Source organism: Streptomyces luteosporeus (genome assembly GCF_039532865.1).
Taxonomy (GTDB): domain Bacteria; phylum Actinomycetota; class Actinomycetes; order Streptomycetales; family Streptomycetaceae; genus Streptomyces; species Streptomyces luteosporeus.
Map to the genome: position 1 here is coordinate 114844 of NZ_BAAASL010000007.1, position 56161 is coordinate 171004.

Consider the following 56161-nt stretch of genomic DNA (forward strand, 5'->3'; position numbering starts at 1 on the left):
GGGCGGGCGTGGAGGAGATCAGCACGTCCGCGTCGGTGTCCTGCAGCGCCTCGGCGAGCTCGAGGTCGGCCAGGCGGTTGAAGGCGCCCTCCCACTCGGGCTGGATCAGCTCGCTGGGGGCGCTCGCCAGGCGCCGGTGGGCGGCGGCCAGCTCCGGGCCGCCGTCCGCCTCGGACCGCACCGGGCGCTGCTGCCCGCCGCGGGTGTCGATCAGGTTGCGCACGCGCACGGCGCCGCTGTCGAAGAACGCCTCGTCCTGGGTGCGGAAGACGCTGAGGATCTCCACCTGGTGCTGCTCGGCGAGCAGCTCGGCGAGGGTCATCGTGGCGCGTTCGGTACCGCCCATGGTGTCGGCGGAGGTCAGCAGAAAGGTGATTTTCACGTGCGGCCTTCGTGTGTGCGGCGGTCCGGTGGCGGTGTCCTCAGCGGGTGCTGGGGGCGCGCGGGGTGCAGACGAGCCGAAGCGCGCCGCGGCGGGTGTACTGGGGCTTGATCTGGACGAACGTGCCGTCCGCGGCCCGTACGGTGAACTTGGGCGGGGTGAACACCTGGCGCGGGGCGCGCAGGTCGTGGCCGCGCCGGCCCAGCTCCAGCGGCCGGGCCCCGCGCGCGGCGCGGGGCAGGCGCAGGCTCCAGGTCTGGGTGCGGGAGGTGTCGAGCACCCGGGCCAGCGGCACGCTCAGCCGCCAGGCGCTGTCGTCGCCCGGCAGCGGCTCGGCCGTGTGCCGGAGCACGCCGCGGCGGTCCTGCTCGGCGAGCTCGACGACGGGACGGGTGCCGCCGGCGTCGGCGCCGTACAGGGCGAAGAGCACGTCCACGCCGCTGAAGGAACGCTCGATGCGCAGCACCTCGGCGCGGGGCTCGGCGGCGGCGACGGTCAGCCGCAGCTGGCCGGCCGGGGTGATGCCCAGGCGGTGCCGGCGGCCGGTGACCGGGCAGACGGCCAGCGGCCGGGTGGGGCCGCTGTACGCCGGGGCGCCGTCGCCGAGCAGGCGCAGCCGTACGGTCGCGCCGGGGCGCTCCACCTCCAGGGCCAGGTGCCAGCGGCCGACGTTGACCGGCAGGCCGCCGGCCTCGGCGCCCAGCAGGACGGTGGCGGTCGCCGTGAGCTCGCCGGCCGTGGTGCGCTCCAGGCGGGCCTCGGTGCGCACCGCCGTGGCGCCGTTGACCAGCACCAGATGGGCGGGGGCGGCCTCGGGGGTGCCGGCGGGGAGCACGGCCTGCAGGTTCAGGGTGTGGCCGTCGAGCACGGCCGCGTACTGGACGCGGGCCGCCGAACCGTGCGCGGCCGGCATCAGCAGGGAGTCGACGTAGGTGTCGCGGCCGTTCGCGATCCCGGTGCCCACGCGGCGGCGCACCTGCTGGCCGACCTTCCAGGCCGGGCTGCGGCGCAGCGCGATGCGGGCGGACTTCTTGATCACGCGCAGGGCGTGGCGGGGCGCGGTCACGGGCTCTCCCCGTGGCCGCCCGCCGGTGCGTGAGCCGCGGGGGTCATGATCTGAACGAGCACTCATTCAGGGTAAGGGGCGGGCCGCGGTGGCCCGCCCGGTCGGCAACGGCTTTCGCCCTGCCACCCCACGCTTGCGGGGGCGTTGCCACCAGGTGAAATTCCCCACACGGCGCATGCGGAACCGTACGGCCCGAAAAGCGGTGGATCCCTTGAAGGGAGCGCATTGCACGCCCGCCCGCGCCCCGGCACACGGCCGGGGGACGGTCCGGCGGCGGATTGCCTCCGCGCAAAACGCTCTGGTAGTTACTTGTTTCTCTGTGTTTCCGGGGCCGCGGGATCGGCGTTGCCGCGAGGCGGACCGCAGGCCGCCCGGGCCGTAGGCCGCCAGGCGGGCCGCGCGACCGGGCTGTGCGACCGAGGGGTTGAAGGATCTTGGCACTCGACCAGTCGGCGAAGCCGGTGACCGGCGAGGACGCCGCCGGCCCCGCCCCCGCCGCGGCAGCCGTGCCGTCCGTGCCCCGCCAGGCGAACCCCGAGAAGTCCGGCCTCGTCAAGGCCTACCGCCGGCTGCTGCCGGAGAGCGCGCGGCGGGCGATAGCCCAGCGGGTCTCCGTCGAGACCCGCGGCGCCCTCATGCAGCACATGGCCGACTCCCTCGACCTCCAGCAGCGCCACCAGCGCATACGCGGCCGCCGGCTGCAGCGCCGCTACGCCGGGCACCTGGAGTCGCACCTGCCGCGCGCGGTGCTCGTGGACGGCAAGGCCCACATAGCCCTGGTCGACCCCGCGCCCACGCCGCACGGCGCCCGCGCCGAGGCCCTGTCGCTGGTGACCTCCGCGCTGGAGGACGCCGGCATCGACCACTTCTGCGTCCGCTGGGCGACCGAGGGCACCGCCCCGGCCGTCGCCGTGGCCGCCGCCGACCGCCGGCGCGCCCTGCAGCAGCTGGCCCGCCTGTGCGCCCGCACCCCCGGCTACGTCGCCGCGGTCGACCGTACGGGCGCCCCCGGCCAGGCCCTGCCCGGTTTCGTGGCGGGCACCTGGCGGCAGCTGGAGAAGACCGCCGTCCTGCGGCTGACGTGGCTGCGCACCACCGCCGACGGCTCGCTCGTCCTCGGCCCGGAGCACGGCTGCGACATCCAGTTCTGGACGCGCGAGGACGGCCCGTACGGCCGGCCCGTGCTCACCGCCCCGCGCCGCAACGGCGTCGTGGAGGAGGTCGACGCCGACGGCGAGAGCGTCGAGGCACCCCTGGAGCTGTTCACCGGCCCGCTCGGCCACGCCGCCGAGGGACCGGCCACCGCCCGGCGCGGACGCCGCGTGCGCACCCGCCCCGAATTCACCCTCCGGCTCCCGCAGGACGTCACCTTCCCCATCGACGTCGTCTACACCTGGGTGGACGGCAACGACCCCGAGTGGGCCGCCCGGCGCGCCCGCGCCCAGCGCGAGGCCGACGGCACGGGCGAGGAGCGCCACGAGGAGGCCGCGAACGACGCGCGCTACATCAGCCGCGACGAGCTCAAGTACTCCCTGCGCTCCATCCACCAGTACGCGCCCTGGGTGCGCACGATCTACCTGGTCACCGACGACCAGACGCCCGCCTGGCTGAACACCGACCACCCCGGCATCCGGGTGGTGAGCCACCGCGAGATCTTCTCGGACCCGGCCGTGCTGCCCACGTTCAACTCGCACGCCATCGAGACCCAGCTGCACCACATCGAGGGACTCTCCGAGCACTTCCTGTACTTCAACGACGACGTCTTCCTCGGCAGCCCCCTCACCCCGCAGGACTTCTTCCTCTCCAACGGGCTGACCAAGTTCTTCCCCTCGCCCGCCCTCGTGCCCCTCGGCGTGCACAACCCGGCCGACCCGCCGGTCGCGGCGGCGGCCAAGAACAACCGGGCCCTGATAGAAGACGGCTTCGGCACCACCTTCACCCAAAAGATGCGCCACGTGCCGCACGCGCTCAGCCGCACCGTCCTCGACGAGATCGAGGAACGCTACGCCGACGCCCACGCCGCCACCGCCGCAGCCCGCTTCCGCAGCCCGGCCGACCTCTCGGTCGCCTCCTCCCTGCACCACTACTACGCCTACCACCGGGCCAAGGCCATACCGTCCGACCTGCGCTACGTCTACATGGACCTGGCCCACCCGAACACGTCCCGCAGGCTCAACCGCCTGCTGGCACACCGGGACATGGACGCGTTCTGCATCAACGACACGGTCTCGACGGAGAAGGACATGGCGCGCACGAACGCGCTGATAGCCCCCTTCCTGGAGGGCTACTTCCCGGTGCCGAGCCCGTTCGAGAAGTAGTCGACTTCCTTACTCGAACGGCACGTTCACACAGGCGAGCCGGGCCCCCGCGGTCCCTGCCTGCCCCGGCGCGGTCGCGGTACCGTGCGCATGGACAACGACGGACATCGCCTGACCGGCGCGGAAGCGCCACGTCACGTGCGCGACGGAGGCCCCGTCGCCCTGCCCGTCGGTGGTGAAGTCCAGCCACACCTCGTTGCGCGCATTGGCGTACGCGGGGTCGGTGGAGGGCTGCCGGGGATCCTTGACGTCCTGGTAGTGCGGCCCGGAGGCGTCGGGGACCGTACCGCACGTCTTCTGGTGCACGTGCGCCCCGAACATCCGGTGCGCCTGCAGCCCGTGCACCGTCAGCTCGACGGCGGTCCCGTCCGGCCCTGTCCGCTCCACGACCCCGATCCGCGCCCCCACGGGCACGGCTCCTTGGTCGAACGACACCGCCTGCGCCCCGGAGCGTGCCCCGGCGAAGAACGCCTCGACACTCGCCCCGCGGCCATCGGCACCGAACGGCGCCAGGAGGGCCATGGATGCGGCTATCGCCGGCAGGGGGAAAGACACCTTGGTTTCCCTTCCGTGCGCACTCTTCGCCTCCTTTCCACGCTAGGGAGCGGTGGAACTACTCGCGCGTGGTGATGGGCCAGGAGCGGGCGATCGGACGGCTCCACCCAGTGGGGCGCCCGGCCACCGGGGTGCGCCGTGGGGACGCTTCTTGCGCTGGCCGCACGCCGATGCGGCCAGTGAGGCACGAGTGCTTCCCTTGACTCATGTGATCAGGCAAGCCGATGCAGCTTCTACCGAAGGGGGTTGGGGCGGACGAGTCGGCCTGTACGCCGGGTTCTGTGCAGCGTAGGTTCCTGACCTGCGGAAACGCTGGGGAACGCTCTCCTGGCCAGCAACGTGCCGTTGAAGTCCGCCGAGGCGGAGGCGGCCCGGGATGGGCGACCGAGTGTCCAGCCTCCGGCCACCGGTGAGCCGACCCGCCGGGCCTTCGGCCGAGCTGATGCCCCATCTGCTATTCCGCCTCGGAGTCCCCCTCCGCGGCGGCCTGCTCTTCGGCGATGGCCTGCGCGTCCTCGGCAGCCCGGGCTGCCCGCTTGGAGTCCCCCGAGCCGAGGCCGTCCTCGATGTCTCGTTGGTCCGCGGCGATCCGGCGCTCGGTGTCGCGGTCCTCGGCGGCCTGCGGATCGGCCTCCCGCTCGGCCTCCCGCAGGTGCTCCTCCGCCTGCTCGATCTGCTGTGCCCGCTCATCGTCCCCTGCGGCGGCGGCCAGGGCGGGTGTGGCCCCGAGCAGGGCCACAGCCGCGAAAGTCGACGCAGCGGCCACGGACAGCCTGGTGACGAGCTTGCCGGTCATAAGAGGTCTCCTCCGTCAGGGACGCGATGATCACGTCGCTCGACCCACATGACGGCCCGCGGCCGTCCGCGGTTCAACGGCCGGACAGGGCGAACATCACGTCACCTCGAACGAACCGAATAGCGCGGCCCCGCACACGCTCCCGCTCACCGCGTCAATATCGGCCGGGCCCGACCAATGTCCGGGGCCGAGACCTTCCTGGGCCCGGGCAAGGGCGTCGAAAGCGATCATTTGCCGGTGCTGGCGGGAATCATGGGCCTGATGGCTGAGGGGCGCGTGCGGATGAAGTCTTTGGCGAGGGCACTACCCGAGGGCGCGTCCCCCGCGCTCGCTCTCACGGTGCGCCTGAGAGGCCCCGGCGCTCCGTCCAGCTGGGCCGGACGGGTGACGCCTCAGGCGCTTCTCGTGCCCGCCGGGGTTACCCCTGCGTGCCCGGGGTGCGGCGGTGTTTGCCGTGGGGGGTCGCCGGGGGCTGGGCGGCGGCGTCCTCCGGGGCCAGGGGGCCGCGGTGGCGGCCCGTGCCGGTGGGGGCGGCCGCCCGGGGGGCGTGCGCTTCCGTCTCGTGCGTCGTCCCGGTGCGGGCCGTGGCGGCGTCGGACATGGCGGTACGTCACTCCGTCGGGTCGGGAATCGGTCTCGATCCGGCGGCCGCACGCGGTTGTTCGGGCCCGGCCACCCGGCCGGCAAGTCTAACGGGACCTTGATCACCAAGCCAGCCGGTGGCCGGCCGGTCCCACTAGCCGGACGCCCGGGCGCACGGTGCCTGCTGCAGCGGTACCGGGCGCGGGGCGGGCACCGGGGCCAGGGCGGCAGGGCCGGTGGAGGGCTCGTCGTCCTCGTCGTCCGGTTCGAGGCACAGCGGTTCGGCCAGGTCGCCGCCGGGTTCCTCCGGCGGGGGCAGCCGCAGGCGGGCGAGGCCGCAGGGCACGGTGGGGGTGACGAAGGGCAGTTTGAGTTCGCCGCCGGTCGTCCACAGGCCGGCGCCCGTGAGCCAGCCGACCGGCCCGGGGAACTGCCGCAGCCGCTTGGTGGCCGCGCTCCACACGCCCACCCAGCTGCCGGCGCCCTCGCGGTCCACACGGAAGGCGACCGAGCACTGTTCGGGGGCCAGCCCGTGCCCGGGCTGGGCGGCGAAGGGGGTGAGCGCGGTGCCCGGGGGCAGCAGGCACTCGGGGAAGCGGACGGGCCGGGCGGAGCCGAGCACGCCCCAGCCGAGCCGGTCGGTGCCGGGCGCGTCGGAGCGCACGAGGAGCAGGCCGCTGTCCGGTTCGGCGAGCAGCAGCCGGTCGTTGCTGGTGTCGGTGATCTGCAGCAGGGGGCTGGTCTCGCCGCCCCGGCCGAGGTCGACGACGACGGTCTTGGTGACGCCCTCCAGCTCGCGGTCGAGGGCCAGCAGCCGCCCGGCGCGGTCGAGCCAGGCGCCGCCCTCGCACCGGCCGGGGACGGTGGCGAGCAGTTCGGGGCCGTTGCCGCCGCCGTGCACGCGCCACAGCGTGGTGTGCCGTTCGGCGAGGACGAGCGCGTAGGCGCAGGCGCCGTCGGGTGCGGGGGGCAGCAGGCAGAGGTGACGGCATTCGATGGCCCCGAGGGGGACCTCGCCGGTGCCGTGGCCGGTGGGGTAGAGCAGGGACAGCGCGTACCGCTCGGCGACCCGGCGCCGGATGAGCACCCGGCCGTCGGTCAGCGGCAGTACCTGGCTGTCGGCCTCCTCGGGCTGGCTGCCGGGCAGCGACACGGCGTACGGCTCGGGCCCGTCCAGCGTCCAGCGCTCGGGGAACCAGCCGTCCGTACCGCGGCCGAGGGCCAGCCACGCCGCGTACGAGCCGTCCGCCGTGACGGTGAATGCGGGGCGTCTCATGTCCGCCGGCGGCGCACTGCGCGCGGGGCCGGGCGGGGCCGAGGGGCCCGGAGGACTCTGCGGGTCAGAGGGGGCCGGGGTGCCAAGGGGAGCACAGACCGTCATGAGAAACGTCACCTCCGGCACAGAACGTAGTTATCGGGCGTCCCGCCGAACCCTGCGACCCCCGCGGCTTCACGCGTACGGGTGGTGAGTTTTCGGTTTTCCCGAGACACGGGGGGCGGGTGTGCTTGCCGGACGGCCACCGAGGAGGCCGCCCGGGGCACGCGGCCAGGTAGCCTTTCCCCGTGCCCGTACTGTCTGAAGTGATCGCCGCCCTCGAAGCCCTCTGGCCGCCGGAGCGGGCCGAGCAGTGGGACGCCGTCGGCACGGTCTGCGGCGATCCCGACGCACCGGTCACCCGGGTCCTGTTCGCCGTCGACCCCGTGCAGGAGATCGTCGACGAGGCCGTGGAGCTCGGCGCCGACCTGATCGTGGCCCACCACCCGCTGTACCTGCGGGGGACGACGACGGTCTCGGCCGGCACCTTCAAGGGCCGCGTCGTGCACACCCTGATCAAGAACGACATCGCGCTGCACGTCGCGCACACCAACGCCGACAGCGCCGACCCCGGCGTCTCCGACGCCCTGGCGGGCGCCCTCGACCTGCGCGTCGTCGGCCCCCTCGTGCCCGACGCGAGCGACCCGGCCGGCCGCCGGGGCCTGGGCCGGATCTGCGAGCTCGACCCGCCGGTGCGGCTGGCGGAGTTCGCCGAGCGCGTCGCCAAGCGGCTGCCCGCCACCGCGCAGGGCGTCCGCGCGGCCGGCGACCCGGACCGCCTCATCCGTACCGTCGCCGTGTGCGGCGGCTCCGGCGACTCCCTCTTCGCCGAGGTGCGCGCCGCGGGCGTCGACGCCTTCGTCACCGCCGACCTGCGCCACCACCCCGCCTCCGAGGCCCAGCAGCACAGCCCGCTGGCGCTGGTCGACGCCGCGCACTGGGCCACCGAATGGCCCTGGACCGAGCAGGCCGCGGCCCAGCTCGACGAGATCTCCGACCGGTACGGCTGGGGCCTGCGCACCCACGTCAGCCGCACGGTCACCGACCCCTGGACCGCCCACGCGGCGTCGTCCGTCACCCATCACCAGTAACCCCAGGAGCCCCCAACTGAACGCCGCGCCCGCCGACCAGATCCGCCTCCTCGACCTCCAGGCCCTGGACGTCCGCCTCACCCAGCTCGCCCACAAGCGCAGGAGCCTGCCCGAGCACGCCGAGATCCAGACCCTCGAGGGCGACCTGACCCAGCACCGCGACCTGCTCGTCGCCGCGCAGACCGAGGAGAGCGACTGCGCCCGCGAGCAGGCGAAGGCCGAGCAGGACGTCGACCAGGTCCGCCAGCGCGCCGCCCGCGACCAGCAGCGCCTGGACTCCGGCGCCGGCCTGTCCCCGAAGGACCTGGAGAACCTCCAGCACGAGGTGGCCTCCCTCGCCAAGCGCCAGGGCGACCTGGAGGACGTCGTCCTCGAGGTCATGGAGCGCCGCGAGGCCGCCCAGGAGCGGGTCCGCGAGCTGACCGGCCGCGTGGAGTCCGTCCAGGCCAAGGTCAACGACGCCGCCGCCCGCCGGGACGCCGCCACCGCGCAGATCGACGCCGAGATCGCCACCGTCACCAAGGAGCGCGAGGTCGTCGCCGACTCCATCCCGGCGGACCTGATCAAGCTGTACGACAAGCTGCGCGCCCAGTCCGGTGGCGTCGGTGCCGCCCGCCTGTACCAGCGTCGCTGCGAGGGCTGCCGCCTGGAGCTCAACATCACCGAGCTCAACGAGGTCCGCTCCGCTGCCCCCGACGCCGTCGTGCGCTGCGAGAACTGCCGCCGCATCCTCGTCCGTACGCCCGAGTCCGGGCTGTAGTAGCGGGCTGTAGCAGCGAACATCATGGCGAACCGCTTCATCGTGGAGGCCGACGGCGGCTCCCGCGGCAACCCCGGCCCCGCCGGCTACGGCGCGGTCGTCCGCGACGCGGCCACCGGGCAGACGCTGGCGGAGGCCGCCGAGTACATCGGGCGGGCCACCAACAACGTCGCCGAGTACAAGGGCCTGATCGCCGGGCTGGAGGCCGCCCGGGCCCTCGACCCGGAGGCGAGCGTCCAGGTCCGGATGGACTCCAAGCTCGTCGTCGAGCAGATGACGGGCCGCTGGAAGATCAAGCACCCGGACATGAAGCCGCTCGCCGCCGCCGCCCGGCGGATCCTCCCGCCCGGCAGCGTCTCCTACGAGTGGATCCCGCGCGAGGAGAACAAGCACGCCGACCGGCTCGCCAACGAGGCCATGGACGCCGGCAAAGCGGGCCGGCAGTGGGAGCCGGGCCGCTCGTCGGCCGGGCTGGCGGTCGCGGCCTCCGCCGCGGCCGGCACCACGGCCACCCACGCCGTCGAGGTGCCCGTCGCCGAGCCCCTGGCCGAGCCCAAGGCCGCACCCGTCGGCTGGGCGGCACCGGCCGACCTCGGCGCACCCACCACCTTCGTGCTGCTGCGGCACGGCGAGACGGCCCTGACACCAGAGAAACGCTTCTCCGGCTCCGGCGGCAGCGACCCCGCACTCTCCCCCGCCGGCCGCCGCCAGGCCGAGGCGGCCGCGGCCGCGCTCGCCGCGCGCGGCACGATCCAGGCGATCGTCACTTCCCCGCTGCGGCGCTGCCGCGAGACGGCCGAGGCCGTCGCCGGCCGGCTGGGCCTGGACGTACGCGTCGAGGACGGCCTGCGCGAGGCCGACTTCGGCGCCTGGGAGGGCCTGACGTTCGGCGAGGTCCGCGAGCGCTTCCCCGAGGACCTCGACGCCTGGCTCGCCTCGGCCAAGGCCGCCCCCACCGGCGGCGGCGAGAGCTTCGCGGCGGTCGCCCGCCGGGTGGCCGTCACCCGGGACCGGCTCATCGCCCGGTACGCGGGACGCACGGTGCTGCTGGTGACGCACGTGACCCCGGTCAAGACGCTCGTACGGCTGGCCCTGGGCGCCCCGCCGGAGTCGGCCTTCCGCATGGAACTGTCGGCCGCCTCCCTGTCGGCCGTGGCCTACTACGCCGACGGCAACGCGTCGCTGCGCCTGCTCAACGACACGTCGCACCTGCGGGTGTGACGCGCCTGCGCGTCCGGTGATGCGGTGCCCCTACGGGACCGTCGACGCCACCCGCTCGCAGCCCGGGCACTCCCACCGGTCGGGCGCGCCCACGCGCGGCGGGATCATGTCGAGGTCGCACTGCGGGCACCGCAGGGTGATCGGCTCCACGTGACCGCACGTCCCGCACACCCACATGGGCCCCTCGCAGTCGTGCTGCCGCCAGGCGGTGCGCCGGCAGCGGGCGCACCCGGTGGTGACGATGCCCGCGCCCCTGCTTATCACCGGCGGCTCGGGCGTGCTGTCGGCGTACTCGATGATCTGCGCCCTGATCCGGTCGTCGTCGGTGTTGGCCATCCTGAGCAGGTGTGCGACTCGCGAGCGTGCTTCATCAACGAAATCGTTCATGGCAGGCAGCAGGTTAGCGGGACGGCGGTCACCGTCGTTCACCTTCTGTCAGCCGGTCACCCGCCCACCACCCCCAGGAGTGGCAGGATGCGGACTACAGCTCGGGCTACAGCTCGGACTACAGCTCGGTCACCACGACGTCGAGCGCGCCGGGCTTCGCGCCCTGCTCCACCACGTACCCCAGGTCCCGCAGCGCCTCGGCGAGTTCGGCCGGGGAAACGGGGGCCGAGCCGGAAGTCAGCAGGTCACGGACGATGCGGCCCTTGGTCGCCTTGTTGAAGTGGCTGACCACCGACCGCTTCTCGACACCGCCGACGACCTTCGAGTGCAGGACGCGCACGGTGGCCGTACGGCCCGCGAGCTCGCCCTTGGGCTTCCAGGCGCCGGCGTACGCCGCCGAGCGCAGGTCGAGGACCAGGCCCGTACCCGCCGCCTCCGGCAGCACCTCGGCCATCGGCCCGCGCCAGAAGGCGCCCAGGGCGCCGAGGCCGGGCAGCTTGACCCCCATCGAGCAGCGGTAGGAGGGGATGGCGTCGCCGATGCGCACCGCGCCCCACAGGCCCGAGAACACCAGCAGGGAGCGCTCGGCCGCGCGCCGGGCGGCGGCCGGCAGCGAGGCCAGGTCCAGCGCGTCGTACAGGACGCCCGTGTAGACCTCGGCCGCGGGGCGGGTGGGGGCGGTGCGCAGGGCCGCGTTCTTGGCGATCTCCCCGCGCAGGCCCTGGCTGAGGCCCAGCACCTCCGCCGCCTTGTCCTCGTCGCCGGAGCACAGCTCCACCAGCTCGCCGAGCACCCTCTCGCGGGCCTCGCGCAGGCCCGGCAGGGACAGCTCCGCGATCTCCAGCGCGGCACCGGTACCCCCGGTGGCCTTCCCCTCGGACGGCGGCAACAGCACGAGCACGGTCGTATCTCTCCTCGAAGACGTCGGCGTCGGTCGGCCCTGTGCACCCTAACGCCGTGGCGCCCCCACGCCGTACGCCGCACTCGCCGTGCCGGGCGCTCGGCGCGCGCCTAGGCTCGGTGCCATGCCCCGCCGCCCGCTGGCCGTGACGGACAGGGAGCACGGTCCGCTGCTGTCCGCCCTGCACGAGCTGCGGGCCCGCACCGCCGTCCCCGAGGCCTTCCCGCCCGCTGTGCTGCAGGAGGCCGAGCAGGCGGCGCGGCACCCGGCGCGGCCCGCGCACGACGCGACGGACGTACCGCTCTTCACGGTCGACCCGCCCGGCTCGAAGGACCTCGACCAGGCGATGTTCCTGGCCCGCCGGCCCGGTGGCGGCTACCGCGTCCACTACGCCGTCGCCGACGTGGCCGCCTTCGTCCGGCCCGGTGGCGCGCTGGACGCCGAGGCCCACGCGCGCGTCCTGACCCTGTACTACCCGGACGTACGCATTCCGCTGCACCCCGAGGTCCTGGGCGAGGACGCCGCCAGCCTGCTGCCCGACCACGACCGCCCCGCCGTGCTGTGGCGGCTGGACCTCGACGCCGACGGCCGCCCGACCAGTACGGACGTCCGCCGCGCCACCGTGCGCAGCCGGGCCCGCCTGGACTACGCGGGCGTCCAGCGCCGGCTCGACTCCGGCACGGCCGAGGAGCCGCTGCGGCTGCTCCGGGAGATCGGCGGGCTGCGCGAGCAGCTCGAACGCGAACGTGGCGGCATATCCCTGCACGTACCCGAACAAGTGGTCGTACGGCGCGGGGACGGGCGGTACGCGCTGGAGTACCGCGCCCCGCTGCCCGTGGAGGGCTGGAACGCCCAGCTCTCCCTCATGACCGGCATGGCCGCCGCCCGCCTGATGCTCGACGCGGGCACCGGCGTCCTGCGCACCCTGCCGGCCGCCCCGCCCGACGCCGTCGACCGGTTGCGCCGCGTGGCCCGCGCCCTCGGCGTGCCATGGCCGCAGGAGATGCCGTACGCCGTGCTCGTACGGGCCCTCGACCCCGCCGACAGCCAGCATGCGGCCTTCCTGCAGGAATGCACCGCGCTGCTGCGCGGCGCCGGGTACGCCGTCTTCGACCGCGACCGCCCGGCCGCACTGCCGCGCCCCGCCGACCCCGTCCACGCCGCGGTCGCCGCCCCGTACGCCCACTGCACCGCCCCGCTGCGCCGCCTCGCCGACCGCTACGCGAGCGAACTGAGCCTCGCCGCCGCGGCCGGCACCGCACCCCCCGAGTGGGTGCGCGCCGCGCTGGAGGCGCTGCCGGCGGAGATGGAGCGCGGCGCCCGGCGGGCGGCGGAGACGGAGCACGCATGCGTGGACCTGGTGGAAGCCGCACTGCTGCGCGACCGCATCGGGGAGATCTTCGACGCGTACGTCGTCGACGTCAGCCCCTCCCGCCCCACGACCGGCACCGTCCACCTCTACGACCCGGCCGTCGTCGGCCGCGTCGAGGGCCCCGCCGACGGCCCCCCACTGGCCCTCGGCCGCCGGCTGCGCGTCCGCGTGACCGCCGCCGACCCGGGCAGGGCCAAGGCCGGGTTCGCCCCGGTGTGAGCGGCCGGTGTGCGGCCGGTACCATGGTCGGCACGGCGGACGAGCCGGCCGGGCGGTCGCGGGGGATCTCACAGATCCTCCGAGGAACGTCCGGGCTCCACACGGCAGGGTGGTGGGTAACGCCCACCCGGGGTGACCCGCGGGACAGTGCCACAGAAAACAGACCGCCGGGGGCCTCGTGCCCTCGGTAAGGGTGAAACGGTGGTGTAAGAGACCACCAGCGTCCGGGGTGACCCGGACGGCTCGGTAAACCCCACCCGGAGCAAGGTCAAGAGGGGCCGCCACGGCGGCCCTGCGCGGACGCTCGAGGGCTGCCCGCCCGAGTCCGCGGGTAGACCGCACGAGCCTGTCGGCAACGGCAGGCCTAGATGGATGACCGCCTCCCCGGCGGCCGCAAGGCCCCCGGGAGACAGAACCCGGCGTACAGGCCGACTCGTCCGCCGCCGCCCACTCGGCGAAAGCCCCCCTGCCCTGGCACGCCACCAGGTCGGCGGGGGCTTTCGCGTTGCCAAGGGCCGTCACCGGGGATGCCGGAACCAGGTCTGCAAGCACCCGACCGCACCCGTCGCCAGTGATCGACTACCCGACTTCGTGAATATCGCCGTTCTCGCATGGACGGTCCCGGCGCGTCCCCCCTAGCGTCGTCCCAGAGCGGGGGCAGGCCCCGCCGAGAGGGGTGGACCATGGCGCGTGCGGGGCTGACGCGGCTCACGGGAAATGGCTCCGGAACCTGCAACAAGAACGACTGCCCGAACGTCTACCGGACGGCCACGGGCTCCATCCTCGTCCAGGGCGGCGTATCCGACGCCTTCACGCCTCCCCAAGGCGAAGGGCTCGTGGAGATCCCCGAGAGCGTACTGAAGGAGGCAGTCCGTGCTCTTGGATGGTGAGGAGTGGGACGCCAAGTTCCTCGACTTCCGAAGCGAGGCATGGCGATTGGAGACCTTGCCGGTCTACCGGGTGCCGCAGGAAGAGGAAGAGATCCGGCGGTTCCTCGCAGGCGAACGCCTCGACCCTCACACCTACTCGGACGAGTACACCGACGACCTCAAGCGCGTGCGTCGCGAGGGCAAAACGAAGGGGCGCGTGCACGTCGTGACCCGCCCGCTCTCGGAGTACCTCCGGTACGAGTTCATGTACTACGAGGCGCACGTCCTGGCCGGAGAAGACATCCGGATCATGGACGTGACCGGCCGGGAGAACCCGTTGGCCGGCGTCCAGGATTTCTGGATGTTCGACCGGTCGGATGTGGTGCTGATGCATTATGCACTCGATGGCACCCAGATCAGTCGGGAAGTGTACGAGGGCGACCCGGAGCTGTACAGGGAGTACCAGCGGATTGCGCTCGCCGAATCGGTGTCCTTCGAGGAGTACGTGAAGGGCCTTGACCTTCGAACCTGAGCAGTTGGGCCGGTCCAAGGCCGACCTGGCCGCAACGTTGAAGACGCTTCGCAAGCGAGCCGGACTCTCACAGGTTCGGCTCGCTCGGCGTTGCAATACGTCGCAAACCAAGGTCAGCAACATCGAGAACGGAAAGGTGACCCCGAACCTCGTCGACGTCGAGCTGATGCTGAGAGCCCTCGACGCTCCCTCCGAGCTCGTTTCCGAGGTCATGGCCCTTGCCAGGATCGCCAATACCGAATGGCAGGACGACCGGTCGCTTCTCCGCAGAGGGCTCGACAAACGGCAGAACGAACTGGCCGGCCTTGAGAAGTCGTCCACGGAGTTCCGTTATTTTCTGCCCACGATGATCACGGGCCTCCTGGCCACGCCCGAGTACGTGAGAGCAAGCATCGCAGGCGTTCCGGGAGACCAGGGCAAGACCATCGCGAAGAAGCTGGAGCGCCAGACAGTGCTCTACGACAGGTCGAAGCGGTTCAGCTTCATCCTCACAGAGCAGGCCGTCAGGTGGCCTCTCCTCCCGCCCGATGCGATGGCTGTACAGATCGACCACCTCGCGTCACTGGCACACCTGCCGAACGTGCGCATCGGAGTAATCCCGATCGGGCGCGACGTGAAGCCGGGGCCTCTGAGCGTCTTCACGGTTTATGGCGACAGCATGGCCACCGTCGAGACCCCGACCGGGGTACTCATCTTCAGGGACCACAGAGACGTTTCCGCATACCTCGACGAGTTCGCCGTCCACGAAGCTCATGCCGTCTTCGGGGAGCAGGCCAGGGAATGGCTCGCGAAGTGGGCAGCCCTCTGCCGATCGTGATCTTTAAGCGAAGACTCGCATAAAGCTGGACCGGCCGGACCTGACGCCCCAACGATGTGTCCACGACCACGGACACCCTCCCGTCAGGAAGGCACATCATGACCGACCTGTACCGGCTCGACATCGACGGCGCACAGTTCACCGCGGCATGCGGCGGCAACACCCACCCCGACGGTGAAGCGTGCGTGACCCTCGCCCGCATCGGTGAGGACGCCTACGCGCTCGGCGACAGCAAGCGGCCCGGCGCGGAGCCGCTGCGGTTCACCTCTGCCGAGCTGAAGGCGGCCGGCATCGACCCGGCCAGCTTCGGCCTCACGGCCTGACCCAGGCCGTCAGGGCCGCTCGTCGACCGGCGGTCTCCGCTTCCCGGAGAGGACGGAGGCCGCCTTCCCTTTGCTCCGAACGGGAAGGCCAGTTGCACGTTCACGGGTACCTCTGGACCGGCGAGAAGAGTGCGTTCGACAAGGAGAGCATCCGGCGCCCGCCCCCTTCGGTGGCGCCGACGGCCACCGGCCCCGACGACGTACAGCAGCGGTACCGGGAGGCCGTCGCAGAGTGGAGGGCCACCGGCGTTCCGCCGATCGCGACGGCGTACTGGCTGCTGAAGCCGGCCCGGCTCGTCCAGGGGACATGGGACGAGCCGGAGGAAGCCGCGGAGTGGCTGGGAGAGCGGCTGGCCGGGGCCACGCCTCGGTTTGCCGCCGGCGCCGACCGGGACGCGACCCGGCAGGCCGCCCTTGTCGCCTCCGCCGCCGAGCGGCTGGCGCTCGGCGGGGATGTGTCACTCGGGTTCTATCTGCAAAGCACCTTGTTCCTGTCCGTGGCGCTGGTGGCGTGCTCGCCGAATCGCGCCGCGCCGGAGCTGCACTGTCCGATCGGCAAGGCCGCGCCGGGTGTTCACCCGCCCCGCCGCAGCAGCAGTACCTCCGGGGCCGCGAAGCCCTCGCTCGGGTCGCGTTTCGCGTAGTAGGGGGACAGGAGGCCGTCGAGTTCTTCGAACGTGAAGGTGTCGGCCTTCGTCTCGAAACGTGCCGCCACGCGGGGGCGTTCCATCACCGCCACCATGCCGCCGTGCGCCACGAACACCTGCCCCGTCACCATCGCCGCGGCCGGTGAGGACAGGTAGGCGACCAGGGGGGCCACGTGCTCGGGGGCCAAGGGGTCGGGGCCCTCGCTGGGGGCGGCTGCGCCGAAGAGGTCTTCCGTCATGCGGGTGCGGGCCCGGGGGCAGATCGCGTTCGCCGTGACGCCGTATTTCCGTAGGGCTGCCGCCGTCGAGGTGGTGAGGCCGATGATGCCGCCCTTGGCCGCCGCGTAGTTGGGCTGTCCCGCCGAGCCCGCCAGGAACGCTTCCGACGACGTGTTGACGATCCGCCCGTACACGGGGCCGCCCGTGGCCTTGGAGCGTTCCCTCCAGTACGCCGCCGCGAAGCGCACCGTGGTGAAGTGGCCTTTGAGGTGGACACGCAGGACGGAGTCCCATTCCTCCTCGGTCATGGAGAAGACCATGCGGTCGCGCAGGATGCCCGCGTTGTTGACCAGGATGTCCAGGGAGCCGTACGTCCCGACGGCCAGTTCCACCAGGTCCCGGGCCGCGTCGAAGTCGGAGACGTCGCCCGTGTGGGCCACGGCCTGGCCGCCGGCCGCGCGGATCTCGTCGGCGACGGCGTGGGCCGGGCCGGGTGTGGGCTCGCCGGTGCCGTCGCGGCCGGGGCTGCCGAGGTCGTTGACGACGACGTTCGCGCCGTGGCGGGCGAGTTCGAGGGCCTCGGCCCGGCCGAGGCCGCGGCCGGCGCCGGTGACGATGGCGGTCCGCCCGGCCAGGGCGGCGGCGTTCACAGCGTCACCCAGGTGCGCAGGGCCTCGCCGCTGCGCATCTGGTCGAGGGCGTCGTTGACGCGGGCGAGGGGGACGCGGTGGGTGATGAGGCCTTCGAGGTCGACGCGTCCGGCGCGCCACAGGGCGATGGCGCGTTCGTAGGAGCGCAGGACGTCCCCGCCCCCGTACAGGGAGGGCAGGATCTTCTTCTCGTCGAAGAACAGCTCGAACATGTTGAGGGAGAAGTGGTCGTCCATGGCGCCGGCCCCCACCACGCACAGCGTGCCGCCGCGCCGGGTGGCGTCGTAGGCGGTGCGGGCGGTGGCGGCCTTGCCGACGACCTCGAAGACGTAGTCGAAGCCCTCGCCGCCGGTGATGCGGGCGGCGGCGTCGCGCAGGCCCTCGGGGGCGACGGCCTCGGTGGCGCCCAGGCGCAGGGCCGCGTCGCGGCGCGACTCGACGGGGTCGACGGCGACGATCTGGGCGGCGCCGGCGACGCGGGCGCCCTGCACGGCGCTGATGCCGACGCCGCCGCAGCCGATGACGGCGACCGAGGAGCCGGCCGTGACCTGCGCGGTGTTGAGGGCGGCGCCGAGTCCGGTGGTGACGCCGCAGCCGATGAGCGCGGCGATCTCGTAGGGGACGTCGTCGGGGACGGGTACGGCGCAGCGGGCGCCGACGACGAGTTCCTCGGCGAAGGTGCCGGTGCCGGCGAAGCCGTACAGGTCGGCGGTGCGGTGGCGGAAGTTGGGGGCGGCGCCCTCGGCGAGGCCCTTCAGGCACAGCTGGCTCTGGCCGCGCCGGCAGGCGGGGCAGGTGCCGCAGGCGGGCAGCCAGCAGATGAGCACCCGGTCGCCGGGCTTGACGTGGGTGACGCCGTCGCCGGTGGCGAGGACGTCGCCGGCGCCCTCGTGGCCGGGGACGAACGGGGCGTGCTGCGGCAGGACGCCGGACATGGCGGACAGGTCGGAGTGACACAGTCCGGCGGCGCGGACGCGGATCCTGACCTTGCCGGGGCCGAAGCCGGTCGCCTCGACGTCGTCGAGGACTTCCAGGCGGTCCTGCCCGGTCTTGTGCTGTACGGCGGCGCGCATGGGAGGGCTCCCTTCACGGGACGAGGAGACAGACCTCAGGAGTGCTCGACGACCGTGTCCGTCAGCACGGGCGCGTCGTCGCGCTCGACGGCGGTGGCGGTGACCTGGATGCGCCCGGGGCCGGGCGTATCCCGCCACATGCGCACGCGCAGGGTCTCGCCGGGCAGGACGATGCCGGCAAAACGGGTGGCGTACGAGCGCACGCGGCCGACATCGCCGCCGAGCGCGGTGTCGACGACGGCCTTGAGGACGATGCCGTAGGAGCACAGCCCGTGCAGGATCGGCCTGTCGTAGCCGGCGAGCCTGGCGAACTCCGGGTCGGCGTGCAGCGGGTTCCAGTCGCCGGAGAGGCGGTAGAGCAGGGCCTGGTCCTCGCGGGTGGGCCGATCGGCGGTCAGGTCGGGGGCGGTGGCCGGGGTCTGGAGGCGGGCGGTGGTGCCGCGTTCGCCGCCGAAGCCGCCCTCGCCCTTGACGAAGATCTCGCTGGTGCTGGTCCACAGGGGGCTGGCCTCGTCGGCGACGTCGGAGGACAGCACGATGACGGCGGCCTTGCCCTTGTCGTGGACGGCGCGCACGCGCGCGGTCTGTGTCGCCCGTTGGGCCCGTACGGGCAGGGGCCGGTGGACGGTGACGGTCTGCCCGCCGTGCAGCACCGCGGCGAGGTCGACGTCGACGCCCGGCCAGTCGAGCCCGCCGGCCACGGCGCGGCCGCCGCCGGCGACGGTCGCGAACGAGGGCAGCACGTGGAGCCGGCTCTCCAGGGTGTAGCGCAGCTCCTGGGGGTCGGTGGCCGGGGTGCCGGCGCCGATGCCCAGGTGGTAGAGCAGGACGTCCTTGTGGTCCCAGGCCAGGGTGGCGGTGCGGGGGGCGGCGGCGAGGGCCTGGGCGGGGTCGATGGGCATGGAGGCGGTACTCCTATCGCCGTCTCGAACGCAACGGACTCGAAAACAACGGGCTCAAACACCACACAGTAGAACGCGTTCTATTCAACGGCCCTCATGTATAGCCCAAACCCCGTGGCGTGGGAAGACAAATGTCACGGGTGGCGCACGACATTCGCTCCTGCCGGGCCCCTCGGCCGCCTGCCTACGATGCGGGAATGAGAAAGAGGCTGAGGGCGACCGCCCACGGCGGCATCGACGACATCGCCCGGCACAAACCGCCGGGCAAGTTCGCCTTCCTGCCCTGGCTGTTCATGATCTCCGGCGACGTCCAGGACCTCGTGCGCGGCGAGTTGCCCCTGCCCTGGCTCGGCGGCGCCGGAGTCGTCCTCTTCGCCGGCTTCTACATCGGCACCGTCGTCCTCGGCCTCGACCGCAGGCGCCTGGGCACGCCGCTGCCCCGCCTGCTCCTGCTCGGGCTGGTCCTGACCACGTACGCCCTGACGATCGGCTACGGCGGCGACTGGCTGCTGTGCTTCCCGGTGCTGTCCCTGGCCTCCGGCATCGTGCTGCGCGGCGAGCGGATGCTCGGCTTCGCGGTCCTCGCCTTCGCCGGATCGGCCGGGGTCATCGCCGGCTTCCACGGCAGCGTGGAGAACTCGGTCGCCGCCGGCTACGGAACCGTCCTCTCCGGCCTGGTGACGGCGGCCGTGCTGCGGCTCTTCGAGACCGTCGCCGAACTGCGCGCCACCCGCGAGGAACTCGCCCGCTCCGCCGTCGAACGCGAACGCCTGCGCTTCTCCCGCGACCTGCACGACCTGCTCGGCCACACCATGTCCGTCATCGTCGTCAAGGCCGAGGCCGTACGCCGCCTCGGCCCCCGCGACCTCGACGCCGCCATGGGCCAGGCCGCCGACATCGAAGCCGTCGGCCGCCAGGCGCTCACCGAGATCCGCGAAGCCGTCACCGGCTACCGCGAAGGCAGCCTCACCACCGAACTCGACCGCGCCCGCTCCCTCCTCGACGCCTCCGGCATCACCACCGCCATCAACCAGTCCGGCCCGCCCCTGCCGCCCCAGACCGCGGCCCTGCTGGGCTGGGTGGTGCGCGAGGGGGTCACCAACGTCGTCCGGCACAGCGGCGCAGGGCACTGCACCATCGAAGTACGCGGCGAGACCGACCGCGTCCATCTGGAGATCGGCGACGACGGGTGCGGCGTAGGCTCGGGCTCGGGCACGCCCGGCACCGGCCTGAAGGGCCTGACCGAACGACTCGCCGCCGCAGGCGGCTTCCTGGACGCCGGCCCCGACGGACGACGCGGATTCCGGCTCGTGGCCGAACTACCGGTGGACGACAACGAGGAGGAACGCGCCGCGTGAGCACCGAGCACAACCGGCGGACGAAGATCCTGCTGGCCGAGGACCAGGGCATGATGCGCGGTGCGCTCGCACTGCTGCTCGGCCTGGAGGACGACATGGAGATCGTCGCCCAGGTCGGCAACGGCGACGACATCCTGCCCAAGGCCCTGGCCGAACAACCCGACGTCGCCCTCCTGGACATCGAACTCCCCGGCCGCAGCGGCCTCGACGCCGCCGCCGACCTGCGCGCACGGCTGCCGCAGTGCCGCGTCCTGATACTCACCACCTTCGGACGGCCCGGCTACCTGCGCCGGGCCATGGAAGCCGGCGCCTGCGGCTTCCTCGTCAAGGACGGACCCGTCGAGGACCTCGCCGCGGCCATCCGCCGCGCCCTCGCCGGCGAACGCGTCATCGACCCCGCACTGGCCGCCGCGGCGCTCAGCGCCGGGCCCAACCCGCTCACCCAGCGGGAACGCGATGTGCTCAGCGCGGCCGTCGACGGGGCGACCGTGGCCGACATCGCGGCGCGGGTGCACTTGTCACCGGCGACGGTGCGCAATTACTTGTCGGCGGCAATCGGCAAGACGCAGACGCGGAACCGGATGGAAGCGGTGCGGGCCGCGCGCCGGAACGGGTGGCTGTAGGGGTTCGCCTGCGCCGGGCCCCTCCCCCACCCCGCCCCCGCGCCCCGTGCACGCGTGCGGCAGCATGGGCGCGACAAGGCACCGCACCGCACGCACCGCACCGCACCGCACAGTGAGGACACCCCATGGCACCGCAGCCCACCGTCGTCGCCGCGTTCGAGGCGGCCAAGGGGTTCATGCCGCTCGACGAGGGGCTCGCCCTCCACGCCGCCGCGGAGGACGCCGTCGCGCTCGGGCTGCCGTTGCTGGAGGTGGGGACGTACTGCGGGCGTTCGACGATCCTGCTGGCCGACGCCGCTCGCGCGGCGGGGCTCGTGGCGGTGACCGTCGACCACCACCGCGGCAGCGAGGAGCAGCAGCCGGGCTGGGAGTACCACGACGCCTCGCTCGTGGACGGCGAGGTGGGCCGGATGGACACGCTGCCGGTCTTCCGCCGGACCCTGCACCGGGCCGGGCTGGAGGAGCACGTGGTGGCGATGGTGGGCCGCTCCCCGCAGGTGGCGGCGTTGTGGGGGGCTCCGCTGGGGCTGGTGTTCATCGACGGCGGGCACACGGACGAGCACGCGAACGCGGACTACGAGGGCTGGGCCCCGCACGTCGCTCCGGGTGGCCTGCTGGTGATCCACGACGTCTTCCCGGACCCGGCGGACGGCGGTCAGGCGCCGTACCGGGTGTACCGCAGGGCGCTCGCGTCCGGGGCGTTCACAGAGATCTCGGTGACGCGCTCGCTGCGCGTACTGCGGCGTACGGGTCTCGGGATCTGAGCCGCGGCGCTAGCATCGCCCGCGTGTCCATAGGCAGCGTTCCCTCGGTGACCCGGCGTCTCGTCGCGGGGCTGGCAGTGGTGTTCCTGGCCGGCGGGGCGGCGGGCTGCGGCAGTGGCGGCGATGCCGGCGCCGACGCGCGGCCCGCGGGGGCCGCGTCGGCGCCCGCGCGTCCGGCGCCCGCGACCCCGGCGAGCACCCGGGCACCGGCCCCGCCGGCTCCCGCGTCGTCGTCCGCCGCGCCCTCGCCGTCCGTCGCGGCGCCCGCCCCGGAGGCGGCGAAGGACGGTCCGCTCCGGGGGAAGGTCGTGGTGGTCGACCCCGGTCACAACATCCACAACGCGGAGCACCCCGCCGAGATCAACCGTCAGGTCGACGTGGGCAACGGCCGCAAGGAGTGCGACACGACCGGCACGGAGACCAACGCCGGTTACGCGGAGGCCACCTTCAGCCTGGACGTGGCGCACCGGCTGCGGGACATCCTGCTCTCGCGGGGCGCGTCGGTGACACTGACCCACGACGGCGACCGGCCGTACGGGCCGTGCGTGACGGAACGGGCGGAGATCGGCAACAAGGCGCACGGTGATGCGGCCGTGTCGATCCATGCCGACGGGGCGGCACCCGGCCAGCGCGGTTTCCATGTGATCCTGCCCGCGCTGGTGCGGGCCGGGGGCGCGGACACGTCGCGGATCGTGGGGCCCTCGAAGGAGCTGGGCGCGCGGATCGCGGGGAACTTCGTGCGGACGACGGGCAGCGCGCCGTCCAACTACATCGGCAAGGGCACGGGCCTGGACACGCGCAGTGACCTCGGGGGCCTCAACCTCTCGGTGGTTCCGAAGGTCTTCATCGAGTGCGGCAACATGCGGGACGCCCAGGACGCGGCCCTGCTGACCGATGCCGACTGGCGCCAGAAGGCGGCGCAGGGGATCGCGGACGGCATTACGGACTTCCTGCGCGGGTAGGGACCGGCGGGCGCGACCGGCGGGGCCGCACGCGTGTCACGAGGGTGATACGAAGCGGACGCCCGGACGGCCCGGCGGTGGTGCTCCCCGTACGATGGGTGGCCGCCACCCCCGCGCCCGCGCGCGCTTTGGCATCCCGCGTACCGGCGACAGCGACGATTACTGACAGCACTGACATAAGGATCCCAGGTGAACATCCGCTCCCTCACTCGAGGCGACGGCGGGGTGATCGGAGCAGCGGTGTTGCTGTTCATCGCCTCGTTCCTCAGCTTCCGCTCGTACGACTGCGGTCAGTCCTCCTTCGGCTGCCCGAAGGAGCCCAACGGCTGGAAGCCCGAACTCTTCCCCGTACTGCCGTCGATCTTCCTCGCCGGGATCATCGCCGCCGCATTGATCGTCGCTGCCCGTTTCCAGCCCGAGGGCCGCAAGCTCGTGGGGCTGAGCCTGGACCAGTGGGGCATCGCGCTGGCCGTGTTCGCGACGTGGTCCTCGCTGTGGACCATCTTCGGCGGTCCCGACGTGGAGCAGGTCTCGCCCGGCGTCGGCCAGATCCTGGGGCTCATCGCCAACCTGCTGCTGGCTGCGGTGGCGCTGCTCACCCCGCGCACCCCGGCCCTGAAGGCGCCGCTGATGGGCGCCCCGCAGCCGGCACCTGCGCCGTACGGTGCGCCGGGCGCGCCCGCGGGCTACGGCTACCCGGCCCCGGGCGGGATGCCGGGTGCCGGTGCCCCGTCGCCGTACGGTGCCCCGGACCAGACGCAGCCGTACGGCGGCGCGCAGCCGGGCCCGCAGGCCCAGCCGGGTCAGCCCGGTCAGCCGGCGCAGCAGCAGCCGCAGCCGCAGCCGGCACAGGCGCAGGCGCAGCAGCCGGCGGCCGCGGGCGGTGGCGAGCCGTTCGCCCCGTTCTGGTTCGCGGTGCCGGTGGCTCGTCCGCTGTTCGCCGAGGACGGTTCGCCGACGCAGGTCTCCGAGCTGGTGCCGGGCACCTGGTACCTGGCGGTGGACCAGCGCGGTCAGGCGCTGGTGGCCCAGACGCAGGACGGCCGTCGCGGCCTGCTCCAGGACACCTCGGGCATCCAGCGCGGCTGACGCACCACGCGTGAGGCGATGCGGCCCGCCGGGTTCTTCCCGGCGGGCCGCCGTCTTGTCCGGGGCGGGTCGCGCCCGTACAGTCACCTGACGCCCAGTCAGTCCCGGCACGGGAGGTGGCGGCATGCGGCTCGGTCTCGCCCTCGGCTACTGGGGCCGGCGGCCCGCGTCCCGCCAGCTGGAACTCGCCCTGCACGCCGAACGGCTCGGCTACCACTCGGTGTGGACCGCGGAATCCTGGGGATCGGACGCCTTCACGCCGCTGACCTGGATCGCCGCCCACACCCGGCGGATCCGGCTGGGCACGGCCGTCGCCCAGATGGCGGCCCGCTCACCGGCCGCCACGGCCATGCACGCCCTGACCCTGGACCACCTCTCGGGCGGCCGGGTCCTGCTGGGGCTGGGCCTGTCGGGGCCACAGGTGGTGGAGGGCTGGTACGGACGGCCGTTCCCGGACAGCCCGCTGACCGCGACCCGGGAGTACGTGGACGTGGTCCGGCAGGTGCTGCGCCGCGAGGCGCCCGTGGCGCTCGACGGGCGCTACCACCCGTTGCCCTACCGCGGTCCGGGCGCCACCGGGCTGGGCCGCTCGCTCAAGTCGATGACCCATCCGCTGCGCACGGGCCTGCCGGTGCTGCTGGGGGCCGAGGGGCCGCGCAACGTGGCGCAGACGGCCCGCATCGCCGACGGCTGGCTGCCGCTGTACTGGTCGCCGGCGCGCACCGGCCTGTACGCCGAAGCACTGGCGAGCAGGCCCGAAGGCTTCGTGGTGGCACCGATGGCCCAGGTGCATCTGTGCGCGGACGTGGCCGAGGGGCTGCGACCGGTGAAGCGGATGCTGGCGCTGTACGTGGGGGGCATGGGGCACGCGGCCCGCAATTTCCACGCGGACCTGATGGGCCGGATGGGGTACGAGGAGGAGGCGCGGCGCGTGCAGCAGCTGTTCCTCTCCGGACGGCGGGAGGAGGCGACCGAGGCGGTGCCCGACGCCTTCGCCGACGAGATCTCACTGGTCGGCCCGCGCGAGCGGATCGCCGAACGACTGCAGACGTGGCGCGCCGGCCCGGTGACCGACCTGCTGGTGACGGCGCGGGACGAGGAAACGCTGACGCTGCTGGCCGAGCTGAACGATTAAGGCTGCGCCCCGAAGGGGCGCGGGGAACTGCGCGATCGGCCACCGACGGCCCGCAGCCGACACGCCGCCCCGGGGCCCATCTGCGGGCGCATCCTGGCTGGTCGCGCAGTTCCCCGCGCCCCTAACGGGGCACTGCACCACGCCGGGCGCCCTCGTAGGGGCGCTAGTCGCCGGGCGAGGCCGGCTTGCCGGCCGCGTGCAGCCATGTGGCGAAGACCTCGTCGGCCTCCTTCTTGCCCGCCGTGCTCTCGACGAGGTGGACGAAGGCGTCGGTGCCGGCGTTGGAGTAGCGGTACAGCTGCGTCCAGCGCTGCAGGACGGCGAAGAACGCGCGGTCCCCGAGCCGCTCGCGCAGTTTGTGCAGGACCATCGCGCCGCGCCCGTAGACCGGTGGGTCGGAGACGGTGCGGGCGGTGGGGGCGTCGGGCGGGAAGGCCCAGATGCCCCGGCTCTGGGGGTCCTTGCCGCTGTAGTAGTCGGCGAAGATCTGCCGGGCGGTGCGGCCTCCGTGCTGCTCCTCCCACAGCCACTCGGCGTAGGTGGCGAAGCCCTCGTTGAGCCACATGTCGCGCCAGGTGCGGGGCGTGACGGAGTTGCCGAACCACTGGTGGGCCACCTCGTGCACGACGGTCCGGTCGTCGGGGGCGGCGTGGAAGTACGGCTTGGGCTGGGTCTCCAGCGCGTAGCCGACGTCGGGGTTGCTGTCGACGACCGCGCCGGTGGAGGAGAAGGGGTACGGGCCGAAGAGGCGGCTGCCCCAGTCGAGGACCTGCGGCAGCAACGTGGCGGTGCGCGCCGCGGCGTCGGCCTGGCCGGGGGCGGCCGCGACGTACACGGGCAGGCCGTGCGGGGTCTTCGCGGTGGTGACGGTGAACCGGCCCACGGCGACGGTGGCCAGGTAGCTCGCCATCTGCTGCCCGGTGTGCCAGGTGAAGGCGGTGCGGCCGCCGGGCCCGCGCTCGGCGGACGTCAGCTCGCCGTTGGCGACGGCCGTGAAGCCCTCGGGCACGGTGACGGTGATGTCGTAGGTGGCCTTGTCGGAGGGGTGGTGGTTGCCGGGGAACCAGGCCGTCGAGCCGGCCGGCTCGCCCAGGCCCACGGCTCCGTCGTCGGTGGCGACCCAGCCCTCGGTGGAGCCGTCCGGGTCGGTGATCTGCTGCGGCTCCCCCTCGTAGACGACGACCGTGCGGAAGCCGGCGTGCTTCTTCAGCGGTTTGGCCGGGACGACCGTCAGCTCGCCGCCCTTGCGCGTCGTACGGGCGTCCTCGCCGCCGACCCGCACGCTGCGGACGGTCAGGCCCTTCAGGTCGAGGTTGAAGGAGCTGAGGTCCTCTCTGGCGTCGGCGGTGATGACGGCGGTGCCGCGCAGCCGGCCCGTGGCGGGGTCGTAGTCGAGGGTCAGGCCGTAGTGGCCGACGTCGTAGCCGCCGTTGCCCAGGTCCGGGAAGAGCGGGTCGCCCACGCCGGCGGCGCCCGGACGGGGGCCCGTGGGGCCGCCGGCGCCGCCGCACGCGGTGGCGAGCAGCAGCGCCAGGACGGCGGGCAGCGCACGGCGGCGCGGGAACGGCCTCGCTCTCATGCGCCGATCACATCAGAAGCTGGTCCGCTCCAGCCAGTGGTCCAGCACGGCGCGGTCGCCGATGATCTCCACCCGGTCGGTGTCGGCGGGCAGCCGGCGGTAGAAGAAGCCCAGGAGGTCGGTCATGGGGCCGCGCACGGCGACGGCCGCCTTCTCGTGGGACCGCCGCCACTGCACCTCCTCGCCCGTGGCGTCGATGAGCCACTCGGCCCGCACCTCGGCGGGGGTGTCGGTGGCGTGCAGGTGGAGGGTGCGGCCGGGGCCGGTGAGCTCGCCGAGGACGGGCTTCCAGACCTTGGCCATGGGCGAGGTGATGATCTCCAGCCACTCGTCCAGGCAGTCGGCGGCGATGTCGGGGGCGACGGTGAACTCGGCGCCGACCGTGGCGGCGACGTCGGCCCGGTGCATCACCGTCTCGTGCGTCATGCGGCGGGCCCAGAAGCGGGACTTCTGCTCCCGGCCGAAGGTCCACACGTCGGCGTCCGGACCGGCCTCGCGCAGCGCCTGGACGACCGCCTCGGCGCCCTCGGCCAGGTGGCGGTCGAGGGAGTCGGCGTCGAACTTCTCGGCGCCCTCGATGCCGGAGATGTCGCCCTCGGGCGGGACGAACTCGGTCACCCGGTCGCGCACCCTCTCGGCCACGCCCCGGTGCGCGCTGCTGACGTGCACCACGAGCTGGGCGAGGGTCCAGTCGGGGCAGGTGGGGACGGTGGCGGAGAGGTCGGCGCCGCGCAGCAGCTCGCGCATCTGCGCGGTCTGCTCCAGCACCTCGGCACAGTAACGTTCATGGCTGAAGGAAGTCATGGCGCCACTGTAGGGCGGGGGTCTGACAATCCCCCTGCACAGCGGGCACGTTGACCCGCGAGAACGGAACCGGAGGTTACGCCTCCATGCCGCAGGGGCACTCCGGCTCCAGGCCCGCCGGCAGCCGCTCGCCGCCGAAGACCGCCGTCGTCGCCTCGTCGCCGCCGAGCGCCGCCACGGCCAGCAGCAGCGAGCCGGCCGTCCAGGTGGTCAGCTCCTGCGGCCAGACGGCCTCGTCCTCGAAGACGTAGCCCGTCCAGTACATGCCGTCCTCGGCCCGCAGGTGGCCGATCCAGCGCAGGACGTCCACGGCCCGGTCGGACTCCCCCATCGCCCACAGGGCCAGCGCCAGCTCGCAGCTCTCGCCGCCGGTCACCCAGGGGTTGGGCACCACGCAGCGCACGCCCAGGCCGGGCACCACGAAGTCGTCCCAGCGCTCCTCGATGCGCTCCTTGGCGGCCACGCCGGTCACGGCGCCGCCGAGCACGGGGTAGTACCAGTCCATGGAGTAGCGGCTCTTGTCCAGGAACCGCTCCGGGTGGTGGCGTATCGCGTGCCCCAGCAGCCCCAGGGCCAGCTCCCAGTCCGGCTGCGGCTCCTCGCGGTGCTCGGCGATGGCCAGCGCGCAGCGCAGCGCGTGGTGGATGGAGGAGCTGCCGGTCAGCAGCGCCTCGGTGCGCCGGCTGCCGTCCTCCTCGGCCTTCCACCCGATCTGCCCGCCGGGCTGCTGGAAGGTCAGGACGTACTCGACGGCCGCGTAGACGGTGGGCCACATGCCGTCGAGGAAGGCGTCGTCGCCGGTGGACAGGTAGTGGTGCCAGACGCCGACCGCGACGTAGGCGACGAAGTTCGTCTCCTTGGCGCGGTCGGTGGGCTCGTCGGCGGCGCCGTCGGCGTACGCGGCGTACCAGGAGCCGTCCGGGTTCTGGTGCCAGGCGAGCCACCGGTAGGCGGCCCGGGCCCGCTCGTGCTCGCCTGCCGCGTCCAGGGCCATGGCGGCCTCGACGTGGTCCCACGGGTCGAGGTGGTGGCCCCGGAACCACGGGATGGCCCCGTCGGCGCGCTGCACGGCGGCGATCCCGGCGGCGGTGCGGGCCGCCTCCTCGGCGGTGAGCACGCCGGGCAGGGCGAGGCGTTCGATGCGGCCGGCGCCGGTCATTCGGCGACCGCCGGCAGGTGGGGCTTGGTGGCGTAGGCGACGAAGCTCTTGCCGATGACGGGGTTGAGCAGCTGCTCGGCGAGACGGGTGGCCGCGGGCTTCTTCATGATGTCCCAGACCAGCAGCTTGTGGTACGCGCGCACCGGCAGCGCCTTGTCGTTGTCCACGCCGAAGGCGCACTTCAGCCACCAGTACGGGCTGTGCAGGCCGTGGGCGTGGTGGGTGCCGTACGGCTTGAGCCCCGCCTCCGCCATCTTGCCGAGCAGCTCGTCGGCCTTGTAGATGCGGATGTGCCCGCCCTCGACCTCGTGGTACGCGTCGCTGAGCGCCCAGCAGATCTTCTCCGGCCCGTAGCGGGGCACCGTGACGGCTATCCGGCCGCCGGGCTTGAGGACGCGCACCATCTCGGCGAGCACGCCCTTGTCGTCCGGGATGTGCTCCATCACCTCGGAGATGATGACGACGTCGAAGCTGGCGTCGGGGAAGGGCAGCGCGAGGGCGTCGCCCTCCATGGCGGTGGCGGTGGCCCCGGCGGGGGCCTCGCCGGCCTCCTTCATCGCGGCGAACCACTTGGCGACCTCGCGGATCTCCTCGCCGTTGCGGTCGAGGGCCACGACGTGCGCGCCGCGCCGGTAGCACTCGAAGGCGTGCCGGCCGGCGCCGCAGCCCAGGTCGAGCACGCGGTCGCCTGCGGCGAGCGGGAAGCGGGAGAAGTCAACGGTCAGCAAGGCACTGCGCTTTCGCTCGAGTGAGTGGGTGTGTTGTGGGCAATCGTTCCGTAGGGAGGAACGGGTGGGCACAACCCGCCCACGGCCCGCACCGGAGGAACGGCATCAACCGCTCCGCCCAGCGGCCAGCGCCATCGCACGCCGGTAGTGCTCCACCGTCCCGATCGCCGCCTGGCGCCACGTGAACTTCGCCAGCACCCGCTCCCGCCCCGCGGCCCCCAGCCGCCGCCGCAGGTCCGCGTCGCCGAGCAGTCGTACGAGCGCGGCGGCCAGCGCCTGCGCGTCGCCCGGCGGTACCGCCAGGCACGTCTCGCCGTCGGGGCCGGCGACCTCGGGTATGGCCCCGCCCGTCGTGGCGACGAGCGGCGTGCCGGTGGCCATGGCCTCCGCGGCCGGCAGGGAGAAGCCCTCGTAGAGGGAGGGGACGCAGGCGACCTGCGCCGAGCGGACCAGGTCGACGAGCTCAGCGTCGCTGATGCCCTTGACGAACTCGATGGCGCCGTCGAGCCCGTGGCGCCGGACGGCCGCGGCCACCGGGCCCTTCTCGGGGCGTTTGCCGACCACGACGAGGTGGGCGCCGGGGTGTTCGCGGCGCACCTCGGCGAGGGCGTCGACGAGGTGGACGAGTCCCTTGAGGGGGACGTCGGCGCTGGAGGTGGTGACGATGCGGCCGGGCACCTCGGCGACCGACGGGTCGGGGGAGAACAGAGCGGTGTCGGCGCCGATGTGCACGACGTGGACGCGCTCGGGGTGGACGCCGAGGTGGTCGACGATCTCCTGGCGGGAGGAGCCGGAGACGGTGAGCACGGACGGCAGCCGCCGGGCGACACGTTTCTGCATGGCGGTGAAGCCGTACCAGCGGCGCACCGAGGCGCGGCGCTTGCGGTTCGGTGCCGCGTCCAGCTCCAGCTGCCGGTCGACGGTGATGGGGTGGTGGACGGTGGTGACCAGCGGGGCGCCGAGCACGCCGGGGCCGCCCAGGAGCCCGTAGCCCAGGGTCTGGTTGTCGTGGATGACGTCGAACTCGCCGCGGCGGGCGGCGAGGTGGCGGCGGGCGCGCAGGGAGAAGGTCAGGGGCTCGGGGAAGCGCCCGGCCCACATGTGCCCGACCTCCAGCAGGTCGATCCAGTCGCGGTACTCCTCCCGCTTCGGCGTGCGGAAGGGGTCGGGCTGCCGGTACAGGTCGAGGCTGGGCAGTTCGGTCAGGGGGACGCCCTCGTCGAGGACCGGGTAGGGCTGGGCGCCGATGACCTCGACCGAGTGGCCCAGGCGGGCGAGCTCGCGGGAGAGGTGGCGCACGTAGACGCCCTGGCCGCCGCAGAAGGGGTTGCCCTTGTAGGTGAGCAGCGCGATGCGCAGCGGCCGGTCGCCGGCGGGGCCGGCCCCGCCCCCGTCGAGGAGGTTGCTGCCAACTCGTGTGACCGATGCCTCTGTGGCCTCAGCGGTCACTCCGGCCTCCTTCTCGCTGGCTGTTCCGCCGGAGCGTAACGGGTCGCGCTAATCTAGAACAAGTTTCAGACTGGGTCGTCGGAAGCTTGAATCTACCGGGATGTCAGAGGACCGAAAGAGCGGCGCCGGGTGATTCGCGCCACGGCCCGGGCCCTGCCATGCTGTGCCGTCCGGGCCGCACCGACACCGCTGGATGGAGTGTCACAAGACACCATGGAACGGGACACATGACGACGGAATCAAAGCCGGCACGGCCGGCCGGGACCCCCGCGCCGTCCCCCGCCACCGCGGCCCCGGGCACCACCGGCCCGTCCCTGACCGCCCGCCAGGAGGCCCGGCGCGACCGGATCCTCCGCGCCACCACCCGCCTGGCCGCCCGCGGCGGCTTCGAGGCGGTGCAGATGCGCGAGGTCGCCGAGGACGCCGGCGTCGCCCTCGGCACGCTCTACCGCTACTTCCCCTCCAAGATCCACCTCCTGGTCGCGGTGATGCACGACCAGCTGGACCAGCTGCAGGCGACCCTGCGCAAGCGCCCGCCGACCGGCGCCGACCCCGCCGAGCGGGTCGCCGGCACCCTGCTGCGGGCCTTCCGCGCCATGCAGCGCGACCCCCACCTGGCCGAGGCCATGGTGCGCGCCCTGACCTTCGCCGACCGCTCGGTCAGCGCCGAGGTCGACACCGTCTCCCGGCTCACCACCACGATCGTCCTGGACGCCATGGGCCTGACCGGCCCGCCCACGCCCGAGCAGCTCTCGGCCGTCCGCGTCATCGAGCACACGTGGCACTCCGCGCTGATCACCTGGCTGTCGGGGCGCGCCTCCATCGCCCAGGTCAAGATCGACCTGGCCACGGCCTGCCGCCTCATCGGCCCCGCCGCCCCCGCCACCCGCTAGGCCGCACCACAGCGGGGGCACGGCCCTCGCGCCCGGGGCGGACCCGGCCCGCGCCCCGCGCCCTTACGCCCCCCGGGTAGCGGGTAACTGCACCCGGAACAGCGACTCCGCCGGTATGAATTTATCGACCGGTGGCCCCAAGTGGTTCGCTACACGGAGCGGGAGAGGCGAAACGTGACACGCGTTCTGCTCGTACACGACACCTATCTGCTGCGCACGGCCCTGGCGGCCTGGCTCGGCAGAGAGCCGGACCTCGAGGTCTCCTCGGCGTCCTGGCGCGGGGCCCTCGCCACCTCGCGCGCCCTGCTGCCGGAGGTGTGCGTGGTCGACATGGACAGCCCCGACCCGGACGCGGCCGGTGCCGGCGCGACGCCGGGAGGTGACGGGTGGTGCGGGGGCCGTGGGGCGGGAGGGCGGGAGGGCCCCCGGGGCAACGGGGGCGACGCGGGGCGGCCCGGGGGCGCCCTGCTCGCCCTGGTGAGCGCCGGGCGGCCGGGGCCGCTGCGCCGGGCCTACGAGTTGGGGGCCTTGGGATACCTGAGCAAAAACGCTTCACCCGACAGACTCGTCGACGCCATACGCCGCGTCGCCAAGGGCGAGCGCTACATCGACGAGACGCTCGGCTTCAACTTCCTGCAGGCCGCCGAGATCCCCCTCACCCGCCGCGAGCTGAGCGTGCTGTCACTGGCCGCCGAGGGCGCCTCCGTCGGCGAGATCGCCCGCAGCCTGCACCTGTCGAACGGAACCGTGCGCAACTACATGGCCGCCATCACCCGCAAGACCGGGGCCCGCAACCGCGTCGACGCCATCCGCATCTCCCGCTGCGCCGGGTGGGTGTGAGCCCTCGCCCGCCCCCATCAGGTCCCGGTACAGCGCCGAACGCGCCAGCAGCTCCTCGTGCGTACCGCTCACCGTGCCGGGACCGTCCATCACCAGCACCTTCTCCGCGCGGCGGGCGGAGCCCGCACGGTGCGCGACGACCACCACGCTGCCGCCGGGGCGCGCCGCGAAGGCGCGCTCCACGCGCTCCTCGGCCGCGGGGTCCAGGTGGCAGGTCGCCTCGTCCAGCAGCGCCACGGGGGCCGGCGAGAGGTACGCGCGCACCAGCGCGACCAGTTGCCGCTCCCCCGCCGACAGCTCCCCCGGCACCACGGGGGCGTCCAGCCCGCCCAGCCGGCGCACCAGCGCCTGCGCGCCGATCGCCCGGACCGCGGCGGTGACCTCCGCCTGCGGCACCGCGTCCTCGCGCAGGTAGCCGAAGTTGGCGCCGAGGGTGCCGGAGAAGACGTACGCCTCCTGCGGGATCAGCACCCGGCGTGCGGGCGCCCCTGCGCTGCCGGCGGGCACGCCCGCCACCCGCACCTCGCCCGACCACGGCTGCAACAGGCCCGCCAGCAGCCCCGTCAGCGTGGACTTGCCGGCCCCGCTCGGACCGACCACCACCAGCCGGCCGCCGGCCGGCAGCGTCAGGTCCACCTCCCGCAGGACGGGGTCGGCGTGCGCGCCGTAGCCGAAGGTCACCCCGCGCAGCTCCAGTGCGGGTGCCGACGGGCTCGGGGGGACGGGCCGCCGCCCGTACCCGGGCTCCGGCGGCGCGGCGGCCAGCCGGCGCAGCACCACCAGGAACCGCGAACCGCTCGTGCCCAGGCCGTGCACCAGGCCCTGCAGAGCCGGCAGCAGGGACTGCGTCAGATATGTCAGGGCGCCGACCAGGGCGCCCGGCGAGACGCCGTGGCCCAGCAGCCAGGGGGCGGCGGCCAGCAGCGGTACGACGGGCAGCCGCCCCGCGACGGCCAGTGCCCCGGCGCGCGCCAGCGACCAGCGCGCCAGGGCGTCCGCCGTGCGCCGCCCCTGCTCGATGCGGGCGCCCGCGCCCTCGCGCACGACCTGCTCCGCGCCGGCGGCGGCGACGTCCCGCAGCCCGGCCACCAGCAGGCCGAGCTCCTTGGCCAGGGCCTCGTCGGCGGCCAGATACGCCTCCTGGCGGCGGGCGAGCGGACGCAGCGTCGCCACGAACAGGGCCAGGCCCAGCAGGAGCGGCGGTACGACGACCGCCAGCAGCACCGGCGCCAGCAGGAACAGACCGGCCAGGGCCCCGGCCGCGGTGAAGACGAACGACCGCGTCACCATCAGCAGGCCCGCGAAGGTGTCCCGGGCGATCTCCACCTGGTGGGTCAGGCGGGAGACGGCACCGCCGTCACCGTCGTACAGGGCGCGCGTGACGACGCGCCGCACGAGCGTGTCGCGCAGCGGCTCGACGAGGGCGGCGATGCCGCGGTACGTACGGGCGGTCCCGAAGGCGCCGACGACGACGGCGAGGGCGGCGACGGCGAGCCAGGCGAGGCCCGTGCGGGGCGCTCCCGCGAGGAACCCGGCGTCCAGGGCCCTGGCCAGGGCGTAGCCGGTGGCGAAGGTGTGCAGGGCCTCGACGGCCGACCAGGCGGCGAGGGCCGCGAGGGGGCGGCGGTGCCGTCGCGCGTACGCGAGCGCTGCCATGTGCGTGTCCTTTCCCCGGCCCCGCCCTTCCACCGTTCCCGAGGGGGCTGCGCCCCCTCGCACCCCCGCCCCCGGCCTACGGCCGGGGGAAGAGGTTCACGGGGGCTGCGCCCCCGCACCCCCACCGGGGGCTGCGCCCCCTGGACCCCCTCGCGGCGCGCCGGGGCTCACCCGCCGAACACCGCTCGGTACTCGCGCTCCCGGTGCCACAGGTCCTCGTGCGTGCCCACCGCGCGGATGCGGCCCTCGTGCAGCCAGGCGACGCGGTCGGCCCGGGCCGCCGTTGCCCTGCGGTGGGCTATCACCAGGCGGGTGGGGGCCGCCACCGTTCCGTCCAGCAGGGCCGCGCCCACGCGGCGTTCGGTCACCGAGTCGAGGCTCGACGTCGCGTCGTCCAGGACGAGCACCCGGCCTGCGTGGGCGAAGGCCCGGGCCAGGCCGAGGCGTTGGGCCTCGCCCCCGGACAGCGGCGCCTCGCCGCACCGCGTCGCGTACCCCGCCGGCAGCCGCCGTACGAAGTCGTCCGCGCACGCGGCCCGCGCGGCCGCGACGACCTCCGCCGGCGGGGGCGCGTGCGCCCCGAGGGCGATCGTGTCGCCGATCGTCTCCCCCAGCAGCGCCGGGCGCTCGAACGCGTACCCCACCGCCCGCCGCAGTTCGTCGTGGGCGAGCTCGCGCAGCGGGACGCCGTCCAGGGTGACGGTCCCGGCCGTGGGGTCGGTCAGGCGGCCGGCGACCGCCGCCAGCAGGGACTTGCCGGTGCCCGAGCGTCCGACGACGGCGGTGGTCGTGCCGCCGGGCACGTCCAGGTCGAGGTCCTGCAGCACCCGGCGTCCGCCGCGTTCGACGGCCACGCCGCGCAGGCGCAGCGTGCCCTCGCCGTCGGGGCGGCAGCGCCGCGTGCCGTACGGGAGGGGTTCGAGGGAGCGCACCTCGGAGATGCGTGCGGCCGCGGTGCGGCTGTGGACGAGGGCGTTGACGCGGCCCACGAGCGCACCGACTCCCGTGGCGAGCGCCGCGTACCGGGCCGCGGCGAGGACGTCGCCGACGCTGAGCGTGCCGCGCGCGAGGAGGAGTCCGGCGACGGCGAGGACGGCGATCTGCAGCAGGGGGACGAGGACGCCGGCCTGTGCGGTGGAGCGGCCCTGCACGCGCCACATGCGGTGGCCGTGCCGGGAGAGGCCGGCGAGCGGTTCGAGGATGCGGTCGCGTTCGCGGGCGGCGGTGCCGGCGGCGGCGATGGTCCGTACGCCGCCGGCGGCCTCCATGAGCCGGCCGGCGAGTTCGCCCTGGTCGCGCTGGTAGCCGGTGAGGGTGTCGGCGGAGGCGCGGGCGAAGGCCCGCAGCAGCAGCGCCAGCAGGGGTGCGCCGGCGAGGAAGACGAGGGCGAGGCGGTGGTCGATGAGGCCGAGCGCGACGATGCCGCCGAGCGGCCCGGCGACGGCGGGGAGGGTGCCGGCGAGGGAGGCGGGGGCGGCGCCGGCGTGGGCGGCGTTGCCGACGAGGCGGGTGACGAGGTCGCCGGCGGGGATGCGGGCGGTGGCGCGGGGGCCGGCCGCCAGGGTGTGGTCGAGGGCGTCGCGGCGCAGCCAGGCCGTGGTGCGCGAGGTGGTGGTGGCGGTGAGGAGGTCGCCGGCGGCGTCGAGGACGGCGCAGGCGGCGATGAGGGCGGCGCACAGCAGGACCCACCGCCCGGCGTCGTGGCGTGCGGCGAGCAGCAGGTCGAGGGCGTGGCCGAGGGCGGCCGGCAGGAGCAGGGCCGCGCCGGTGCTCGCGGTGGTGGCCGCGGCGAGGGCGAGGGTGCGGCCGGCGCTGTGCCGGACGGCGGCGCGCAGGGTGGCCGTGCCGGACATGCGGTTTCCTCCCGGAAAGGGTGGGTGGGCCCTCCTCGGGGGAGGGCCCACCAGGTGCGGTCACCCGCGGGCGTGGGTCACACGCACAGGACCACGCTGGCCGTGCTCCAGCACAGGAGCAGGCTCGCGTTGCTGCCGCCGCCGTGGCCGCCGTCGTGGGCCAGCTCGTCGGACTCCAGGCTCTGCAGGTCGAGGAGCGCCATGGTTCTTCCTTTCGTGGGGACGGAGTTGCGTGTGGGTCACGACTCCACCGCGTCCGTTGCGCGGTGGGGCCGGCTCTGGGGCCCCGGCAGGGGCAGGAAGGGCAGCCCGGCGGAGGGTTCGCCGTGGGCGGCCGCGAGGGCGAGCAGGATGCCCGCGCCTCCGGTGGCGAGGTCCATGGACAGCCGCATCATCTGGTGCCCGGGGAAGGCGAGTTCGCCGCGGTAGGGCATCGCGTACCAGTCCATGGCGGCCACTTGGGCGGCCAGGTCCGCGCGCGTCGCGCCGGGCGCGGTGGTGCGGGCGAGGTGCCAGACCATGCCGGCGCGGCCCTGGAGGAGCCCGGGCTGGGCGTAGAAGCGGGACCGGGCGGCGGTCAGGATGCGGTCGCGGGCCTCGCGGAGGTCCTCGTCGGCGTCGTCGGGGCGGTGGGCGAGGTAGTCGTCGAGCACCGCGCCAATGCCGACGCTGCCGTCGCCGAGGTAGGGCATGGTGCGCCAGCCCTCGTCGACGTCGAGGGAGCCGATGGGGGTGCGCACGCACGAGGCGAGGTCGGTGCGCAGGGCGGTGCCGGCGAGGTCGAGGAGGGCGGGGTCGCCGGTGCGCTCGTGCAGCCGCAGGAAGAGCAGGGCGGGGCCGGTGGCGCCGTGCAGGAGCCCGGCGCGGCGCCGGCCGGTGGCGGGTTCGGCGAGCTTGCGGGCGGCGGCGCGGGCCGCCTCGCGGGCGCAGGTCTCGAGGTGCGCGTCGCCGGTGGCGCCGGCGAGCTCGTCCAGGAGCAGGCCGATGCCGGCCAGGCCGCCGTGCAGGCCGGGGCCGAGCCGCTGCCACTGTTCGGCCAGGATCGCGCCGGCGAGGTCGTGGGCGCGTGCGGTGTGGCCGAGGCGGTGCAGGGCGAGGGCGGCGCCGGCGATGCCGTCGTACAGGCCGAGGGGGGTGCCGGGAGGTACGGGGTCGGTGTGCCGCAGCAGCCATTGTTCGCCGGCCTCGTGGCGGCCGGCGCCGGCCGCGGCGAGGGCGTAGAGCACTCCTGAGGCGCCGTGGGCCAGGCCCAGGCCGCCGCCGTCGCCGAACTGGGCGATGTCGCCGGGGTAGAGGCGGTCGTCGCGGCCGGGTGTGGCGGAGGCGAGGATCGCCCGCACGAGGGAGTCGCGGGCGGCGGGCCACTGCTGCGGCCCGGGCAGGCCGGCGTAGCGGGGCCGGGGGCCGGGGGCGTGGCGGGCGGGCGGCGTGCCGGTGATCTCGGCGACGGCCTCGTCGAGGAACTCCCGGGGTACGGGGAAGTGTGCGGCGATGGTGTCGGCGAGGTGGGCGGCCTTGCCGCGGTCGACGCTCAGCAGCGTGGTGATCGGCAGGAACAGCGCCAGGCGCAGGCAGGCCAGGGCGTAGCGGTCGACGGCGGTGCCGGTGCGGTCGGGCGGGGCGACGAAGCCGGGGTGGGCGACGACCTGGCGGCCGTGCTCGTCGGCCGGTGCCGCGGCCTCGAAGTCGATGAGGGTGACGCTCTGTTCGTCGGGGGCGACGAGGATGTTGAACATGTGCAGGTCGTTGAAGACCACGCCCCGCTCGTGCACCCGGGCGACGGCGTCCTCGACGGCCCGGTGGATGCGCAGGGCCCACGCGGTGTACGCGGTGAGGGCGGCCGGGTCGGTCTCGGGGGCGAGCAGCGGGTGGCGTTCGGCGAAGAAGGAGTTCAGGGGCCGGCCCTCGACGAAGTCCATGACGAGGAAGCGGTGGTCGCCGATGGTGAGCCAGTCGCGCAGGCCGGGGGCGACGCCGGTGCCGGCGAGGCTGCGCAGCGCGTCGCGTTCGCGTTCCAGGCGGGTGACGGCGTCGGCGCCGTCGGCGGCGAGCCCGGCGTGCGGGCGGCCCTCCTTGAGGACGACCGTGCTGCCGTCGCGGGTGTCGGTGCCGCGGTAGACGCCGCCGCCGTTGGAGAAGTGCAGGGCCTTCTCGATGCGGTAGGGCAGGTCGGTGACGGTGGTGGCGTTGCGGGCGGCGAGGTGGGGTGCCAGGAAGGCGGGCAGGGTGACCCACTCGGGCGTCTGGAAGGCGGGGTTGCGCAGGTCGGGCACGAGGGTGCCGGTGGGGTCCTCGACGGCGGGCACGAGGGCGCCGTGCGCGTCGGTGCAGTAGCGGCGGGCGAAGGCGCCGTAGCGCACGTACAGCGGTCCCTCGTGCCAGCGCAGGTCGGTCAGGATGTACGGGCCGGGCAGGCCGCCGAGGATCTCGTGCAGCTCGGTGAGGACGGTGTGCAGCTGCGCCTCGTCGGCCGGGTAGACGGTGACGAACTTCCCGCTGCCGTCGCGCGGTGCGTATTTGCTGTTGCGCAGGTGCAGCAGGTGGGGCGCGGGCACGAACTTGAACGGGATGCCGCGCGGGACGCAGTAGTCCCACACGACGGCCGCGGTCTTCTCGGCGCCCTCGGCGGTCGCCGAGACGTGGATCTTCCAGCCCTGCGGGGGCTGCCCGGAGGTGTCGGCGGGCGTGAGGTGGAGCCAGTCGCCGCTGCGGGCGCTGCGCCAGCCGGCGGGCACGGGCCGGCGGGCGGTCTCGTACGGGGCCGTGCGGGCGGCCGGTGTGCCGCTCGCGTCGGGGACGTCGTAGAACTCGCGGTCGGCCAGGCAGTAGACCTCGTACCGCTTCTCCATCGGCCCCCCTCTGCTGCCCTGCTGCGGACGGGAAGAGAGTTCCACCGTGGAAGGGGGCCGGGACAGTCACGCGTGTCATGAACATCCCGTGCAGAACGCACGCGTAAATATATGTCCGGACCAGGTCGAACACCCTGCGGGAGGCCCTCACTCGGGCGGCGGGAAGAGCACCTCCCCCGTGGCGTGCAGGCGGATGGTCACGGCCTCGGCGGGGCAGTTCTCGGCGGCCTCCCACACTTCCGCACGGGCGGCGGTCTCCTCCGTCACGGGGTGCGACTGCCGGGCCGCGTCCAGCCGGAAGGCGTCCGGCGCGGCCGCCGCGCACTGCCCGGAGCCCACGCACAGGCTCCGGTCGACGCTCACCCGCCAGCGCGCGCCCGCGCTCACCGGCCGTCCCCGGCGCCGTGCCCGCGGGGCAGGTGGATGGTCTTGTGCTCCAGGTACTCCGCGTACCCCTCGGGCCCGAACTCCCGGCCGAGGCCGGAGTCCTTGTAGCCGCCGAAGGGCCCGGTCATGTCGAGGCTGAAGGTGTTCACGGAGTACGTGCCGGTGCGCACCCGGCGGGCGATGGCGATGCCGCGCTCGACGTCGCGGGTCCACACGCTGCCGGAGAGCCCGTAGTCGGAGTCGTCGGCGATGCGCACGGCCTCCTCCTCGTCGTCGTAGGGCAGCAGGCACACGACCGGGCCGAAGATCTCCTCGCGGGCCACGCGCATGGCGTTGTGGACGTCGCCGAGGAGGGTGGGCTCCACGTACCAGCCGGTGCTCCGCCCGCCGGGGCGGCCGCCGCCGGCCAGGACGGTGGCGCCCTCGCGGCGGCCGAGCGCGATGTACTCCAGCGAGCGGTCGCGCTGGCGCCGGGCGACCAGCGGGCCGACCTCGGTGGCGGGGTCGAGCGGGTCGCCGACGACGAGCGCGTCCGCCGCGGCCGCCAGGCGCTCGGCGACCTCGGCGTAGTGGGAGCGCGGGGCGAGCACCCGGGTCTGGGCGACGCACGCCTGGCCGTTGTTCATCCAGGCGGCGGGGACGATGCCGGCGACGGCGGTGTCGAGGTCGGCGTCGGGCAGCACGATCGCGGCGGACTTGCCGCCGAGTTCGAGCGTGACGCGGGTCAGGTGGCGGGCGGCGACCTCCATGACCCGCTTGCCGGCCGCGACCGAGCCGGTGAAGGAGACCTTGTCGACGCCGGGGTGGCCGACGAGGTACTCGCCCGTCTCCCGGCCGGCGGGCAGGATCGACAGCACCCCCTCGGGCAGGCCGGCGCCGGCGGCGACGTCGGCGAGCACGTACGCGTCCAGCGGGGTCTCCGGTGCGGGCTTGAGCACCACCGAGCAGCCGGCCAGCAGGGCGGGCGCGAGCTTGGCGGCCGCCACGAACTGCGGCACGTTCCAGGGCGCGACGGCCGCCACGACGCCGACCGGCTCCCGGCGCACGAGCAGCGGCCCGAGGACGCCGGCGCGGCGCTCCTCGTACGGGAAGTCGCGGGCGGTGGTGATCGCCGCGTCCCAGACCATGACGGCGCCGAGGGCCTGGGCGAGGACGCTCCAGGAGTAGGGGGAGCCGTTCTGGGCGGAGATCAGCCGGGCGATCTCCTCGTGCCGGGCGGCGATGCCGTCCTTGATGCGGGTGACGACCTCGATGCGCTCGGCGAGCGGCAGGGTGGACCACACGCCGGAGTCGAAGGCCCGCCGGGCCGCGTCGACCGCCCGGTCCACGTCGGCGTGCGAGGCGTGGGGGACGCGGCCGATGACGGCCTCGGTGTGCGGCGAGCGGACCTCGATGACGGCCGCCTCCCGGCCGCGCGGGGCGGGGGCCGGGTCGGTGAGAGTGCCGCCGATGAAGAGCTGTCCGTGCTCGACGATGTCGGCCATCGCGCTCGCCTCCCGGAGCTTTGCGTCCATATTCCTGACGGGTCATCAGCTGTGCGTCTCTGTGCTGATAGCAGCTGCCGGGGGACGGGGCAATGGAGGCGCCGGAGGGCCGGGGCGGCAACCGGGGCGGCAAAGGGGGGCGAATATGTCGATATCAGTGCCCGGTAAGGGGCCGGATAGAGTGGTCGTCCCCTACCGGAAGCGCCGCCACCCGGCCGACTGAACAGACCGAGAGGCACCACCATGGCCCCCTCCCCCGCCGCCCGCGTGCGCCGCGCCGCCGCGACCCTGGCCACCGCCGCCGTCCTGAGCGCGCTGGCGGCCCCCGCGGCCCTGGCCGACGGCGGCTCCCCCGCCCCGGCGGCGCCCGCCCCGGTGGCCCCCGGCCTCTTCGGCACCGGCGACCCCCAGTACGACGGCGTCTTCCGGCAGTCGCTCGCCCTCCTCGCCCAGCAGGCCACCGGCGTGACCCCGGCCCCGCAGGCCGTGCGGTGGCTCGCCGGCCAGCAGTGCGCCGACGGCGGCTTCGCCGCGTACCGCGCCGACACCGGCCGGGCGTGCGACGCCAAGGCCGGCGAGTTCACCGACGCCACCGCCACCGCCGTCCAGGCCCTCGCGGCCACCGGCGGCAACGAGCAGGCCGTGGCCAAGGCCATGACCTGGCTCACCGCCCACCAGAACGAGGACGGCGGCTGGGGCATGGCCCCCGGCAACCCCACCGACGCCAACTCCACCTCCAGCGCCATCGGCGCGCTCGCCGCCACCGGCAAGGATGTCGCCAAGGCGACGGCCAAGAGCGGCAGGAGCCCCTACGACGCGCTCCTCGCCCTGCAGGCCGGCTGCGACAAGAACGAGGACGAGCGCGGCACCTTCGCGCCCAACGACCTCGCCTCCGCCGCGGCCGCCCTCGGCATGCTCGGCAAGGGCTACCTCGCGGGCTCCCCCGCCAAGGACACCAAGGACGCCAAGCCGGCCGACAAGCCCCTCAAGCCGCTGGAGTGCGCCGACGGCGATGCCTCCGCCAAGCCCCAGGACGCGCCGGCCGCCGCCGAGGCCGTCGCCGCGTACCTGGCGAAGAAGACGGACGCCAACGGCGGCTACCTGAAGTCCGCCATGCCCGGCGCCCCCGAGGGCCCGGACCTGGGCACCACCGCCGACGCCGCCCTCGCCCTGGCCGCCGGCGGCCACCGCGCGGCGGCCGGCAAGCCCCTGACGTGGCTGCAGTCCGCCGACGCCAAGGCCGCCGAGTGGGCCAAGGGCAACCCCGGCCGCCTCGCCAAGCTCGTCCTCGCCGCGCACGCCGCCGGCGCCGACCCGCGCGCCTTCGGCGGCACCGACCTGGTCGCCGCCCTGAACGAGACCGGCCCCAAGCAGCAGCCCACCGGGTCGGCCACGCCGGAGAAGAAGGACGAGAAGAAGAAGGACTCCGGCAAGGGCGCGGGCGTCTGGTGGATCGTCGCCGTCTTCTTCCTCGCCAGCACCGGCGTCGGCTTCCTCATCAGCGGCCGCCGGAAGAAGAACCAGCCGTGACCGGCCGCAGCACCGGAGCCCTGTGCGCGGCGCTGCTCGCCGGCGTGCTCGCCCTGCTCGGCGCGGCGCCCGCGCACGCGGACGGCTACCGCTACTGGTCCTTCTGGCAGGCGGGCGGCGACCGGTGGACGTACGCCACGCAGGGGCCGGCCACCGCCCGGCCCGCGGACGGCAGCGTCGTCGGCTTCCGCTTCGCCGTCAGCAAGGACTCCTCCGACGCCGCCAAGCCGCGCACCGCGCCCGCCTTCGGGCCGGTGTGCGACGCCACGCCGGCGCGCGAGGACAGCAAGCGCATCGCCGTCGTCCTCGACTTCGGCACGGCCGCCGACGCGGCGAACGCCGCCGAGCCCCCGGCGGCCCGCAGCGCCTGCGCCCAGGTGAAGCAGGACGCCAGCGCCGCCGACGCGCTGGCGGCGGTCGCACCGCCGCTGCGTTACGACTCCAACGCCCTGCTGTGCGCCATCGCCGGCTACCCGAAGACCGGCTGCGGCGAGAAGGTCGCCGACGCGCCGAAGGCCACCGCGACGCCCGCCGCCGAACAGCAGCGGGACGACGACGGCGGCCCCTCCGCCGGCCTGATCGCGGGCATCGCCGCCGTCGTCGTCCTCGGCGGCGCCGCGGCCTGGCAGGCACGGCGGCGTCGCAACGGATGACGCGCGTGAACGACCGCGCGTGCGCACTGCACCCGGGCGCGTGGTGGGTATGGGCACTGGGCCTGGCCACCGCGGCCTCGCGCACGACGAACCCGCTGCTGCTCGGCCTGCTCGCCGCCGTCGCCGGCTACGTCGTCGCGGTGCGGCGCACCGACGCCCCCTGGGCCCGCTCCTACGGGGCGTTCCTGCGGATCGGGCTCGCCGTCGTCGCCATCCGGCTCGTCTTCGCCGTCGTGCTCGGCTCACCCATCCCGGGCACGCACACCGTCCTCACCCTGCCCGAGGTGCCCCTGCCGCACTGGGCGCGCGGGGTGCGCCTGGGCGGCCGGGTGACCGCCGAGGCCCTGCTCTTCGCGCTGTACGACGGGCTGAAACTCGCCACCCTCCTGGTCTGCGTGGGCGCCGCCAACGCCCTCGCCAGCCCGGCCCGGCTGCTCAAGTCCCTGCCGGGCGCGCTGTACGAGGCGGGCATGGCCGTGGTCGTCGCCATGACCTTCGCCCCCCATCTCGTCGCCGACGTCCGCCGGCTGCGCGCGGCCCGGCGGCTGCGCGGCCGGCCCGACCGCGGCCTGAAGGCCCTGCTGCAGGTCGGCCTGCCCGTACTGGAGGGCGCGCTGGAGAGGTCCGTGGCCCTGGCCGCGGCGATGGACGCCCGCGGCTACGGCCGCACGGCGCACGTGCCGCGCGCGGTACGGCACACCACCACCGCCCTCACCCTCGGCGGCCTGCTCGCCGTCTGCGCCGGAACGTACGGCCTGCTGGCCGACGCGGGAGCGGCGTACGGGGCGCCCGTGCTGGCGACGGGCGTCCTGCTGGCCCTCGCGGGCCTGTGGCTCGGCGGACGCCGGACGCTGCGCACCCGCTACCGGCCGGACCGATGGGGGGCGCGGGCCTGGCTCGTCGCGGGGTCGGGTGCGGCAGTGGCGGCGCTGACGATCTGGGCGGCGGCGCGCGAACCGGCGACGGCCCTGCACCCGCCGGCGTTCCCCCTGACGGCGCCGACGCTGCCGCTGTGGCCGGCGGCGGGCGTGCTGGTGGGGCTGCTGCCGGCGTGGGTGACCCCAGTCCCGCCCTTCCACCGTTCCCGAGAGGGGCTGCGCCCCCTCGCACCCCCCAGGACCGCGCTCCGCGCGGTGTCCTCAAACGCCGGACGGGCTGAAAGCCCGTCCGCGCGTCGCGACAAGGAGCCGCATACGTGATCCGGTTCGAGAACGTCTCGGTCTCCTACGCCGGCGCGAGCCGCCCCGTCCTCGCCGGTGTCGACCTCACCGTCCCCGAAGGGGAGTTGTGCCTGCTCGTCGGCCCGTCCGGCGTCGGCAAGTCGACCCTCCTCGGCACGGTCAGCGGTCTCGTCCCGCACTTCAGCGGCGGCACCCTGCACGGCAGGGTGACCGTCGCGGGCCGCGACACCCGTACGCACCGTCCGCGCGATCTCGCCGACGTCGTCGGCACCGTGGGCCAGGATCCGCTGGCGCACTTCGTGACCGACACCGTCGAGGACGAGCTCGCGTACGGCATGGAGTCCCTCGGCGTCCCGCCGGCCACCATGCGCCGACGGGTCGAGGAGACCCTCGACCTGCTGGGGCTGGCGGCCCTGCGGGACCGGCCGATCGCCGAGCTCTCCGGCGGGCAGCAGCAGCGCGTGGCGATCGGCTCGGTCCTGACCACGCACCCCGAGGTGCTGGTGCTGGACGAGCCGACGTCCGCCCTGGACCCGGCCGCGGCCGAGGAGGTGCTGGCCGTCCTGCAGCGCCTCGTCCACGACCTGGGCACCACCGTGCTGCTGGCCGAGCACCGGCTGGAGCGGGTCGTGCAGTACGCGGACCGCGTGATCCTGCTGCCCGGTCCGGGGCGGCCCGCGGTGGCCGGTACTCCGGCGGAGGTCATGGCGGTCTCGCCCGTCCGGCCCCCGGTGGTCGCGCTGGGCCGGCTCGCGGGCTGGTCGCCGGTGCCGTTGACGGTGCGCGACGCCCGCCGCCGGGCGGGCGGTCTGCGCGAGCGCCTGGCCCCGTACGCCCCGGCCGTGACCGCGCAGGACGCCCCGCGGCCCCTGCCCCGCCCCCGCCGCCCATGGCGGAGGAAGGGCCGGCCGGCCGAGGCGGCGGCGCCGGCCGCGCAGCTGACGGACGTGGCCGTGCGCCGGGGCCGCGTGCCGGCCCTGCGGCAGGTGGCGCTGTCGGTGGGCGCCGGGGAGACGGTGGCGCTGATGGGCCGCAACGGCGCCGGCAAGTCCACGCTCCTGCGCACGCTGGCCGGCCTGCACGAGCCGCAGCGCGGCACGGTGCGGGTCGGGGGCGCGGACCCGCGCCGCGTGGCCGCGCGCGAGGTGTTGCGGCACGTCGGTCTCGTACCGCAGGACCCGCGCGACCTGTTGTACGCGGACACGGTGGCCGCGGAGTGCGCGGCCGCCGACCAGGACGCGGGGGCGGAGCCGGGCACGTGCCGGGCCCTGGTCTCGGAGCTGCTGCCGGAGGTGGCCGACGACGCGCATCCGCGCGACCTGTCCGAGGGGCAGCGGCTGGCGCTGGTGCTGGCGGTGGTGCTCACGGCCGGGCCGCCGCTGCTGCTCCTGGACGAGCCGACGCGCGGCCTGGACTACGCGGCCAAGGCCCGTCTGGTCGACCACCTGCGTTCTCTGGCCGCGGCCGGCCACGCCATCGTGCTGGCCACGCACGACGTGGAGCTGGCCGCCGAGGTGGCGCACCGGGTGGTGGTCCTGGCGGAGGGCGAGGTGGTGGCCGACGGGCCGACGGCGCAGGTCGTGGTCTCGTCGCCGGCGTTCGCCCCGCAGGTCGCGAAGATCCTGGCGCCCCAGCCGTGGCTGACGGTGACGCAGGTGGAGAAGGCCCTGCGGAAGGAGGCGTCGTGACCCGTCCCGTCCGGCTCGGCCCCCGGTCGGTCGCCGCTCTGGTCCTCGTCACCGTCATCGGTGTGGCCGCCTTCGGCTGGCCGCTGCTCGCCGCGCCCGGCTCGGGGCTGGCCCATTCCGGCGATGCGCCCTGGCTGTTCGCCGGTCTGCTGCCGCTGCTGCTGGCCGTGGTGGTGGCGACGGTCGCCGACACCGGGCTGCAGGCGAAGGCGGTGGCGATGCTGGGGGTGCTGGCGGCGGCGGGTGCCGCGCTGCGCCCGCTGGGCGCGGGCACGGCGGGCATCGAGCCGATGTTCTTCCTGATGGTGCTCTCGGGCCGGGTCCTGGGGCCGGGCTTCGGGTTCGTGCTGGGTTCGGTGTCGATGTTCGCCTCGGCCCTGCTGACCGGCGGGGTGGGGCCGTGGTTGCCGTTCCAGATGCTGGCCATGGGCTGGGTGGCCATGGGCGCGGGGCTGCTGCCGGGGGCGGAGCGGTGGCGCGGCCGCCGGGAGACGGTGCTGCTGGCGGCGTACGGCGCGGTGGCGTCGGTGGCCTACGGCACGGTGATGAACCTCCAGGGCTGGCCGTACATCGGCTCGCTGGCCTCGGGGATCTCCTTCGTGCCGGGTGATCCGCTGCCGGACAACCTGGCCCGTTTCGCCGCCTACTGCCTGTCGACCTCCCTGGGCTGGGACCTGCCGCGGGCCGTGGTGACGGTGGTGGCCACGCTCACGGTGGGGCCGGCGGTGCTGCGGGCGCTGCGCCGGGCGACGCGGCGGGCGGCGTTCGATGCGCCGGTGGCGTTCGCGAAAGGCCCCGTCCCGGGTTCCCGTCACAGCCGCTGAATGATCGTCGCCGCGGCCTGGGCCCCGCCCGCGCACATGGTGACGAGGGCGAATTCGCCGTCGCGGCGTTCGAGTTCGTGCAGGGCGGTGGTGATCAGGCGGGCGCCGGTGGCGCCGACGGGGTGGCCGAGGGCGATGGCGCCGCCGTTGACGTTGACCTTCTCCAGGTCCTGGTCGAAGACCTGGGCCCAGGAGAGCACCACGGAGGCGAAGGCCTCGTTGATCTCGACGAGGTCGATGTCGCGCAGCGACATCCCGGCCCTGCCGAGCACGGCCCGGGTGGCGTCGACGGGGCCGTCGAGGTGGAAGTGCGGGTCGGCGCCGACGAGGGCCTGGGCGACGATGCGGGCGCGGGGGCGCAGCCGCAGGGCGCGGGCCATGCGCTTGGAGGCCCACATCAGGGCGGCGGCGCCGTCGGATATCTGCGAGGAGTTGCCTGCGGTGTGCACGGCGGTGGGCATGACGGGCTTGAGGCCGGCGAGGGCCTCCGGGGTGGTGTCGCGTAATCCCTCGTCGCGGTCGACCGAGCGCCACATGCCGCCTCCGGCGAGCTGTTCCTCCTCGGTGGTGGGCACCTGGACGGCGAAGGTCTCGCGCTTGAAGCGCTCCTCGGCCCAGGCGCGGGCGGCCCGCTGCTGGGAGAGCAGGCCGAGGGCGTCGACGCGTTCGCGGGTCAGGCCGCGCCGGCGGGCGATGCGTTCGGCGGCCTCGAACTGGTTGGGCAGGTCGACGTTCCACTCGTCGGGGAAGGGCTTGCCCGGTCCGTTCTTGGAGCCGCTGCCGAGCGGCACGCGGGACATGGCCTCCACGCCGCAGGCGATGCCGACGTCGATGACCCCGGTCGCGATCATGTTGGCGACGAGGTGGTTGGCCTGCTGGGAGGAGGCGCACTGGGCGTCGACGGTGGTGGCGGCGGTCTCGTAGGGCAGGCCCATGGCGAGCCAGGCGGTGCGGGCGGGGTTCATGGCCTGTTCCCCGGCGTGGGTGACGGTGCCGCCGACGATCTGCTCGACGCAGTCGGGCTGGATGCCGGTGCGGGCGAGCACCTCGCGGTAGGTCTCGCCCAGCAGGTAGGCGGGGTGGAGGTTGGCGAGCGTGCCTCCGCGCTTGCCGATCGGGGTGCGTACGGCTTCGACGATGACGGGTTCGGCGGCCATTGGCTCGTTCGCTCCTTAAGCGTCGCGGGGCGTCCCGGCGCCCCGGCGCCCCGAAAGGGGCGCGGGGCCCTGTCAGATCTGCGGCTCCGCCGCGCGGGCGCGACAAGCCACGACGCGCCCGCGGATGAAGTGCTGTGCTCCGGCCGCAGGCCGTCGGTGGCCGATCGCGCCCACGCGGCGGCAGCCGCAGATCGACACTGCCCCGCGCCCCTTGCGGGGCGCTACGTGATCCGCCGGACGGGCCCTGGTTCCGCCTGGCAGTCTTACGAGCCCCATCGCCCGGCACAAGGGGTGCGCAGGCCGCTCCGGCAAGGGAACGCGCCATCGCCCTTGCCGTCGCGGGCCGGTCTCACTACCGTCGGACGACAGGCTTCTGACGGTGCGTCAGGCATCTCCGGACGGCTCCGTCAGTCATTGGCGGTTCATTGGCGGTGGTGGCCATGTCCTCCTGTCCCGCGCTGCCCGACGGCTTCGACCTCACCGATCCCGAGCTGTACCGGCAGCGGGTGCCCCTGCCGGAGTTCGCCCTGCTGCGGCGTACGGCGCCCGTCGCCTGGATCGCCCAGCCGCCGAACACCTCGGGCTTCGGCGACGCGGGGTACTGGGCGGTGACCCGGCACGCCGACGTCAAGGAGGCCTCCACCCGCCCGGAGGTCTTCTCCTCCGCCCGCAACACCGCCATCATCCGCTTCAACCCGCGCATCCGGCCCGAGCGCATCGACGCCCAGAAGCTGATGATGCTCAACATGGACCCGCCCGAACACACCCGCGTCCGCCGCATCGTCCAGCGCGGCTTCACCCCGCGGGCGATCCGCGGACTGGAGGGCGCCCTGCGCGAGCGGGCCCGGGCCATCGTGGCCGCCGCCGGCGAGCGCGGCAGCGGCGACTTCGTCACCGACATCGCCTGCGAACTGCCCCTGCAGGCCATCGCCGAGCTCATCGGCATCCCCCAGGACGACCGGTCCCGGATCTTCGAGTGGACCAACCGCATGATCTCCTACGACGACCCCGAGCTCATGGCGGGCGAGGAGAGCGGCACCCGCTCGGCGGCCGAACTCATCGCGTACGCCATGGCACTGGCCGCCGACCGCACCCGCTGCCCGCGCCGGGACATCGTCAGCGCCCTGGTGGCCGCCGAGGACGAGGGCAACCTCGCCTCCGACGAGTTCGGCTTCTTCGTGCTGATGCTGGCCGTCGCGGGCAACGAGACCACCCGCAACGCCATCAGCCACGGCATGCACGCCTTCCTGACCCACCCCGAGCAGTGGGAGCTCTACCGCAGCGAGCGCCCGGTCACCGCCGCCGAGGAGATCGTGCGCTGGGCGACGCCGGTGGTCTCCTTCCAGCGCACGGCGACCTGCGAGACGGAGCTGGGCGGCGTACGGATCGCGCCCGGCCAGCGCGTCGGCCTGTTCTACGCCTCCGCCAACCACGACCCGGAGGTCTTCACGGCGCCGGGCGCCTTCGACATCACCCGCGACCCCAACCCCCACCTCGGCTTCGGCGGCGGGGGCCCGCACTTCTGCCTGGGGCGCTCACTGGCGGTACTGGAGATCGGCCTGATCTTCGACGCCATCGCCGACACCCTGCCCGGCATCCGCCTGGCCGCGCCCCCGCGCCGCCTGAGATCCCCCTGGCTGAACGGCATCAAGGAACTGCGCGTCCACTACGGCGTTGCCTAGCGGCCCGTAAGGGGCGCGGGGAACTGCGCGATCAGCCACCGACGGCCTGCAGCCGACGCACAGCACTTCGTCCGCGGGCGCGTCGTGGCTGATCGCGCAGTTCCCCGCGCCCCTACGGGGCGCTGCCTGATCCGCCAACTTCCTTTTCCCCCCGCCGCATTGGTCCATACCCGAACCCTTGTCAGCTACATGCGCCGCACTTACCCTCGGGTACACCTTCCGGGACGGCGCCTGCGCGCCAGGTCGCGCACCGCAGCGCCCGCTCCCCCATGCACCATTCGCCTCACTCGTCGAGGGGACATCCGCATGAAGGACGCTCAGGGAAGTCAGGTGACGGGCCGGGTCAGGTGGCGCAGGTTCGCCGTGCTGGCCGTGCCGGGCTTCGCCGCCACCGCCGCGCTGGCCGTCGCGCTCTCGCAGGGGGCGCTGGCCGCGTCGTTCGCCGTCTCGGGCCAGGAGTTCAAGGTCGGCGCGTCCAGCATCGAGGGCCTCGGCTTCGCCCAGTACGGCGGCATCGACAAGAACGCGCGCGGCAAGCTGCTGCCGGTCGCCGTGACCGCCATCAAGAAGGCCACGATCCACGACCTGTGCCAGTCGGTCGTCACCACTCTGCCGCTGATCGGCGACATCTCCCTCAGCCTCACCGCCGGCAAGGGCGACAGCCCGGTGGAGGCGGAGAACCTCTTCCTCGACGCCACCCACATGGGCGGCAACGCCACCTTCGAGGACATCGAGATCGGCCGCGACGCCTCGACCCTCAACAAGGGTCCCGCCTCGGCCCAGGGCCTGCAGGACGCCTTCGGGCAGCAGGCGAAGTCCATCAAGATCGACAATGTGCAGCAGGTCGCCTGGGCGACCACCGCGGGCAAGTTCAAGCTCGCCGGTCTGAGCATGGACGTCAAGCTCGGCAAGCATGAGTGCTTCTGACGTCCGGCGGCGCTGGCGCGTCTGGCGCAAGGGCCGTCCGTTCTGGGGCGGCCTGGCCGCCGTCGTCGCGGGCGCCGAGATCTGCGTCATTCCACTGGCCCCGCTGAAGGTCATGCTGGAGCAGGGCATCGCGGGCGTTCCCGGGGTGCTCATGGGCCTGGTCATGATCGTGATGGGCCTCTCCGCCTGGTTCGCCCCGCAGTACCGGGCCCTGGCCGGGATCCTCACCGTCCTGGTCGCCACCGCGACCCTGGTGATGTCGAACCTCGGCGGGTTCCTCATCGGCACGATCCTCGGCAACATCGGCGGCGCCATGATCTTCGCCTGGCAGCCGGTGCCGGCCGTTGCACGAAGCGCACAGGAACGTTCCCCCTCCCCCAAGGAGTCCTGATGCCGTTACGTACGCACGCCCTCGTGACCGCCGGTGCCGCGCTCGCCGCGGCGGCCGCGCTGACCCTGGCCGGCAGCGGCCCGGCAGGCGCCACGGCCGCCGACGAGGCCGGTCCCACCACCGTCCTGCCCGCCGGCCATGCGTTCGCCGCCACCCTCAACGGCGAGGTCACCCTCAGAGCCGGCTCGCTCACCGTGACCTGCACGACGTCCGCCTCCACGCCCACCGCCGGCAACGACAACAACCACGTGCCCGCGGCCCCCGCCAACACCAATGCGGCCGGCCCGGTCGTCAGCAAGGCCAACGCACCCGCCTTCTCCGACTGCAGCTCCAGCCTGCCCGGCGTGGACATCACCATCACCACGACCGGCACCTGGGACATCGCCATGCAGCACGGCTCCCCCGACACGGCCTCGCTCACCGCGCCCGCCGGCGGCATGGTCCTCAAGAGCAGCGGCCTGGCCAACTGCACGGTGACGGCCTCCCCCGACGCCCCCGCCCTGATCCCGGCGACGTACACCAACGGCGCGCCCTCGCAGATCACCGTCACCGACGCCGCGGTGCCGGTGAAGATCGAGGGCGGCTTCGGCTGCCCGACGACCGCCACGTCGGCGGTCTTCAACGCGAAGTACGACGTCACGGACGTCACGGATCCGTCGTCGCAGATCACGGTCGGCTGAGCAGCCGGGCCGGGGGCCCCACCGCCTCCGGCCCGCGCACCGTCGCGGACGCCGCGCTGCGCGCCCCGGGGATCGCCGCGAGCGCTGGGCGCCCCGGGCCCGTCAGCACGTACTGGAGGGCGAACCCGCAGGCCACCACGAGCGCACCGCCCACCGCGTCCAGCAGGTAGTGGTTGGCGGTGCCGACGATCACCGACGAGGTCAGCAACGGGTAGACCATGCCGGTCCAGCGCAGCCACCGCCTGCGCATCACGACCGCGATCACCACGCCGCACCACAGCGACCAGCCGATGTGCAGCGACGGCATCGCCGCGTACTGGTTGGACAGGTCGGTCAGCGCCCCGAAGTCGGGGTGGGACAGGTCCTGCGGGCCGTTGGCGGTGTCGACGAAGCCGAGGCCCGGCATCAGCCGCGGCGGGGCCAGCGGGTAGAGCCAGAAGCCGGCGAGCGCCATCAGGGTCGCGAGGGCCAGCGCCGTACGCGCCCAGCGGTAGGTCGCCGGGCGGCGCCAGTACAGGTAGCCCAGCACGCACATCGGCACCAGGAAGTGGAAGGTGCCGTAGTAGTAGTCCATGGCGTCCGCGAGGCCGCCGCGACCGGCCACGAAGTGGTTGAAGGCGTGCTCGACGTCCAGGTGCAGCACCTCCTCGACGCGCAGGATCTGCCGCCCGTGGTACTCCGCCGTGCCGCGCGAGTCGGGGGCCTGGGCGCGGATGTAGGAGTAGGCCCAGTAGCCGACCCGTATCAGCATCAGCTCCAGCAGCAGGTTCGGGCGGTTGAGGGCCCGCTTGAAGGAGCGCAGCAACGGCACCCACCCGAAGCGGCCGCGCTGCGGCCCGGCGACGGGGGTGGGGTCGGGGGCGTCCCACGCGGCGCAGGAGCGCGCCAGGAACGGCACCACGCAGGCCGTGACCAGCGCCGCGAGCAGCAGCGCGTGCCGGCCGAGGGGCCCGAGGACGGGATTCGGCGGGACGAGGACGACGCTGGGCAGCAGCGTCACGAGCACCACCAGCACCGGCCACGCCGGCCGGTCGGCGCGCCTGCGGCCGACGCGGCCCGCCGCGGCCAGCAGGAGCCACAGCTGCTGGTGCGGCCAGGCGGCCGGCGAGACGGCGAGCGCCGCACAGCCGGTGACGGCGGTGGCCAGCAGCGCCTGCCCGTCCGCGGCGTAGCGGGCGGCCCGGCGCAGCCCCACCACGACCACGACGGCGCCCACCACCCCGTACAGGGCCAGCTCCACCGGCCCGCGCAGGCCGGCGCGCAGCAGCAGCCCGTGCAGCGACCGGCCGGCCGCCCCGCCCGGGCCCGCGCCGGCGATGTGGTGCACCCAGTACGTCCACGAGTCGTCCGGCAGGGCCGCCCAGGCCAGCGCCGTGCAGACGGCGAAGACGACACCGGTGCCGACGGCGGCGCGGCGGCGCCCGGTCAGCCACAGCAGGGGCGCGAACAGCAGCGCCGCCGGCTGCAGCGCGGCGGCGAGCCCCGTGAGCACGCCCGGGGCCCGCCCGCGGGGCGGGCAGCAGCCCAGCAGGACCAGCAGCACCGCGACGATGCCGCTCGCCCCGGACGCGAAGCTGCCGTGCACGGGCAGCGAGGCGACGGTCAGGGCGACGGCGAGCGGGGCGAGCGCCGGCCGGAAGCGCGGGCCCACCGGGCCGGGCGCGGCCCGCACCGCGACCAGCGCGACGGCGACGGCCGGCAGCAGCGTGCCGAGCGTCCCGTCCAGGGGTCCGAGGACCAGCCCCGCGAACGGGGTGCCGGTCGAGCGGCCTCCGCCGTGCAGGGCCCCCGCCCCGTGGAAGAAGACGGCCACGGCCCGGTGCACGGCCGGCAGCCCGGCCACCAGGCACAGCGCCCCCAGGACCGCACCGACCCGGGAGACCGCCCTCCGATCCGCATCCGCCACTGCTCCGCCGCTCCTCCGAAAACTCCCACAGGTCGCCTGATTCCAACGCTCCCGGGGCCGTTAGGGTGCGGTCATGAGCACCAGCGGACGTACGACGGGACCCGGGGACGACGCGACGCGAGCAGGCGCCCCGCCGCTGCGGGCCGACGCCCGGCGCAACCGGGAGCTGCTGCTCGCCGCGGCCCGGGAACTGTTCGCCGAGCAGGGCCTGGAGGCCCCCCTGGACGAGATCGCCCGCCGCGCCGGCGTCGGCAACGCCACGCTCTACCGGCGCTTCCCCACCCGCGAGGCCCTCATCGAGGCGGTCTTCCACGAGTCCCTCGCCCAGGTCATGGCCCTGGGCGAGCAGGTCCGCCGCGGCGAGGACGCCATGGCCGCCCTCACCTCCTACATGGAGCGCATCTTCCAGGGCCTGGCCGCCGACCGCGGCGCGATCGAACTGATGACGACGACCATCGAGGCCGGCGAGAGCCTCGCCGCACTGCGCCGGCACAACCACGAGACGGTCAGCGAGCTGGTCCGCAGGGCCCAGGAGCAGGGCACGATGCGGCCGGACGTCGTCGCCGAGGACCTGCTGCTCCTCCTCGCCGCCCTCGGCAGCTGCGTCCCCTCCGCCGACGCCGTCTCCCCCGGCTCCTGGCGCCGCCACCTGGCCCTTCTCCTGGACTCCCTGCGCACGGCCCCCGCCACCCCCCTGCCGGCCCCGCCCCTGACCATGCCGCAGGTGGAGGACGTCCTCGCCGATCTGGGCGGCGGCCGCCGCGGCTGAGACGGCCTGCGGCAGGATGGCCCCATGAGCATCGTGAAGATCAACGTCCTGACCGTCCCGGCCGAACAGCGCGAGGTCCTCGAACAGCGCTTCGCCTCCCGCGCGGGTGCCGTGGAGCACTCCGACGGCTTCGAGTGGTTCGAACTCCTGCGCCCGGTCGAGGGCACCGACCAGTACCTCGTCTACACGCGCTGGCGCAGCGAGGAGGACTTCCGGGCGTGGATGGAGGGCCCGATGAAGTCCGCCCACCAGGGCGGCGGCGAGGGCGCGCCCCAGCAGCGCCCGGCGGCGAGCGGCTCGACCCTGTGGAGCTTCGAGGTCGTCCAGCAGGCGGGCCCGAAGAGCAGCGACGCCTGAGCACTCGTCGATGCCGGTGGGCCCCTGCACAGCGGGGGCCCACTGCTGTCCGGCCGGCCCGGGCACGGGGCGGCCTGGGCACGGGACAGCCGGGCGCCGGAAAAGCAGCTGCCCCCCGCAGGCCGCCGTGCGACGATCCGCCGCATGACGAGCGCAACCACCCCCGTGTGGGCCATCGCCCCGCAGCCCGCCGACTCCCCGGAGGCGGCCGCGCTGCTGCGGGAGTACCTGACCGACGTGGCCGATCGCTGGCACCTGCGGGAGGACGGGCGGCCGTGCACCCCGCAGGAGATCGCGGGCTACCTGGCCGAAACGACCGACGACGACATCACCCCGCCCCGGGGCGTGCTGCTGGTGGGCCGGGACGGCGGAGGGGAGCCGGGCGGGTGCGTGGGGGTGCGGCGGCTCGACGCGCGTACGGCCGAGTTGACGCGGATGTTCGTACGGCCCGGGCACCGGGGGCGCGGTGGGGCGCCGGCGCTGCTGGCGGCCGCGGAGGCCGCGGCACGGGCGTGGGGTGCGGGGCGGATGGTGCTGGAGACGCGGCTGGACCTGACCGAGGCGCGGGCGCTGTACGCCCGGCACGGCTACGCGGCGATCGCGCCGTACTGCGAGGGCCCGTACACGGAGGTGTGGCTCGGCAAGGAGCTGTCGCGGTAGCCCGCTTCAGCGGCGGTGGTCGCTCTTCGCCCCGCGCGCCTCGCCGTCGCGCGGCTGTTCGGCGTCCGAGCCGCACAGTTCGGCGCTGAGCTCGTGGACGAGCGCCTGGAGGTCGTGGGGCCGGTCCTTGGCCGTCCACCAGTCGCCGAGCAGCTCGGCGAGCATCTCCTCCCGGGCCCGGAAGAGCAGTTGGGCCTCCAGCTTGCCGGCCTCGGTGAAGAGCAGCACCGGCCCCTCGCGCGCGACCAGCCCGCGCGTCTCCAGTTCGCGGCCGGCCTCGGTGATGACGCGGACGGGGATGTCCGCGCGTTCGGCGAGGATCGGGGGTTCGGCGTGGCCGTCGCGGTGGATGCGCAGCAGCATCCAGCTGGCGGCGGGGCGCAGGTCGAGCCCGGCACGGTCGGTGATCTTCTCGTAGATCCGGCGCCGGCCCTCGCGGCTGCCCAGCAGGGACAGGGCGCGGGCGACCTCGTCGTGCGAGGAGCGTTCGACGGGGTTGCTGGAGACGACCTCGCTGGCGTCGGGGGCGGTGACGCTGGCGCGCAGGGGTTCCTCGCGCAGCAGCCAGGCGAGGGCGAAGGCGAGGAGCGCGGGGGGCACCGCATAGAGGAAGACGTCGGTGATCGACTGGGAGTAGGCGGCGAGGACGGCGCCGCGGCGCGCGGCGGGCAGCCGCTGCAGGGCGTGCGGGTCGGCCTGCAGGGTGGCCGGTCCCAGGCCGGGCGGCAGGGGGACGCCGGTGAGGGCGGCGGCGATGCGCGGGCCGAGCTTGTTGGCGAAGATCGTGCCGAAGACGGACACGCCGAACGAGGCGCCGATGGAGCGGAAGAACGTCGCGCCGGAGGTGGCGACGCCGAGGTTCTCGTACCCGACGGAGTTCTGCACGATCAGCACGAGGACCTGCATGACCAGGCCCAGCCCGAAGCCGAAGACGAAGAAGTACAGGCTCGTGGTGGTGGTGCTCGTGGCCGGGTCGAGCTGGTGCAGCAGGAGCAGGCCGACGACCGTGACGGCGGTGCCGGCGATCGGGAAGACCTTGTACCGGCCGGTGCGGCTGACGATCTGGCCGGAGCCGGTGGAGGCGATGAGCATGCCGGCCACCATCGGCAGCATGTGCACGCCCGACATGGTGGGCGAGACGCCCTGG

At 74.3% G+C, this 56161-nt stretch carries 54 protein-coding genes, 1 other RNA gene and 1 pseudogene (2 of these 56 running past the window's edge); 31 read left to right on the top strand and 25 right to left on the bottom strand.

Translation table 11 applies throughout. The features are described 5' to 3' along the window. Together ABD361_RS10720 and ABD361_RS10725 are read right to left on the bottom strand one after the other, a co-directional pair. Positions 1–382 carry the beginning of a stealth conserved region 3 domain-containing protein gene (locus tag ABD361_RS10720; RefSeq protein WP_344434721.1) on the bottom strand. It extends 2495 nt beyond the left edge of the window, so only the first 382 of its 2877 coding nucleotides appear in the window; it begins with the start codon at positions 380–382; its stop codon lies beyond the left edge, outside the window. 40 nt (positions 383–422) lie between these two features. Beyond that, positions 423–1448 carry a hypothetical protein gene (locus ABD361_RS10725; RefSeq protein WP_344434722.1) on the bottom strand — a complete coding sequence of 342 codons (1026 nt, stop codon included), beginning with the start codon at positions 1446–1448 and terminating at the stop codon, positions 423–425. A 434-nt stretch (positions 1449–1882) separates the two neighbouring features. Here ABD361_RS10725 and ABD361_RS10730 point away from each other — a divergent pair, with 434 nt between their 5' ends. After that, entirely contained in the window at positions 1883–3766 is a 1884-nt protein-coding gene (locus tag ABD361_RS10730; protein WP_344434723.1) for a stealth family protein, read from the top strand. A 9-nt stretch (positions 3767–3775) separates the two neighbouring features. On the opposite strand, the gene ABD361_RS10735 is transcribed toward ABD361_RS10730, so the two are convergent. From ABD361_RS10735 to ABD361_RS10750, 4 genes are all read right to left on the bottom strand, one after another. After that, complete coding sequence (locus ABD361_RS10735; protein ID WP_344434724.1) at positions 3776–4321, bottom strand: superoxide dismutase family protein; 546 nt, start codon at positions 4319–4321, stop codon at positions 3776–3778. A 454-nt stretch (positions 4322–4775) separates the two neighbouring features. After that, a complete protein-coding gene (locus ABD361_RS10740) occupies positions 4776–5117 on the bottom strand; it encodes a hypothetical protein (RefSeq protein ID WP_344434725.1) in 342 nt (113 codons plus the stop codon). Positions 5118–5535: 418 nt separating this feature from the next. Continuing rightward, a complete protein-coding gene (locus tag ABD361_RS10745) occupies positions 5536–5718 on the bottom strand; it encodes a hypothetical protein (protein WP_344434726.1) in 183 nt (60 codons plus the stop codon). Positions 5719–5853: 135 nt separating this feature from the next. After that, positions 5854–6975 (bottom strand): hypothetical protein, encoded by a 1122-nt coding sequence (locus ABD361_RS10750; RefSeq protein ID WP_344434727.1) that lies wholly within the window; start codon positions 6973–6975, stop codon positions 5854–5856. A 287-nt stretch (positions 6976–7262) separates the two neighbouring features. Between ABD361_RS10750 and ABD361_RS10755 the strand changes: the two genes are divergently transcribed. The 3 genes from ABD361_RS10755 to ABD361_RS10765 are packed head-to-tail and all read left to right on the top strand — an operon-like array spanning position 7263 to position 10086. After that, positions 7263–8105: a Nif3-like dinuclear metal center hexameric protein gene (locus ABD361_RS10755; RefSeq protein ID WP_344434729.1), complete on the top strand. Its 843-nt coding sequence runs from the start codon at positions 7263–7265 to the stop codon at positions 8103–8105. A 16-nt stretch (positions 8106–8121) separates the two neighbouring features. Next, on the top strand, positions 8122–8865 hold the full coding sequence (locus tag ABD361_RS10760) for a zinc ribbon domain-containing protein (protein ID WP_344434961.1): 744 nt from the start codon (positions 8122–8124) through the stop codon (positions 8863–8865). 24 nt (positions 8866–8889) lie between these two features. Continuing rightward, complete coding sequence (locus ABD361_RS10765; RefSeq protein ID WP_344434730.1) at positions 8890–10086, top strand: bifunctional RNase H/acid phosphatase; 1197 nt, start codon at positions 8890–8892, stop codon at positions 10084–10086. 30 nt (positions 10087–10116) lie between these two features. On the opposite strand, the gene ABD361_RS10770 is transcribed toward ABD361_RS10765, so the two are convergent. Continuing rightward, positions 10117–10422, bottom strand: coding sequence for a hypothetical protein (locus ABD361_RS10770; protein WP_344434731.1), 306 nt, complete (start codon positions 10420–10422; stop codon positions 10117–10119). 169 nt (positions 10423–10591) lie between these two features. Continuing rightward, positions 10592–11374 (bottom strand): peroxide stress protein YaaA, encoded by a 783-nt coding sequence (gene yaaA / locus ABD361_RS10775; RefSeq protein WP_344434732.1) that lies wholly within the window; start codon positions 11372–11374, stop codon positions 10592–10594. Between the two features lie 124 nt (positions 11375–11498). On the opposite strand from yaaA, the gene ABD361_RS10780 reads away from it, so the two are divergent. From ABD361_RS10780 to ABD361_RS10810, 7 genes are all read left to right on the top strand, one after another. After that, positions 11499–12965, top strand: a complete 1467-nt coding sequence (locus ABD361_RS10780) for an RNB domain-containing ribonuclease (RefSeq protein ID WP_344434733.1) — start codon at positions 11499–11501, stop codon at positions 12963–12965. 40 nt (positions 12966–13005) lie between these two features. After that, positions 13006–13405, top strand: an RNA gene (rnpB, locus tag ABD361_RS10785) — RNase P RNA component class A. A gap of 243 nt (positions 13406–13648) precedes the next feature. Next, positions 13649–13855, top strand: a complete 207-nt coding sequence (locus ABD361_RS10790; RefSeq protein WP_344434734.1) for a hypothetical protein — start codon at positions 13649–13651, stop codon at positions 13853–13855. Then, the gene (locus ABD361_RS10795; protein WP_344434735.1) at positions 13839–14366 is read left to right on the top strand and encodes a DUF6879 family protein; all 528 of its coding nucleotides are present in this window, start codon (positions 13839–13841) and stop codon (positions 14364–14366) included. The genes ABD361_RS10790 and ABD361_RS10795 overlap by 17 nt, the downstream gene beginning before the upstream one ends. After that, entirely contained in the window at positions 14350–15183 is an 834-nt protein-coding gene (locus tag ABD361_RS10800; RefSeq protein WP_344434736.1) for a helix-turn-helix domain-containing protein, read from the top strand. The genes ABD361_RS10795 and ABD361_RS10800 overlap by 17 nt, the downstream gene beginning before the upstream one ends. A 98-nt stretch (positions 15184–15281) precedes the next feature. Continuing rightward, the gene (locus ABD361_RS10805; RefSeq protein WP_344434737.1) at positions 15282–15506 is read left to right on the top strand and encodes a DUF397 domain-containing protein; all 225 of its coding nucleotides are present in this window, start codon (positions 15282–15284) and stop codon (positions 15504–15506) included. A gap of 92 nt (positions 15507–15598) precedes the next feature. Further along, positions 15599–16150 (top strand): hypothetical protein, encoded by a 552-nt coding sequence (locus tag ABD361_RS10810; protein ID WP_344434738.1) that lies wholly within the window; start codon positions 15599–15601, stop codon positions 16148–16150. Here ABD361_RS10810 and ABD361_RS10815 read toward each other — a convergent pair. From ABD361_RS10815 to ABD361_RS10825, 3 genes are read right to left on the bottom strand one after another with little or no spacing between them, the layout of a single operon-like run. Further along, on the bottom strand, positions 16081–17022 hold the full coding sequence (locus tag ABD361_RS10815; RefSeq protein ID WP_344434740.1) for a 3-oxoacyl-ACP reductase: 942 nt from the start codon (positions 17020–17022) through the stop codon (positions 16081–16083). The two genes, ABD361_RS10810 and ABD361_RS10815, sit on opposite strands and share 70 nt — an antisense overlap. Then, on the bottom strand, positions 17019–18095 hold the full coding sequence (locus ABD361_RS10820; protein WP_344434741.1) for a Zn-dependent alcohol dehydrogenase: 1077 nt from the start codon (positions 18093–18095) through the stop codon (positions 17019–17021). The genes ABD361_RS10815 and ABD361_RS10820 overlap by 4 nt, the downstream gene beginning before the upstream one ends. 35 nt (positions 18096–18130) lie before the next feature. Further along, a complete protein-coding gene (locus ABD361_RS10825) occupies positions 18131–18997 on the bottom strand; it encodes a MaoC/PaaZ C-terminal domain-containing protein (RefSeq protein ID WP_344434742.1) in 867 nt (288 codons plus the stop codon). Between the two features lie 197 nt (positions 18998–19194). Between ABD361_RS10825 and ABD361_RS10830 the strand changes: the two genes are divergently transcribed. From ABD361_RS10830 to ABD361_RS10855, 6 genes are all read left to right on the top strand, one after another. Beyond that, a complete protein-coding gene (locus ABD361_RS10830) occupies positions 19195–20355 on the top strand; it encodes a sensor histidine kinase (protein WP_344434743.1) in 1161 nt (386 codons plus the stop codon). A 50-nt stretch (positions 20356–20405) separates the two neighbouring features. Continuing rightward, complete coding sequence (locus ABD361_RS10835) at positions 20406–20978, top strand: response regulator transcription factor (protein WP_425583198.1); 573 nt, start codon at positions 20406–20408, stop codon at positions 20976–20978. Between the two features lie 125 nt (positions 20979–21103). Next, positions 21104–21742 carry a class I SAM-dependent methyltransferase gene (locus tag ABD361_RS10840; RefSeq protein ID WP_344434745.1) on the top strand — a complete coding sequence of 213 codons (639 nt, stop codon included), beginning with the start codon at positions 21104–21106 and terminating at the stop codon, positions 21740–21742. Positions 21743–21765: 23 nt separating this feature from the next. Continuing rightward, the gene (locus tag ABD361_RS10845) at positions 21766–22704 is read left to right on the top strand and encodes an N-acetylmuramoyl-L-alanine amidase (protein WP_425583190.1); all 939 of its coding nucleotides are present in this window, start codon (positions 21766–21768) and stop codon (positions 22702–22704) included. Between the two features lie 189 nt (positions 22705–22893). Next, on the top strand, positions 22894–23793 hold the full coding sequence (locus ABD361_RS10850) for a hypothetical protein (RefSeq protein ID WP_344434746.1): 900 nt from the start codon (positions 22894–22896) through the stop codon (positions 23791–23793). Between the two features lie 124 nt (positions 23794–23917). Further along, positions 23918–24928: an LLM class F420-dependent oxidoreductase gene (locus tag ABD361_RS10855; protein WP_344434747.1), complete on the top strand. Its 1011-nt coding sequence runs from the start codon at positions 23918–23920 to the stop codon at positions 24926–24928. Positions 24929–25091: 163 nt separating this feature from the next. Here ABD361_RS10855 and ABD361_RS10860 read toward each other — a convergent pair whose 3' ends face one another. The 5 genes from ABD361_RS10860 to ABD361_RS10880 form a co-directional block, all read right to left on the bottom strand. Beyond that, complete coding sequence (locus ABD361_RS10860; protein WP_344434748.1) at positions 25092–26507, bottom strand: M1 family metallopeptidase; 1416 nt, start codon at positions 26505–26507, stop codon at positions 25092–25094. 12 nt (positions 26508–26519) lie between these two features. Continuing rightward, positions 26520–27311: a maleylpyruvate isomerase family mycothiol-dependent enzyme gene (locus tag ABD361_RS10865; RefSeq protein ID WP_344434750.1), complete on the bottom strand. Its 792-nt coding sequence runs from the start codon at positions 27309–27311 to the stop codon at positions 26520–26522. A 76-nt stretch (positions 27312–27387) separates the two neighbouring features. Next, entirely contained in the window at positions 27388–28470 is a 1083-nt protein-coding gene (locus ABD361_RS10870; RefSeq protein WP_344434751.1) for a prenyltransferase/squalene oxidase repeat-containing protein, read from the bottom strand. Beyond that, positions 28467–29198: a class I SAM-dependent methyltransferase gene (locus tag ABD361_RS10875; RefSeq protein ID WP_344434753.1), complete on the bottom strand. Its 732-nt coding sequence runs from the start codon at positions 29196–29198 to the stop codon at positions 28467–28469. Before ABD361_RS10875 ends, ABD361_RS10870 begins: the two co-directional genes overlap by 4 nt. 105 nt (positions 29199–29303) lie before the next feature. Next, the gene (locus tag ABD361_RS10880) at positions 29304–30647 is read right to left on the bottom strand and encodes a glycosyltransferase family 4 protein (RefSeq protein WP_425583191.1); all 1344 of its coding nucleotides are present in this window, start codon (positions 30645–30647) and stop codon (positions 29304–29306) included. Between the two features lie 227 nt (positions 30648–30874). Here ABD361_RS10880 and ABD361_RS10885 point away from each other — a divergent pair, with 227 nt between their 5' ends. Further along, complete coding sequence (locus tag ABD361_RS10885; RefSeq protein WP_344434755.1) at positions 30875–31540, top strand: TetR family transcriptional regulator; 666 nt, start codon at positions 30875–30877, stop codon at positions 31538–31540. Between the two features lie 174 nt (positions 31541–31714). Continuing rightward, on the top strand, positions 31715–32380 hold the full coding sequence (locus ABD361_RS10890; RefSeq protein ID WP_344434756.1) for a LuxR C-terminal-related transcriptional regulator: 666 nt from the start codon (positions 31715–31717) through the stop codon (positions 32378–32380). A 225-nt stretch (positions 32381–32605) separates the two neighbouring features. Here the strand turns inward: ABD361_RS10890 and ABD361_RS10895 are convergent. The 6 genes and pseudogenes from ABD361_RS10895 to ABD361_RS10920 form a co-directional block, all read right to left on the bottom strand. Beyond that, positions 32606–34036: pseudogene (locus tag ABD361_RS10895) on the bottom strand (ATP-binding cassette domain-containing protein); the annotation flags it as partial. A gap of 167 nt (positions 34037–34203) precedes the next feature. Next, entirely contained in the window at positions 34204–35889 is a 1686-nt protein-coding gene (locus tag ABD361_RS10900) for an ABC transporter transmembrane domain-containing protein (protein ID WP_344434758.1), read from the bottom strand. A gap of 77 nt (positions 35890–35966) precedes the next feature. Then, a complete protein-coding gene (locus ABD361_RS10905) occupies positions 35967–36092 on the bottom strand; it encodes a SapB/AmfS family lanthipeptide (RefSeq protein WP_344434760.1) in 126 nt (41 codons plus the stop codon). A 36-nt stretch (positions 36093–36128) separates the two neighbouring features. Then, positions 36129–38738 (bottom strand): class III lanthionine synthetase LanKC, encoded by a 2610-nt coding sequence (gene lanKC, locus ABD361_RS10910; RefSeq protein WP_344434761.1) that lies wholly within the window; start codon positions 38736–38738, stop codon positions 36129–36131. Positions 38739–38885: 147 nt separating this feature from the next. Continuing rightward, positions 38886–39125: a ferredoxin gene (locus ABD361_RS10915; RefSeq protein WP_344434762.1), complete on the bottom strand. Its 240-nt coding sequence runs from the start codon at positions 39123–39125 to the stop codon at positions 38886–38888. Continuing rightward, on the bottom strand, positions 39122–40609 hold the full coding sequence (locus tag ABD361_RS10920; RefSeq protein WP_344434964.1) for an aldehyde dehydrogenase: 1488 nt from the start codon (positions 40607–40609) through the stop codon (positions 39122–39124). Before ABD361_RS10920 ends, ABD361_RS10915 begins: the two co-directional genes overlap by 4 nt. A gap of 243 nt (positions 40610–40852) precedes the next feature. On the opposite strand from ABD361_RS10920, the gene ABD361_RS10925 reads away from it, so the two are divergent. From ABD361_RS10925 to ABD361_RS10945, 5 genes are read left to right on the top strand one after another with little or no spacing between them, the layout of a single operon-like run. Further along, entirely contained in the window at positions 40853–42139 is a 1287-nt protein-coding gene (locus ABD361_RS10925) for an SCO2321 family membrane protein (protein WP_344434763.1), read from the top strand. Continuing rightward, on the top strand, positions 42136–42792 hold the full coding sequence (locus ABD361_RS10930) for an SCO2322 family protein (RefSeq protein ID WP_344434764.1): 657 nt from the start codon (positions 42136–42138) through the stop codon (positions 42790–42792). Before ABD361_RS10925 ends, ABD361_RS10930 begins: the two co-directional genes overlap by 4 nt. Next, positions 42789–43991, top strand: a complete 1203-nt coding sequence (locus tag ABD361_RS10935) for a CbiQ family ECF transporter T component (RefSeq protein WP_344434765.1) — start codon at positions 42789–42791, stop codon at positions 43989–43991. Before ABD361_RS10930 ends, ABD361_RS10935 begins: the two co-directional genes overlap by 4 nt. Next, positions 43988–45661, top strand: coding sequence for an ABC transporter ATP-binding protein (locus tag ABD361_RS10940; protein WP_344434766.1), 1674 nt, complete (start codon positions 43988–43990; stop codon positions 45659–45661). The genes ABD361_RS10935 and ABD361_RS10940 overlap by 4 nt, the downstream gene beginning before the upstream one ends. After that, positions 45658–46485, top strand: coding sequence for an ECF transporter S component (locus tag ABD361_RS10945; RefSeq protein ID WP_425583192.1), 828 nt, complete (start codon positions 45658–45660; stop codon positions 46483–46485). The genes ABD361_RS10940 and ABD361_RS10945 overlap by 4 nt, the downstream gene beginning before the upstream one ends. Here ABD361_RS10945 and ABD361_RS10950 read toward each other — a convergent pair. Continuing rightward, positions 46473–47642 carry a steroid 3-ketoacyl-CoA thiolase gene (locus ABD361_RS10950; protein WP_344434768.1) on the bottom strand — a complete coding sequence of 390 codons (1170 nt, stop codon included), beginning with the start codon at positions 47640–47642 and terminating at the stop codon, positions 46473–46475. The two genes, ABD361_RS10945 and ABD361_RS10950, sit on opposite strands and share 13 nt — an antisense overlap. Before the next feature lie 440 nt (positions 47643–48082). Here ABD361_RS10950 and ABD361_RS10955 point away from each other — a divergent pair, with 440 nt between their 5' ends. The 4 genes from ABD361_RS10955 (at position 48083) to ABD361_RS10970 (ending at position 51322) form a co-directional block, all read left to right on the top strand. Beyond that, positions 48083–49324 (top strand): cytochrome P450, encoded by a 1242-nt coding sequence (locus tag ABD361_RS10955; RefSeq protein ID WP_344434769.1) that lies wholly within the window; start codon positions 48083–48085, stop codon positions 49322–49324. A 306-nt stretch (positions 49325–49630) separates the two neighbouring features. After that, a complete protein-coding gene (locus tag ABD361_RS10960) occupies positions 49631–50251 on the top strand; it encodes a DUF6230 family protein (protein WP_344434770.1) in 621 nt (206 codons plus the stop codon). Beyond that, a complete protein-coding gene (locus tag ABD361_RS10965) occupies positions 50238–50642 on the top strand; it encodes a DUF6114 domain-containing protein (protein ID WP_344434771.1) in 405 nt (134 codons plus the stop codon). The genes ABD361_RS10960 and ABD361_RS10965 overlap by 14 nt, the downstream gene beginning before the upstream one ends. Beyond that, positions 50642–51322, top strand: coding sequence for a hypothetical protein (locus ABD361_RS10970; protein ID WP_344434772.1), 681 nt, complete (start codon positions 50642–50644; stop codon positions 51320–51322). The genes ABD361_RS10965 and ABD361_RS10970 overlap by 1 nt, the downstream gene beginning before the upstream one ends. Here ABD361_RS10970 and ABD361_RS10975 read toward each other — a convergent pair. Continuing rightward, a complete protein-coding gene (locus tag ABD361_RS10975) occupies positions 51309–53228 on the bottom strand; it encodes a bifunctional glycosyltransferase 87/phosphatase PAP2 family protein (protein ID WP_344434773.1) in 1920 nt (639 codons plus the stop codon). The genes ABD361_RS10970 and ABD361_RS10975 overlap by 14 nt on opposite strands. 73 nt (positions 53229–53301) lie before the next feature. Here ABD361_RS10975 and ABD361_RS10980 point away from each other — a divergent pair, with 73 nt between their 5' ends. The 3 genes from ABD361_RS10980 to ABD361_RS10990 all read left to right on the top strand — a co-directional run bounded on the left by ABD361_RS10980 (position 53302) and on the right by ABD361_RS10990 (position 55014). Then, on the top strand, positions 53302–53997 hold the full coding sequence (locus tag ABD361_RS10980; RefSeq protein ID WP_344434774.1) for a TetR/AcrR family transcriptional regulator: 696 nt from the start codon (positions 53302–53304) through the stop codon (positions 53995–53997). A gap of 24 nt (positions 53998–54021) precedes the next feature. Beyond that, positions 54022–54354, top strand: a complete 333-nt coding sequence (locus tag ABD361_RS10985; RefSeq protein WP_344434775.1) for an antibiotic biosynthesis monooxygenase family protein — start codon at positions 54022–54024, stop codon at positions 54352–54354. A gap of 144 nt (positions 54355–54498) precedes the next feature. Then, the gene (locus tag ABD361_RS10990; RefSeq protein ID WP_344434776.1) at positions 54499–55014 is read left to right on the top strand and encodes a GNAT family N-acetyltransferase; all 516 of its coding nucleotides are present in this window, start codon (positions 54499–54501) and stop codon (positions 55012–55014) included. Positions 55015–55020: 6 nt separating this feature from the next. On the opposite strand, the gene ABD361_RS10995 is transcribed toward ABD361_RS10990, so the two are convergent. Further along, positions 55021–56161: the 3' portion of an MDR family MFS transporter gene (locus ABD361_RS10995; RefSeq protein WP_344434777.1), read on the bottom strand. The gene runs 953 nt beyond the window's last position; only the last 1141 of its 2094 coding nucleotides appear in the window; its start codon lies beyond the right edge, outside the window; it ends in the stop codon at positions 55021–55023.

Coding starts and splice junctions, on each gene's coding strand:
- ABD361_RS10805 (WP_344434737.1), top strand. CDS start 15,282: ATGACCGACCTGTACCGGCTCGACATCGACGGCGCACAGTTCACCGCG.
- ABD361_RS10955 (WP_344434769.1), top strand. CDS start 48,083: ATGTCCTCCTGTCCCGCGCTGCCCGACGGCTTCGACCTCACCGATCCC.
- ABD361_RS10820 (WP_344434741.1), bottom strand. CDS start 18,095: ATGCGCGCCGCCGTACAGCACAAGACCGGGCAGGACCGCCTGGAAGTC.
- ABD361_RS10900 (WP_344434758.1), bottom strand. CDS start 35,889: ATGTCCGGCACGGCCACCCTGCGCGCCGCCGTCCGGCACAGCGCCGGC.
- ABD361_RS10790 (WP_344434734.1), top strand. CDS start 13,649: ATGGCGCGTGCGGGGCTGACGCGGCTCACGGGAAATGGCTCCGGAACC.
- ABD361_RS10740 (WP_344434725.1), bottom strand. CDS start 5,117: ATGACCGGCAAGCTCGTCACCAGGCTGTCCGTGGCCGCTGCGTCGACT.
- ABD361_RS10750 (WP_344434727.1), bottom strand. CDS start 6,975: ATGAGACGCCCCGCATTCACCGTCACGGCGGACGGCTCGTACGCGGCG.
- ABD361_RS10855 (WP_344434747.1), top strand. CDS start 23,918: ATGCGGCTCGGTCTCGCCCTCGGCTACTGGGGCCGGCGGCCCGCGTCC.
- ABD361_RS10990 (WP_344434776.1), top strand. CDS start 54,499: ATGACGAGCGCAACCACCCCCGTGTGGGCCATCGCCCCGCAGCCCGCC.
- ABD361_RS10925 (WP_344434763.1), top strand. CDS start 40,853: ATGGCCCCCTCCCCCGCCGCCCGCGTGCGCCGCGCCGCCGCGACCCTG.
- ABD361_RS10905 (WP_344434760.1), bottom strand. CDS start 36,092: ATGGCGCTCCTCGACCTGCAGAGCCTGGAGTCCGACGAGCTGGCCCAC.
- ABD361_RS10980 (WP_344434774.1), top strand. CDS start 53,302: ATGAGCACCAGCGGACGTACGACGGGACCCGGGGACGACGCGACGCGA.
- ABD361_RS10765 (WP_344434730.1), top strand. CDS start 8,890: ATGGCGAACCGCTTCATCGTGGAGGCCGACGGCGGCTCCCGCGGCAAC.
- ABD361_RS10835 (WP_425583198.1), top strand. CDS start 20,406: ATGATGCGCGGTGCGCTCGCACTGCTGCTCGGCCTGGAGGACGACATG.
- ABD361_RS10830 (WP_344434743.1), top strand. CDS start 19,195: ATGAGAAAGAGGCTGAGGGCGACCGCCCACGGCGGCATCGACGACATC.
- ABD361_RS10770 (WP_344434731.1), bottom strand. CDS start 10,422: ATGGCCAACACCGACGACGACCGGATCAGGGCGCAGATCATCGAGTAC.
- ABD361_RS10965 (WP_344434771.1), top strand. CDS start 50,238: ATGAGTGCTTCTGACGTCCGGCGGCGCTGGCGCGTCTGGCGCAAGGGC.
- ABD361_RS10865 (WP_344434750.1), bottom strand. CDS start 27,311: ATGACTTCCTTCAGCCATGAACGTTACTGTGCCGAGGTGCTGGAGCAG.
- ABD361_RS10935 (WP_344434765.1), top strand. CDS start 42,789: ATGACGCGCGTGAACGACCGCGCGTGCGCACTGCACCCGGGCGCGTGG.
- lanKC (WP_344434761.1), bottom strand. CDS start 38,738: ATGGAGAAGCGGTACGAGGTCTACTGCCTGGCCGACCGCGAGTTCTAC.
- ABD361_RS10985 (WP_344434775.1), top strand. CDS start 54,022: ATGAGCATCGTGAAGATCAACGTCCTGACCGTCCCGGCCGAACAGCGC.
- ABD361_RS10960 (WP_344434770.1), top strand. CDS start 49,631: ATGAAGGACGCTCAGGGAAGTCAGGTGACGGGCCGGGTCAGGTGGCGC.
- ABD361_RS10780 (WP_344434733.1), top strand. CDS start 11,499: ATGCCCCGCCGCCCGCTGGCCGTGACGGACAGGGAGCACGGTCCGCTG.
- ABD361_RS10885 (WP_344434755.1), top strand. CDS start 30,875: ATGACGACGGAATCAAAGCCGGCACGGCCGGCCGGGACCCCCGCGCCG.
- ABD361_RS10920 (WP_344434964.1), bottom strand. CDS start 40,609: ATGGCCGACATCGTCGAGCACGGACAGCTCTTCATCGGCGGCACTCTC.
- ABD361_RS10825 (WP_344434742.1), bottom strand. CDS start 18,997: ATGCCCATCGACCCCGCCCAGGCCCTCGCCGCCGCCCCCCGCACCGCC.
- ABD361_RS10840 (WP_344434745.1), top strand. CDS start 21,104: ATGGCACCGCAGCCCACCGTCGTCGCCGCGTTCGAGGCGGCCAAGGGG.
- ABD361_RS10970 (WP_344434772.1), top strand. CDS start 50,642: ATGCCGTTACGTACGCACGCCCTCGTGACCGCCGGTGCCGCGCTCGCC.
- ABD361_RS10950 (WP_344434768.1), bottom strand. CDS start 47,642: ATGGCCGCCGAACCCGTCATCGTCGAAGCCGTACGCACCCCGATCGGC.
- ABD361_RS10870 (WP_344434751.1), bottom strand. CDS start 28,470: ATGACCGGCGCCGGCCGCATCGAACGCCTCGCCCTGCCCGGCGTGCTC.
- ABD361_RS10860 (WP_344434748.1), bottom strand. CDS start 26,507: ATGAGAGCGAGGCCGTTCCCGCGCCGCCGTGCGCTGCCCGCCGTCCTG.
- ABD361_RS10745 (WP_344434726.1), bottom strand. CDS start 5,718: ATGTCCGACGCCGCCACGGCCCGCACCGGGACGACGCACGAGACGGAA.